Annotated in this window: 56 protein-coding genes, 1 tRNA gene and 1 pseudogene (2 of these 58 only partly in view); 33 read left to right on the forward strand and 25 right to left on the reverse strand. The window is 62.9% G+C overall.

Annotation, left to right across the window (positions count from 1 at the left end; all coding sequences use genetic code 11):
• Both BBX50_RS01250 and pgi read left to right on the forward strand, forming a co-directional pair.
• A protein-coding gene (locus BBX50_RS01250) for a long-chain fatty acid--CoA ligase (protein ID WP_065773510.1) crosses the window boundary here: on the forward strand, window positions 1-729 show its 3' portion. Its footprint begins 972 nt before the window's first position; 729 of the gene's 1,701 nt are visible here — the last part of the coding sequence; the start codon falls outside the window, past its left edge; its stop codon occupies window positions 727-729.
• A gap of 140 nt (window positions 730-869) precedes the next feature.
• On the forward strand, window positions 870-2,495 hold the full coding sequence (gene pgi / locus BBX50_RS01255; protein ID WP_065773511.1) for a glucose-6-phosphate isomerase: 1,626 nt from the start codon (window positions 870-872) through the stop codon (window positions 2,493-2,495).
• Between the two features lie 45 nt (window positions 2,496-2,540).
• Here the strand turns inward: pgi and BBX50_RS01260 are convergent, their stop codons facing one another.
• Entirely contained in the window at window positions 2,541-3,095 is a 555-nt protein-coding gene (locus BBX50_RS01260) for a hypothetical protein (RefSeq protein WP_139108380.1), read from the reverse strand.
• A gap of 120 nt (window positions 3,096-3,215) precedes the next feature.
• On the opposite strand from BBX50_RS01260, the gene BBX50_RS01265 reads away from it, so the two are divergent.
• Together BBX50_RS01265 and BBX50_RS01270 are read left to right on the forward strand one after the other, a co-directional pair.
• Entirely contained in the window at window positions 3,216-3,770 is a 555-nt protein-coding gene (locus tag BBX50_RS01265; protein WP_065773513.1) for a DUF2975 domain-containing protein, read from the forward strand.
• A 3-nt stretch (window positions 3,771-3,773) separates the two neighbouring features.
• The gene (locus tag BBX50_RS01270) at window positions 3,774-3,989 is read left to right on the forward strand and encodes a helix-turn-helix transcriptional regulator (RefSeq protein ID WP_065773514.1); all 216 of its coding nucleotides are present in this window, start codon (window positions 3,774-3,776) and stop codon (window positions 3,987-3,989) included.
• A gap of 18 nt (window positions 3,990-4,007) precedes the next feature.
• On the opposite strand, the gene BBX50_RS01275 is transcribed toward BBX50_RS01270, so the two are convergent.
• The 7 genes from BBX50_RS01275 to BBX50_RS01305 form a co-directional block, all read right to left on the reverse strand.
• Window positions 4,008-4,934 (reverse strand): carbohydrate kinase, encoded by a 927-nt coding sequence (locus tag BBX50_RS01275; protein ID WP_065773515.1) that lies wholly within the window; start codon window positions 4,932-4,934, stop codon window positions 4,008-4,010.
• Window positions 4,935-5,022: 88 nt separating this feature from the next.
• Window positions 5,023-5,715, reverse strand: coding sequence for an orotate phosphoribosyltransferase (locus BBX50_RS01280; protein ID WP_065773516.1), 693 nt, complete (start codon window positions 5,713-5,715; stop codon window positions 5,023-5,025).
• 11 nt (window positions 5,716-5,726) lie between these two features.
• The gene (gene pyrC / locus BBX50_RS01285; RefSeq protein ID WP_065773517.1) at window positions 5,727-6,764 is read right to left on the reverse strand and encodes a dihydroorotase; all 1,038 of its coding nucleotides are present in this window, start codon (window positions 6,762-6,764) and stop codon (window positions 5,727-5,729) included.
• 205 nt (window positions 6,765-6,969) lie between these two features.
• Entirely contained in the window at window positions 6,970-7,590 is a 621-nt protein-coding gene (locus BBX50_RS01290) for a nucleoside triphosphate hydrolase (protein WP_065773518.1), read from the reverse strand.
• Window positions 7,587-8,369, reverse strand: coding sequence for an ATP-binding cassette domain-containing protein (locus tag BBX50_RS01295; protein WP_065773519.1), 783 nt, complete (start codon window positions 8,367-8,369; stop codon window positions 7,587-7,589). Before BBX50_RS01295 ends, BBX50_RS01290 begins: the two co-directional genes overlap by 4 nt.
• Complete coding sequence (locus tag BBX50_RS01300) at window positions 8,369-9,454, reverse strand: ABC transporter permease (RefSeq protein ID WP_065773520.1); 1,086 nt, start codon at window positions 9,452-9,454, stop codon at window positions 8,369-8,371. The genes BBX50_RS01295 and BBX50_RS01300 overlap by 1 nt, the downstream gene beginning before the upstream one ends.
• Before the next feature lie 197 nt (window positions 9,455-9,651).
• On the reverse strand, window positions 9,652-10,677 hold the full coding sequence (locus BBX50_RS01305; RefSeq protein WP_065773627.1) for a sugar ABC transporter substrate-binding protein: 1,026 nt from the start codon (window positions 10,675-10,677) through the stop codon (window positions 9,652-9,654).
• Between the two features lie 286 nt (window positions 10,678-10,963).
• Between BBX50_RS01305 and BBX50_RS01310 the strand changes: the two genes are divergently transcribed.
• The gene (locus tag BBX50_RS01310) at window positions 10,964-12,196 is read left to right on the forward strand and encodes an ROK family transcriptional regulator (RefSeq protein WP_065773521.1); all 1,233 of its coding nucleotides are present in this window, start codon (window positions 10,964-10,966) and stop codon (window positions 12,194-12,196) included.
• Entirely contained in the window at window positions 12,196-12,624 is a 429-nt protein-coding gene (locus BBX50_RS01315; protein ID WP_065773522.1) for an RbsD/FucU family protein, read from the forward strand. The genes BBX50_RS01310 and BBX50_RS01315 overlap by 1 nt, the downstream gene beginning before the upstream one ends.
• 57 nt (window positions 12,625-12,681) lie before the next feature.
• Here BBX50_RS01315 and BBX50_RS01320 read toward each other — a convergent pair whose 3' ends face one another.
• Window positions 12,682-13,104, reverse strand: a complete 423-nt coding sequence (locus BBX50_RS01320; protein ID WP_065773523.1) for a DoxX family protein — start codon at window positions 13,102-13,104, stop codon at window positions 12,682-12,684.
• A gap of 263 nt (window positions 13,105-13,367) precedes the next feature.
• On the opposite strand from BBX50_RS01320, the gene BBX50_RS01325 reads away from it, so the two are divergent.
• The gene (locus BBX50_RS01325; protein ID WP_065773524.1) at window positions 13,368-14,072 is read left to right on the forward strand and encodes a Crp/Fnr family transcriptional regulator; all 705 of its coding nucleotides are present in this window, start codon (window positions 13,368-13,370) and stop codon (window positions 14,070-14,072) included.
• Window positions 14,073-14,077: 5 nt separating this feature from the next.
• Entirely contained in the window at window positions 14,078-15,946 is a 1,869-nt protein-coding gene (locus BBX50_RS01330) for a CHASE2 domain-containing protein (protein WP_065773525.1), read from the forward strand.
• Between the two features lie 60 nt (window positions 15,947-16,006).
• Here the strand turns inward: BBX50_RS01330 and BBX50_RS01335 are convergent, their stop codons facing one another.
• A complete protein-coding gene (locus tag BBX50_RS01335) occupies window positions 16,007-16,624 on the reverse strand; it encodes a FecR family protein (RefSeq protein ID WP_065773628.1) in 618 nt (205 codons plus the stop codon).
• A 214-nt stretch (window positions 16,625-16,838) separates the two neighbouring features.
• On the opposite strand from BBX50_RS01335, the pseudogene BBX50_RS31020 reads away from it, so the two are divergent.
• A pseudogene (locus tag BBX50_RS31020) lies at window positions 16,839-17,384 on the forward strand (SEL1-like repeat protein); the annotation flags it as partial.
• Window positions 17,361-17,699 (forward strand): tetratricopeptide repeat protein, encoded by a 339-nt coding sequence (locus tag BBX50_RS31025; protein WP_348271501.1) that lies wholly within the window; start codon window positions 17,361-17,363, stop codon window positions 17,697-17,699. The pseudogene BBX50_RS31020 and the gene BBX50_RS31025, both read left to right, overlap by 24 nt.
• Before the next feature lie 93 nt (window positions 17,700-17,792).
• Here the strand turns inward: BBX50_RS31025 and BBX50_RS01345 are convergent, their stop codons facing one another.
• Window positions 17,793-18,827, reverse strand: a complete 1,035-nt coding sequence (locus BBX50_RS01345) for a proline racemase family protein (protein WP_065773526.1) — start codon at window positions 18,825-18,827, stop codon at window positions 17,793-17,795.
• Window positions 18,828-19,026: 199 nt separating this feature from the next.
• On the opposite strand from BBX50_RS01345, the gene BBX50_RS01350 reads away from it, so the two are divergent.
• From BBX50_RS01350 to BBX50_RS30370, 8 genes are all read left to right on the forward strand, one after another.
• Window positions 19,027-19,833, forward strand: coding sequence for a phosphodiesterase (locus BBX50_RS01350; protein WP_065773527.1), 807 nt, complete (start codon window positions 19,027-19,029; stop codon window positions 19,831-19,833).
• 40 nt (window positions 19,834-19,873) lie between these two features.
• Complete coding sequence (locus BBX50_RS01355) at window positions 19,874-20,188, forward strand: YkgJ family cysteine cluster protein (protein WP_065773528.1); 315 nt, start codon at window positions 19,874-19,876, stop codon at window positions 20,186-20,188.
• Between the two features lie 289 nt (window positions 20,189-20,477).
• Window positions 20,478-24,185 carry a trifunctional transcriptional regulator/proline dehydrogenase/L-glutamate gamma-semialdehyde dehydrogenase gene (putA, locus tag BBX50_RS01360; protein ID WP_065773529.1) on the forward strand — a complete coding sequence of 1,236 codons (3,708 nt, stop codon included), beginning with the start codon at window positions 20,478-20,480 and terminating at the stop codon, window positions 24,183-24,185.
• A 247-nt stretch (window positions 24,186-24,432) separates the two neighbouring features.
• On the forward strand, window positions 24,433-25,017 hold the full coding sequence (locus BBX50_RS01365; RefSeq protein WP_065773530.1) for a YigZ family protein: 585 nt from the start codon (window positions 24,433-24,435) through the stop codon (window positions 25,015-25,017).
• Between the two features lie 141 nt (window positions 25,018-25,158).
• Entirely contained in the window at window positions 25,159-26,145 is a 987-nt protein-coding gene (locus BBX50_RS01370; protein WP_065773531.1) for an aldo/keto reductase, read from the forward strand.
• 45 nt (window positions 26,146-26,190) lie between these two features.
• Window positions 26,191-26,622, forward strand: coding sequence for a DUF1810 domain-containing protein (locus BBX50_RS01375; RefSeq protein WP_065773532.1), 432 nt, complete (start codon window positions 26,191-26,193; stop codon window positions 26,620-26,622).
• Between the two features lie 601 nt (window positions 26,623-27,223).
• Window positions 27,224-27,358, forward strand: coding sequence for a hypothetical protein (locus BBX50_RS30920; protein WP_274534049.1), 135 nt, complete (start codon window positions 27,224-27,226; stop codon window positions 27,356-27,358).
• A gap of 63 nt (window positions 27,359-27,421) precedes the next feature.
• A complete protein-coding gene (locus tag BBX50_RS30370; protein ID WP_201723537.1) occupies window positions 27,422-27,595 on the forward strand; it encodes a hypothetical protein in 174 nt (57 codons plus the stop codon).
• A 253-nt stretch (window positions 27,596-27,848) separates the two neighbouring features.
• On the opposite strand, the gene BBX50_RS01385 is transcribed toward BBX50_RS30370, so the two are convergent.
• The 3 genes from BBX50_RS01385 to BBX50_RS01395 all read right to left on the reverse strand — a co-directional run bounded on the left by BBX50_RS01385 (window position 27,849) and on the right by BBX50_RS01395 (window position 32,203).
• A tRNA-Arg gene (locus BBX50_RS01385) sits at window positions 27,849-27,925 on the reverse strand.
• Window positions 27,926-28,233: 308 nt separating this feature from the next.
• Entirely contained in the window at window positions 28,234-29,715 is a 1,482-nt protein-coding gene (locus BBX50_RS01390; protein ID WP_065773533.1) for a HAMP domain-containing sensor histidine kinase, read from the reverse strand.
• 487 nt (window positions 29,716-30,202) lie between these two features.
• The gene (locus tag BBX50_RS01395; RefSeq protein ID WP_065773534.1) at window positions 30,203-32,203 is read right to left on the reverse strand and encodes a methyl-accepting chemotaxis protein; all 2,001 of its coding nucleotides are present in this window, start codon (window positions 32,201-32,203) and stop codon (window positions 30,203-30,205) included.
• A 390-nt stretch (window positions 32,204-32,593) separates the two neighbouring features.
• On the opposite strand from BBX50_RS01395, the gene rpmH reads away from it, so the two are divergent.
• From rpmH to BBX50_RS01420, 6 genes are all read left to right on the forward strand, one after another.
• Window positions 32,594-32,728, forward strand: coding sequence for a 50S ribosomal protein L34 (rpmH, locus tag BBX50_RS29135; RefSeq protein ID WP_077962533.1), 135 nt, complete (start codon window positions 32,594-32,596; stop codon window positions 32,726-32,728).
• A 20-nt stretch (window positions 32,729-32,748) separates the two neighbouring features.
• Window positions 32,749-33,147 carry a ribonuclease P protein component gene (gene rnpA, locus BBX50_RS01400; RefSeq protein ID WP_065773535.1) on the forward strand — a complete coding sequence of 133 codons (399 nt, stop codon included), beginning with the start codon at window positions 32,749-32,751 and terminating at the stop codon, window positions 33,145-33,147.
• A complete protein-coding gene (yidC, locus tag BBX50_RS01405; RefSeq protein ID WP_083213865.1) occupies window positions 33,147-34,934 on the forward strand; it encodes a membrane protein insertase YidC in 1,788 nt (595 codons plus the stop codon). Before rnpA ends, yidC begins: the two co-directional genes overlap by 1 nt.
• 151 nt (window positions 34,935-35,085) lie before the next feature.
• Complete coding sequence (locus BBX50_RS01410; protein WP_065773537.1) at window positions 35,086-36,018, forward strand: DMT family transporter; 933 nt, start codon at window positions 35,086-35,088, stop codon at window positions 36,016-36,018.
• A gap of 56 nt (window positions 36,019-36,074) precedes the next feature.
• Window positions 36,075-36,728, forward strand: a complete 654-nt coding sequence (gene yihA / locus BBX50_RS01415; protein ID WP_065773538.1) for a ribosome biogenesis GTP-binding protein YihA/YsxC — start codon at window positions 36,075-36,077, stop codon at window positions 36,726-36,728.
• Window positions 36,729-36,890: 162 nt separating this feature from the next.
• Window positions 36,891-37,430: a DUF1269 domain-containing protein gene (locus BBX50_RS01420; protein WP_065773539.1), complete on the forward strand. Its 540-nt coding sequence runs from the start codon at window positions 36,891-36,893 to the stop codon at window positions 37,428-37,430.
• 18 nt (window positions 37,431-37,448) lie between these two features.
• Here the strand turns inward: BBX50_RS01420 and msrB are convergent, their stop codons facing one another.
• The 4 genes from msrB to BBX50_RS01440 all read right to left on the reverse strand — a co-directional run bounded on the left by msrB (window position 37,449) and on the right by BBX50_RS01440 (window position 40,167).
• Window positions 37,449-37,943, reverse strand: coding sequence for a peptide-methionine (R)-S-oxide reductase MsrB (gene msrB, locus BBX50_RS01425; protein ID WP_065773540.1), 495 nt, complete (start codon window positions 37,941-37,943; stop codon window positions 37,449-37,451).
• Between the two features lie 238 nt (window positions 37,944-38,181).
• The gene (locus tag BBX50_RS01430) at window positions 38,182-38,739 is read right to left on the reverse strand and encodes a fasciclin domain-containing protein (RefSeq protein ID WP_065773541.1); all 558 of its coding nucleotides are present in this window, start codon (window positions 38,737-38,739) and stop codon (window positions 38,182-38,184) included.
• Between the two features lie 169 nt (window positions 38,740-38,908).
• Complete coding sequence (locus BBX50_RS01435; RefSeq protein WP_065773542.1) at window positions 38,909-39,631, reverse strand: anti-sigma factor; 723 nt, start codon at window positions 39,629-39,631, stop codon at window positions 38,909-38,911.
• Window positions 39,628-40,167 carry a sigma-70 family RNA polymerase sigma factor gene (locus BBX50_RS01440; RefSeq protein ID WP_065773543.1) on the reverse strand — a complete coding sequence of 180 codons (540 nt, stop codon included), beginning with the start codon at window positions 40,165-40,167 and terminating at the stop codon, window positions 39,628-39,630. The genes BBX50_RS01435 and BBX50_RS01440 overlap by 4 nt, the downstream gene beginning before the upstream one ends.
• Before the next feature lie 155 nt (window positions 40,168-40,322).
• Between BBX50_RS01440 and argB the strand changes: the two genes are divergently transcribed.
• Window positions 40,323-41,210, forward strand: a complete 888-nt coding sequence (gene argB, locus BBX50_RS01445) for an acetylglutamate kinase (RefSeq protein WP_034797321.1) — start codon at window positions 40,323-40,325, stop codon at window positions 41,208-41,210.
• Between the two features lie 88 nt (window positions 41,211-41,298).
• Here argB and BBX50_RS01450 read toward each other — a convergent pair whose 3' ends face one another.
• The 4 genes from BBX50_RS01450 to BBX50_RS01465 all read right to left on the reverse strand — a co-directional run bounded on the left by BBX50_RS01450 (window position 41,299) and on the right by BBX50_RS01465 (window position 44,984).
• Window positions 41,299-42,066 (reverse strand): isocitrate lyase/phosphoenolpyruvate mutase family protein, encoded by a 768-nt coding sequence (locus BBX50_RS01450; protein ID WP_065773544.1) that lies wholly within the window; start codon window positions 42,064-42,066, stop codon window positions 41,299-41,301.
• Window positions 42,063-43,142, reverse strand: a complete 1,080-nt coding sequence (locus BBX50_RS01455) for a trifunctional transcriptional activator/DNA repair protein Ada/methylated-DNA--[protein]-cysteine S-methyltransferase (RefSeq protein ID WP_065773545.1) — start codon at window positions 43,140-43,142, stop codon at window positions 42,063-42,065. The genes BBX50_RS01450 and BBX50_RS01455 overlap by 4 nt, the downstream gene beginning before the upstream one ends.
• Window positions 43,143-43,220: 78 nt before the next feature.
• Entirely contained in the window at window positions 43,221-44,135 is a 915-nt protein-coding gene (locus BBX50_RS01460) for a DMT family transporter (protein WP_065773546.1), read from the reverse strand.
• A gap of 57 nt (window positions 44,136-44,192) precedes the next feature.
• Window positions 44,193-44,984, reverse strand: coding sequence for a sterol desaturase family protein (locus BBX50_RS01465; protein ID WP_065773547.1), 792 nt, complete (start codon window positions 44,982-44,984; stop codon window positions 44,193-44,195).
• A gap of 158 nt (window positions 44,985-45,142) precedes the next feature.
• Between BBX50_RS01465 and BBX50_RS01470 the strand changes: the two genes are divergently transcribed.
• Complete coding sequence (locus tag BBX50_RS01470) at window positions 45,143-45,856, forward strand: pyrimidine 5'-nucleotidase (RefSeq protein ID WP_065773548.1); 714 nt, start codon at window positions 45,143-45,145, stop codon at window positions 45,854-45,856.
• A gap of 127 nt (window positions 45,857-45,983) precedes the next feature.
• Window positions 45,984-46,505, forward strand: a complete 522-nt coding sequence (locus BBX50_RS01475) for an EF-hand domain-containing protein (protein WP_161490895.1) — start codon at window positions 45,984-45,986, stop codon at window positions 46,503-46,505.
• A gap of 104 nt (window positions 46,506-46,609) precedes the next feature.
• Here the strand turns inward: BBX50_RS01475 and BBX50_RS01480 are convergent, their stop codons facing one another.
• Entirely contained in the window at window positions 46,610-47,509 is a 900-nt protein-coding gene (locus BBX50_RS01480; protein ID WP_065773550.1) for an LOG family protein, read from the reverse strand.
• A 366-nt stretch (window positions 47,510-47,875) separates the two neighbouring features.
• Between BBX50_RS01480 and dapD the strand changes: the two genes are divergently transcribed.
• The 3 genes from dapD (at window position 47,876) to BBX50_RS01495 (ending at window position 51,276) form a co-directional block, all read left to right on the forward strand.
• Window positions 47,876-48,733, forward strand: coding sequence for a 2,3,4,5-tetrahydropyridine-2,6-dicarboxylate N-succinyltransferase (dapD, locus tag BBX50_RS01485; RefSeq protein ID WP_065773551.1), 858 nt, complete (start codon window positions 47,876-47,878; stop codon window positions 48,731-48,733).
• Between the two features lie 4 nt (window positions 48,734-48,737).
• Window positions 48,738-49,121, forward strand: coding sequence for a DUF805 domain-containing protein (locus BBX50_RS01490; protein WP_065773552.1), 384 nt, complete (start codon window positions 48,738-48,740; stop codon window positions 49,119-49,121).
• A 193-nt stretch (window positions 49,122-49,314) separates the two neighbouring features.
• Window positions 49,315-51,276 carry a DEAD/DEAH box helicase gene (locus tag BBX50_RS01495; protein WP_065773553.1) on the forward strand — a complete coding sequence of 654 codons (1,962 nt, stop codon included), beginning with the start codon at window positions 49,315-49,317 and terminating at the stop codon, window positions 51,274-51,276.
• A gap of 90 nt (window positions 51,277-51,366) precedes the next feature.
• Here the strand turns inward: BBX50_RS01495 and BBX50_RS01500 are convergent, their stop codons facing one another.
• Entirely contained in the window at window positions 51,367-51,684 is a 318-nt protein-coding gene (locus BBX50_RS01500; RefSeq protein WP_065773554.1) for a multidrug efflux SMR transporter, read from the reverse strand.
• Window positions 51,685-51,766: 82 nt separating this feature from the next.
• Between BBX50_RS01500 and BBX50_RS01505 the strand changes: the two genes are divergently transcribed.
• A complete protein-coding gene (locus BBX50_RS01505; RefSeq protein WP_065773555.1) occupies window positions 51,767-52,159 on the forward strand; it encodes a helix-turn-helix domain-containing protein in 393 nt (130 codons plus the stop codon).
• Between the two features lie 3 nt (window positions 52,160-52,162).
• Here BBX50_RS01505 and BBX50_RS01510 read toward each other — a convergent pair whose 3' ends face one another.
• On the reverse strand, window positions 52,163-53,074 hold the full coding sequence (locus BBX50_RS01510) for a LysR family transcriptional regulator (protein ID WP_065773556.1): 912 nt from the start codon (window positions 53,072-53,074) through the stop codon (window positions 52,163-52,165).
• Window positions 53,075-53,214: 140 nt separating this feature from the next.
• On the opposite strand from BBX50_RS01510, the gene BBX50_RS01515 reads away from it, so the two are divergent.
• Together BBX50_RS01515 and BBX50_RS01520 are read left to right on the forward strand one after the other, a co-directional pair.
• Window positions 53,215-54,039 carry an alpha/beta hydrolase fold domain-containing protein gene (locus BBX50_RS01515; RefSeq protein WP_065773557.1) on the forward strand — a complete coding sequence of 275 codons (825 nt, stop codon included), beginning with the start codon at window positions 53,215-53,217 and terminating at the stop codon, window positions 54,037-54,039.
• A gap of 82 nt (window positions 54,040-54,121) precedes the next feature.
• Window positions 54,122-54,676: the 5' portion of an efflux RND transporter periplasmic adaptor subunit gene (locus BBX50_RS01520; RefSeq protein WP_065773558.1), read on the forward strand. It continues 648 nt past the right edge of the window; only the first 555 of its 1,203 coding nucleotides appear in the window; its start codon is at window positions 54,122-54,124; the stop codon falls past the right edge of the window.

Here is a 54,676-nt window from a genome sequence, read left to right on the forward strand (position 1 = left end):
AACGCGCTGATGAACAATGCCGAGTTCCAGAAGCTAGACTTCTCCTCGCTGATGCTGACCTTCGGTGGCGGCATGGCCATTCAGCGGCCAGTCGCCGAGCGCTGGAAGCAAATGACCGGCTGCTCGATCGCTGAGGGCTACGGCCTGTCGGAGACTTCGCCGGTGGCAACGGCCAACATCCTCGACGCCACCGAGTTCACCGGCACGATCGGCATGCCGATCCCGTCCACCGACGTCGAGATCCGCGACGACCAGGGCAACACGCTGCCGATCGGCGAGGTCGGCGAGATCTGCATCCGCGGCCCGCAGGTGATGTCGGGCTACTGGCAGCGGCCCGACGAAACCGCCAAGGCGATTTCGCCGGATGGCTTCTTCCGTTCGGGCGACATCGGCTTCATGAACGCAGCCGGCCTCGTCAAGATCGTCGACCGCAAGAAGGACATGATCCTCGTTTCGGGCTTCAACGTCTTCCCGAACGAGATCGAGGAAGTGGCGATGACCCATCCCGGCATTCTCGAATGCGCGGCGATCGGCATTCCGGACGAACATTCCGGCGAAGCGGTCAAGCTCTTCGTGGTCAAGAAGGATCCGGCGCTGACGGAAGAGGAGGTCAAGCGCCATTGCGCCGCCAACCTCACCAACTACAAGCGCCCGCGCTTTGTCGAATTCCGCACCGAACTGCCGAAAACCAATGTCGGCAAGATCCTGCGCAAGGATCTGCGGGGGTAAATTACTCCCAAAATTAAAACGATTTAAAAAAACCTGAAAACCGCCGTCTCGGCGGTTTTCAAGGCTTGATTTGAGTGGCTTAAAGCGAATAGCTACGCAGGCGATTGTCCGACACACTGTCCGACCAAGGAGCCCCTGCGATGAAAGCGCTTGTCGATCAACTCAAAGCAACCGCCGCCGAGACCAACGCAACCGATATCCGCGCCGCCTTCGCCAGCGATGCCGAGCGCTTCAAGCGCTTCAGCACCACGCTCGGCGACCTGCTGTTCGACTATTCGAAATGCGCCGTCAACGACAAGGTGCTCGATGGGCTCGAGGCGCTCGCCAAGGCCGCCAAGGTCGAAGAGAAGCGCGACGCGATGTTCCGCGGCGACATCATCAACATCACCGAGGAGCGCGCCGTGTTGCACACGGCGCTGCGCAACCGCAGTAACAGCCCGGTGCTCGTCGACGGCAAGGACGTGATGCCCGACGTCAACGGCGTGCTTGCCGCCATGGGCGCCTTTGCCGACGGCATCCGCTCGGGCGCGCTCAAGGGTGCCACCGGCAAGAAGATCACCGATGTCATCAATATCGGCATCGGCGGTTCCGATCTCGGCCCGGTCATGGCGACGCTGGCGCTTGCCCCCTTCCATGACGGGCCGCGCCTGCACTTCGTCTCCAACATCGACGGCGCCCACATTGCCGACACGCTGAAGCTGCTCGATCCGGAAACCTCGCTCTTCATCGTCGCTTCGAAGACTTTCACGACGATCGAGACGATGACCAATGCGGCGACGGCCCGCGCCTTCATCGCCGGCAAGCTCGGCGAGGCCGCGGTCGGCCACCACTTCGCCGCCGTTTCGACCGCGCTCGACAAGGTTGCCGCCTTCGGCATCGACCAGGCCCGCGTCTTCGGCTTCTGGGACTGGGTCGGCGGCCGCTACTCGATCTGGTCGGCGATCGGCCTGCCGCTGATGATCGCCATCGGAAGCGAGAATTTCGGCCGCTTCCTCGATGGCGGCCATGCCATCGACGAGCATTTCCGCACCGCGCCGATCCGTCAGAACATTCCGGTTCTGCTCGGCCTCATCGGCTTCTACCATCGCAATGTTCTGGGCTACCCGTCGCGCGCGATCCTGCCCTATGACCAGCGCCTGTCGCGCTTCCCCGCCTATCTGCAGCAGCTCGATATGGAATCGAACGGCAAGGCAGTTACCCTCGACAGCACCCCGGTCGAATATTCGACCGGCCCCGTCGTCTGGGGCGAACCCGGCACCAACGGTCAGCATGCCTTCTACCAGCTGATCCATCAGGGCACGGACATCATTCCAGCCGAGTTCATGATCGCGGCAAACGGCCATGAAAAGAACCTGCGCCATCAGCATGAGCTGTTGATCGCCAATTGCCTGGCGCAGTCCGAGGCGCTGATGAAGGGCCGCACGCTCGCGGAAGCCAAGGCGCAGCTCACCGCCAAAAGCATAGCCGATGCCAAGGCCGACAAAATCGCGCCGCACCGTGTCTTCACCGGCAACCGTCCGTCGCTGACAATCGTCTACGATCAGCTCGATCCCTTCGCGCTCGGCCGCCTGATCGCACTCTATGAGCACCGCGTGTTCGTCGAGGGCGCGCTTTTCAACATCAACTCCTTCGACCAGTGGGGCGTCGAGCTCGGCAAGGAGCTTGCAACCGGCCTGCTGCCGGTCGTGGAAGGTAAGGAAAGTGCTGCCAGCCACGACTCCTCGACGGCAGGCCTGGTCGCGGCCCTCTTGAAGGCGGCGCGCTAAGCAAAGACCGCGCGGAGGGAGGCGTCGGCCACTCCTCCCTCCGCCTCACACGGCGCAGGCCGGCAACGCCGTCGTCTTTGCCTGGTTCAGCACCCGCATCAGATCGACGTTGGAAAACAGCGGGAAGTAGTCCGCGTCCGTCGCCGTCTGCATCCACGCATTGATCGCCACCTTGCGCCCCGCCGGGAACGTGCCGCGCCAGCAACCGCCGGAGAAGTTGACGGAAAGGCTGTCGCGCTCACCCGGCTTGCCGTTCTTCGCCAGCGCGATCTTTGCCTGAAGCGCCCGCAAGCCCGCCGCGTCCGCCTCGGCAAGGGCGAGAACATAGAGCGTCTCTCCTGAAGACAGGCGATCCTCGACCGAGGCATCAGATGCGCCTCCGGCATGCACCTCGAGCGCGTAGTTCAGGCTTTCCGGAGCAGCGTCACCATCGCGCCAGGAAAGCCCCAGCGTCGCATCGCCACGCCTCAGAACCAGCTCCTTCGGCACGACAAGCGCCACGCGCAGATCCGCCGGATCGGTCTTTGACGGGTCAAGTTTCGACAGTTTGTCGATCGAGTCGACGTTTAGGGCCGCACAGGCGGCAAGGGTATTCAACAACAGAAAAGACAGGGATTCTTGAAAAATCGAAGAGGCACGCCACAACGCCAAAATCATAATTGACGAGAAATACTTATTGTTTTACGATAAAAATACAAGTCAAACGATAAAGGAATTTTTATGACGGACTCCGCCGAACGGCTGCGCAAGCTCAGCCGCTTCATGAAACTCATCATCGTATTGAGCGGGGCGCTGTTCTGCTCGGCCGTCGTTTATGGGCATTGGCAGATTTTCTTCGACCGACAGGGCTTCGAACAGGATATTCGCAACGTCGTGTTTCCACGCGTCGAGGCAATCTCTCTCTCCTATCGCGCCATCGCCACGGTCATCTTCCTGACCGCCATCAACAATGCGCTTGTCATTGCCGGCCTCGCCTTCGCCTGGCAGCTTTTCGACGGCTTCCAGCGCGGCGAGATCCTCTCGAACCGGAATGGCGTGCTGCTTCGACGGGTGGGGCTGACCGCAATTGCAGGCGCGCTGTTCATCACGGTCAGCAACGGTATCGGCATCCTCGCCGTCTCCTACGACAATCCGGGCACTGCGGGGCGGGCGGTCGTCTTCGATATCAGTGGCGGCGCCATCATCGTGCTGCTGATGGCCGGCCTGGTCGTGGGACTCGGCCACGTCATGGTCATCGCCTCCGATGTCGAAGCGGAGAACAGGAGCTTCGTCTAGCGCATGCCGATTGTCGTAAACCTCGATGTCATGCTGGCGAAACGGAAGGTCCGCTCGCGTGATCTTGCCGAACAGGTCGGGATCACCGAACAGAACATCTCGCTGCTGAAATCGGGAAAGGTGAAGGGCGTGCGCTTCGACACGCTGGAAAAGATCTGCTCAGTGCTCGAATGCCAGCCAGGCGATATCCTGGAATATCGCCCGGAACCGGAAGAGTAAGGTCGAAGAGAGTACGGCTCAGAGACCGATCTCGTGCTTCCACGGCGGGTTGGCGCCGGCACGCGAGACGGTGACGGCGGCCGTCTTGGCGCCGAGCGCCAGCGCGTTGCGAACGGCGGTCTCGCCGAGGCTGGCGACATCGGCCTTGGTCAGGAGACCGGCAAGCTTCAGCGACGCCAGCACGCCGGCGTCGAAGGTGTCGCCGGCGCCGACCGTATCGACCACGGTCACCCGCTCGCCCGCACCCTCGACCTTGTGGCGCGCCGTGTAGCCGACGGCACCGTCGGCACCCTTGGTGATCAGCACCAGCTTCGGCCCGCGTTTCAGCCATTCGGCGGCGAGATCGTCGTGACTTCCCTCCATGCCGAACCAGGCGAGATCCTCGTCGGAGAATTTGATGATATCGGACATCGCCGCCATGCGGTTCATGCGGGCGAGATGGGCGTCCCTGTCCTTGATGAAGCCAGGCCGGATGTTCGGATCGAACGAGATGACCCGCTTTTCGTGCTCACGCGTCATCAAGGCTTCATAGGTCGAGCCGCAGGGCTCGGGGATCAGGCTGATTGCGCCGAAATGCAGCGCCTCGCAGAAATCACCGAGTGCCGGCAGGTGCTCCGACGTGATCATGCGGCCGGCAGTGTTCTCGTCGAAGAAGGCGTAGCTCGCATGGCCGTTGACCAGTTTGACGAAGGCGAGCGTCGTGTGCAGCGAGAGCGTTGCGCAGGGGCCGAAATCGACATTCGCCGCCTTCAGCGTCTCGCGCAGGATATCGCCGAACATGTCGTCGGAAAGACCGGTGAAGAAACCGGTCTGGATGCCGAGGCGTCCAAGCGCGATGGCCGTGTTGAAGATCGCCCCGCCGGCATAGGGTGCAAAGGCACTCTCGCTCGCGGTCGTGTCCCGCGGCAGCATGTCGATCAGCGCTTCACCGCAACATACGATCATTGGCTCTTCCTCCTCGATAGAATTTCAATCGATTTAAAATACAGACCTCAGAATTGCCTGCCCCGGCGGGCGCCGGGGCAGGCAAGCATTATGCCAGAGCGCTCACGCCGCCGTTGCGGCCCGACCAGGCGAGCGGCGCGTTGAGGAAGGCCTCGACCTCACCAAGCGTTTTCTCGTCGAAGAGCGCCTGCTCGCGCGCGACTGCGAGCACGTTGCGCCAGGTGGCGATCCAGTGCAGGTCAACACCCTTGCCCTTCATCTCGCCGACCGCTTCCGGGAAGATGTCGTAGTAGAAAAGCGCGATGCCGTGGTCGACGATGCCGCCGGCCGCACGAATGGCGTCGATGAACTTGAACATCGAACCACCGGCCGTCGTCAGGTCTTCAATCACGAGCACGCGCGCGCTTTCCGGCATGTGGCCTTCGATCTGGGCATTGCGGCCGTGGCCCTTCGGGGCCTTGCGAACATAGATCATCGGCAGGCCGAGGCGCTCGGCAAGCATCGCGGCGAAGGGAATGCCGGCGGTCTCACCGCCGGCGACGACGTCGAACTTCTCGAAGCCGGCTTCGCGCAGGATGGAAGCGGCGGCAAAGTCCATGACTGCCGAGCGGATGCGCGGATAGGAGATCAGCTTGCGGCAGTCGATATAAACCGGGCTCGCCATGCCGGACGACAGCTTGTAGGGCTTGTCGGCGCTGAAATGCACCGCCTTGATCTCCCAGAGCATCTTGGCGACCAGCTCGGCCATCACGGCCTTGTCGGTGAACGCGTTGGAAAACATCAATCTCTCCTTCAGACGACGGCCCAGTAGAGCGGGAACATCGGATCGAACACGGTGACAAGACCGGCACCGGTCTCGATCTTCCTGGGATAGGTAACAGCCTCAGCCTGCTTCCTGAGTGTGATCGTCTCTTCGTTGACCGGCAGGCCGTACCAGGCGGGACCGTTGAGCGAGGCGAAGGCTTCGAGCTTGTCGAGTGCGCCCTCTTCTTCGAACACATGTGCAAGGCAGCTCATGGTGTTGATCGAGGTATAGATGCCAGCGCAGCCGCAGGCGCATTCCTTCAACGGATCGACATGCGGCGCCGAGTCCGTGCCGAGGAAGAAGCGCTTGTCGCCGGAAACGGCGGCAGCCCGCAGCGCCAGGCGGTGGTTCTCACGCTTGGCGACCGGCAGGCAGTAGTAGTGCGGCTTGATCCCGCCGACCAGGATCGCGTTGCGGTTGATGACCAGGTGGTGGGTGGTGATCGAGCCGGCGAGGTTCGCCTTCGAGGCCTTGATGTAGTCGATGCCGTCCTTGGTGGTGACGTGTTCCATCGTCACTTTCAGTTCCGGCAACCGCTTGCGCAGCGGGTCGAGCACGGTCTCGATGAACACCGCCTCGCGGTCGAAGATATCGACATCCGACGTCGTCACTTCGCCGTGCACGCAGAGCGGCAGGCCGATCTTCGCCATGCGCTCGAGCACCGGCATCGCTTCGTCGATGTTGCGCACGCCGCTGTGCGAATTCGTGGTCGCGCCAGCCGGGTAAAGCTTGACCGCCTTGACGAGACCGCTTCTGTGGCCGGCCTCGACGTCATCAGGGTTCGTGCCTTCGGTGAGGTAAAGCGTCATCAGCGGCTCGAACCGGTCGCCCTCGGGGATCGCGGCAAGGATGCGCTCGCGATAGGCGGCAGCGTCTGCGGTCGTGACAACAGGCGGCACCAGGTTGGGCATGATGATCGCGCGGGCGAAGTGGCGGCTGGTATCGGCGATAACGCCTTTCAGCATGTCGCCGTCGCGCAGGTGAAGGTGCCAATCATCCGGCCGGCGGATAACGAGGTCTTGCATGGTCAGCGTTCTCCTAGGTCAGGGCGGGATGCAGGCGGGGTAACCGCGTACACTTTTCCTGATCCCGCTCCCGGTGCTCGCGCCCGATCCGCGCGCGCAGCTTTGCAGCCGGCAGGTGCGGGTGGCGGGCGGTTACTCATGTGGTGGAACCGCGTCTCGATAACACCAATGCGCCCGGGAAGACAATCCGCAATCCGACCATCGCTCAGAAATCCGTTAGCACCAGGTCGGCTTCCCGTTGATGCTCGACGACACGGTGCGCGTTCGGGATGTCGTTGCCAAAGGCTTTCCGCTTCGCCGCCTCCCCGTCGTAACCGTGATCGTACCAGCGTTTTAGCAGCCGCCGCTCCAGTTCCTCGATCCCGGGATTAATGAAGATCGAGAAGTCGAAGGCACCGGCAAGCTTGCTCCAGGGTGTCTCGTCGAGCAGCAGGTAGTTGCCCTCGACCAGGACGATGCGCGTCTCGGGTGCCACGATCCGGGCCGAGGCGATCGCGATCTCGCGCGAGCGGTCGAAGACCGGAACCAGTACCTCGCCGTCATGCGCGCGGACCGCCGCAATCGTCGACAGGAAGGCTCTGATGTCGAAGGTTTCCGGCGCGCCCTTGCGGGAGAGCAGCCCCTTCTCCTCCAGAACGACATTGTCCATGTGGAAGCCGTCCATCGGCAAAACAGTCGCCTTTTCGCCGCGGGCCATCAGGGTCTCGGCGAGCGCGTCCGACAGTGTCGACTTGCCGGCACCGGGCGGGCCGGCAATGGCGACGACGAAACGGGCGGCGCCAACCGCCCGTTTCAGGATTTCGTTGGCGATCGGCTCGACCTTCATGCCGCGAGCGCCTCGCGCGGCGGCTCCTTCGCCCCGGTCATGAAAGCGACCGCGTCCGACATCGTGTGCTCCTTCGGGTTGATGACGCAGAGCCGCTTGCCAAGGCGGTGAACGTGGATGCGGTCGGCCACCTCGAAGACGTGCGGCATGTTATGCGAGATCAGCACGATCGGCAGACCGCGGGAACGCACGTCGAGGATCAGCTCCAGCACCCGCCGGCTTTCCTTCACACCGAGAGCCGCCGTCGGCTCGTCCATGATCACCACCTTGGAGCCGAAGGCTGCGGCTCGCGCCACGGCCACGCCCTGGCGCTGGCCGCCCGAAAGCGTTTCCACCGCCTGGTTGATGTTCTGGATCGTCATCAGGCCGAGCTCGGAGAGCTTTGCCCGCGCCTTCTTCTCCATTTCCGCGCGATCGAGCGTGCGGAAGAGCTTACCCATGATGCCCGGTTTGCGGATTTCGCGGCCGAGAAACATGTTGTCGGCGATCGACAGCGCCGGCGACAGCGCCAGGTTCTGGTACACGGTCTCGATACCGGCGGCGCGCGCATCCATCGGCGAGCTGAAATGCACCGGCTGCCCTTCGAGCATGATCTCGCCCTCGTCGGGCCTGACCGCGCCGGAGATCGCCTTGATCATCGAGGACTTTCCGGCGCCGTTGTCGCCGATCACGGCAAGGATCTCGCCGGGATAGAGATCGAAATCGGCATGGTCGAGGGCGGTCACGCGACCGTAGCGCTTGACGAGACCGCGCGCGGTGAGAATGGGTTCCTGTGTCATCAGGCGGCTACCTTTCTGATCCACTGGTCGATGGCGACGGCGGAAATGATCAGCACGCCGGTGAGGAAGACTTTCCACTGCGGATCGGCGCCGAGCATATTGAGACCCATGGAGACGACGCCGACGATCATCGCGCCGATCAAGGTTCCAAGGATCGATCCACGTCCGCCGAAGAGCGAGATGCCGCCGATCACGGCTGCGGTGATGGCCTGCAGATTATAGTCGGTGACTGCTGCCGAGGGCGAAATCGACCCGTTGCGGCCGATTGAGACCCAGGCGGCAAGCGCTGCGATCAGGCCAGCGAGCGTATAGGCGCTGAGCAGGACGCGGCCGGTGCGGATACCGGAAAGCTTGGCCGCCTCCGGATCGTCGCCGACCGCATAGAGGTGCCGCCCCCAGGCCGTGTGATTGAGCGCATACCAGAGGCCGAAGACCAGCACGACCATCATCACCACGCCGAGCGTAAAGACGGCGGAGCCCACCTTGAAGCTGACACCGAAGACGTGCAGCATCCGGGTGACGGCCGTTACATCGGCTTCGCGGATCGTCGCATTGGCCGAGTAGATGAAGTTCGTCGACATGATCACGTACCAGGTGCCGAGCGTGACGATGAACGGCGGAAGCTTGACCCTGGAAACGAGGAAGCCGTTGAGGAAACCGCAGGCACCGCCAACGACGAAGCCGAGGAAGATCGCGATCGGTGCGGGAAGGCCGTAGGTCACGGCGCAATTGCCCATGATGACAGCCGACAGCACCATGATCACCCCGATCGAAAGATCGATACCGGCCGTCAGGATCACCAGCGTCTGTGCGGCACCGAGGATGCCGACGATGGCGATCTGCTGGAGAATGAGCGTCAGCGTGTAGGACGAGAAGAATTTCCCGCCGATGGCAATGCCGAAGACCAGGATCGCGGCGACCAGCACGATGAACGGCACCGCAGCCGGCGTCGAATGCAGGAAATGCTGGATCTTCTGGATCGCGGTCTTGTCATGCGTATCGAACGACGCGACCTGCGTCGAACTGTTGACCAGGACTTTTTCGAATTCCTGGGATGGCTGTGCGGCTGTGTTGGGCTCGCCCATGGACCTTCCTCCCGTGAACCCCGCTCCCAAGGGGTTGCGATGCTGCTCGGCGCACAGCCCGCCCACCGTCTGGCGGGCATGAGCACTCTCTCAAGAAGCTGCGCGGTTTTGATCGCCTTGTCAAAGACATCGGCGCTTACGCAAAGGGCGGCCGGGGCCGCCCTTCGGTTGCTCAGTCATGCGTTCGGCGGAGCCGATCAGCCCCAGCACTTCTCCGTACCGACCTTGGTGTCGATCGATTCGACGCCGGCAGCCGGCTTGTCGGTGACGAGCGAAACGCCGGTATCGAAGAAGTCCTTGCCTTCGGTCGGCTTCGGCTTTTCACCCGTATCGGCGAACTTCTTGATCGCCTCGATACCGAGTGCGGCCATCATCAGCGGGTACTGCTGCGAGGTCGCACCGATGACGCCTTCGGCGACCGACTTGACGCCCGGGCAACCGCCGTCGACCGAGACGATCAGCACATCCTTTTCCTTGCCGACAGCCTTCAGCGCCTGGTAGGCGCCAACGGCGGCCGGCTCGTTGATGGTGTGGATCACATTGATATCAGGATCCTTCTGCAGAAGGTTTTCCATCGCCTTGCGACCACCTTCCTCGTTGCCGTTGGTGACGTCGTGACCGACGATGCGCGCATCATCTTCGTCGCCGATCTTGGCCGGATCCTTCGTATCGATGCCGAAGCCCATCATGAAGCCCTGGTCGCGCAGAACGTCAACGGTCGGCTGCGAGGGCGTCAGGTCGAGGAAGCCGACCTTGGCGGTCTTGGCGCCCTCACCCATGGTGGCAGCGGCCCATTGGCCGATCAACTTTCCGGCGAGCAGGTTGTCGGTTGCAAACGTCGCATCGGCAGCGGACGCCGGATCGAGAGGTGTGTCGAGCGCGATCACGAGCAGGCCGGCTTCCTGCGCCTTCTTCACCTGGTCGACGATCGCCTTGGTGTCGGAAGCGGCAATCAGGATGCCCTTCGCACCGTCGGCAATGCAGGATTCGACCGCAGCCACCTGGCTGTCGTGGTCGCCGTCAATCTTGCCGGCATAGGCCTTCAGGGTCACGCCGAGTTCCTGAGCCTTGGCGGTAGCGCCTTCCTTCATCTTGACGAAGAAGGGATTGGTGTCGGTCTTGGTGATAAGGCAGGCGCCGACGTCGGCAGCCTGCGCCGGCGCGGCGAAAACGACGCCAAGGGACAGCACGCCGAAAGCAGCGGAAAGAACAGTCTTCTTCATGAAATCCTCCCAAGGATTGAAAATCGTGCCGGCGGACCGGCCCAGGCCACGCCGGCGCAGCATTCTCCTCCGCTGCAACAGACGCTTCCGGGGTAAAAACAAACACTAAATTTCCGGGGTGTCAATAAATAAATCAAATTGAATTATTATTTCGATGTGGCATTCTTGCGATGACGACGCTCCGCCCCGGGGACTGGAGCGTCCGTCAAATTGACAGAGCCGCCACAAGCGGAAACAACAGACCTGCGCCAAGCGGGCACCAATGCCAACGGGAGGAGACGGTGGCATGTCACTGACAGACGGTCCTGATCGGGGACCGACACAACCTGAGGTCATCGACCCGAGCGGCGGTGCCAACCAGACGCGCGTACGCGCCTACAACGAGCGCCTGGTCATGTCGCTGGTCAGGCGTCACGGCGAGCTTTCCAAAGCCGATATCGCCCGGCGCTCCGGCCTTTCCGCCCAGACGGTTTCCGTGATCATGCGCGCTCTTGAAAGCGACGGCCTTCTGGTCAAGGGCGCCCCGGTTCGCGGAAGGGTGGGCCAACCCTCGACGCCGATGCGATTAAACCCGGACGCTGTCTATTCCTTCGGCGTCAAGATCGGCCGGCGCAGCGCCGACCTCGTGTTGATGGATTTCGTCGGCAATATCCGGCTGCACCTGCACCATGTGCACGCCTATCCGCTGCCCGCCGATCTCGTCGATTTCATCATCGCGGGCATGGCCAAACTAGAGCAGCAATTGAACCCGGATCAACGCAAGCGGATCGCCGGTATCGGTATCGCCACGCCTTTCGAGCTCTGGAACTGGGCGGAGGAAGTGGGCGCGCCGCGCGAAGAAATGGACAAGTGGCGCGACGTCGACCTGCAGGCAGCAGTGGCCGCCCGCACCACTTACCCGGTCTTCCTGCAGAACGACGGGACCAGCGCCTGCGGCGCGGAACTCGCCTTCGGCGTCGGCGCAAGCTATCCTGACTTCGTCTACTTCTACATCGGCTCGTTCATCGGCGGCGGCATCGTGCTGAATTCCGCGCTCTTTTCCGGGCGCACAGGCACGGCCGGCGCCGTCGGTCCGCTGCCGGTCTCGGGCAAGGACGGCAAGACCATTCAGCTGCTCAAGATCGCCTCGGTCTTCGTGCTTGAAAACCTCTTGCGCGAGCGCGGCGCCGACCCGCGTCCGCTCTGGTACTCCGCCGACGACTGGATCGATTTCGGCGAGCCGCTCGACATCTGGATCGAGGACTGCGGCGCAGCGCTCGCCCAGGCCGTCGTCTCGGCCGTTTCGATCGTCGACTTCTCGGCCGTCGTCATCGACGGCGGCTTTCCGCCCTGGGTGCGCGCGCGGCTGCTGGCTGCGACGCGCAACGCGCTCAACGACCTCGACCTTCAGGGTGTCACCGTTCCGGAACTGGTGGAAGGCATGGTCGGCAGCCACGCGCGCGCCATCGGCGGCGCCAGCCTGCCACTCTTTTCCCGCTACCTGCTCGACACCAATGTTCTCTTCAAGGAGCTCAGCTGATGCTGAAAGGAATAAACCCGATCCTCAGTCCCGAGTTGCTCGCGACGCTCAGAGCAATGGGGCACGGCGACGAGATCGCCCTGGTCGACGGCAACTATCCGGGACAGGAACATGCACGCCGGCTCGTCCGGCTCGACGGCCATGCGTTGATCCCGGTGCTCGACGCGATCCTCAGCGTTCTGCCGATCGATGATTTCGTGCCCGAGGCAATCTTCCGCGCGACGGTCAAACAGGACAAGAACGCGCTCGACCCGGTGCATCGTGAGATCATCGAATGCTGCGGACGGCACGAGCCGGCAAGGCGCGTCGTCCCTCTGCTTGGCGCAGATTTCTATCCGCGGGTCAAGGCGGCCCACACGGTGGTCCAGACCAGCGAGCCCCGGCTTTATGGCAATGTGATCCTGCGCAAGGGCGTGATTTATCCCTGATATGAAAAAGCCCGCCGGCGAGCGGCGGGCTTCCTGTCATTGTCGAAGAAGCAGATATCAGGCGCCGCGCTTGTCGACAGAGAGCGCGCCCGGACCGAAGACGGCAAGCACGAGGAAACCGCCGGCAATCGCGATGTTCTTCATCATCATCAGGCCGTTGAAGACGGTCAGCAGACCATTGGCTTCCGGCGGGAAGTTCGGGATGTTGATCGCACCGCTGTGGAAGGCGAAAGCCGTGACCAGGCTGAAAGCTGCCAGCAAGTAGGCGGCAATCTTGGTCTGGAAGCCGACGAAGACGGCAAGACCGGCGACCAGCTCGAAGAGGCCGGCGAGATAGGCAAGTGCGGTCGGTGCCGGCCAGCCGGCGCCGGTGATCATCTGGGCCGTGCCCGAGGGGTCCATCAGCTTGCCGAAGCCGGACATGATGAACATAATCGAAAGCAGGATGCGTCCAACGAGGACGACGACATTCTGTGGCATGGAAGGCTCCTGTGAGAAACGGTTGTTGAAAACAGAAGTACCAGTATTTTCAAAATCATCTAGCCGGTGTGCGAGCGACAGATCGTTCACAAAAATGAAACGACCAGAAGACATCGTCAACCTGCTATCCGCGTATTTTCCGCGCCAGACCGAGGGCTGTCGCGGAACCACATCGACAGAACTTCGTTCTTTTCCTATTGCAAGGACGAGGCGGCTGGGCGAAGAATTTCGGCGCGGCGGGGGACGCCGCGCGGGGGAATGTCATGACCGAAATCAACAGGAGCCCGGCATTCTGGCGCTCGTTTCCGATCTTTGAAGAATTCGACAAGAATACCATTGCCGAACTTGCCGATATCGCAACCTACAGGAAATGGCCGGCCGGCACCGTGATCTTCCAGCGCGGTGACGAAGGCAACTACATGATTGTCGTCATCTCCGGGCGCATCAAGCTGTCGCTGATCACCCCGCAGGGCCGCGAACTGATGCTGCGCCAGCACGAGGGGGGCGCAATTTTCGGCGAGATGGCTGTGCTCGATGGCCAGTCGCGATCCGCCGATGCGACCGCGATGACCGCTTCCGAAGGCTATGTGATCGGCAAAAAGGCCTTCCTCGATATCGTCACCAATCGGCGGGAGGCGGCCGAGGCGGTCATCCGCTTCCTCTGTGCCCAGCTTCGCGACACGACCGAGCGGCTGGAGACCATCGCGCTCTACGACCTCAACGCCCGGGTCGCACGCTTCTTCCTCGCCACGCTGCGCCAGATCCACGGCAGCGAGTTGCCGGAAAGCGCCAATCTCAGACTGACCATGAGCCAGACGGATATTGCTGGCGTTCTCGGCGCAAGCCGACCCAAGGTCAATCGCGCCATCCAATGGCTGGAGGAGAGCGGGGCGATCAAGAGGAACGATGGCATCATCGCCTGCAAGGTCGGCCGCCTGCACAGCATTGCCGATCCGGAGGAGGACTAGACCGCATGGCCGCTGAGCCACGCCGGCAATTCCGCCTTACTCCGCTTGCCGGCGGGTTCCTGACGAGCTTGCTCATTGCCGTTGCGCTCTACCTCTTCGGCGAACCGGTGTTCGAGACGCAGCGCGAGTTGTTCTTCGACAACCTGACGCAATGGGTGCCGGCACCCCAGTCGCCTGACATTGTCGTCGTCGATATCGACCGGCAGGCGCACCAATCCCGCCCCTCGGGCGAATGGGACCGGGCCGCCACCGCCGAACTGCTGTCGCGGCTCACGGAAGCGGGCACCAAGACCGTTGCCGTGGACTTCGTCTTCAGCGCCGATTGCAATGCGGACGGCGACGGCAATGGGGCGCTCGCCGCCGCGCTTGGAACCGTCCCCGTCGTCCTCGGCTTTCTCGTGGCCGATACAGTGCAGGAGCGGCCGCGGCCTGTGCCGCCGCTGGCATTGAGCCGTCCTTTTGCCGCACCGGAGCTCTGGTTCCTCGGCGGCGCCGAAACGTCCTGTGCCGCCTTCATGGACCATGCGAGTGCCGCGGCCGCCTCGTTTCTCGTCGGCGACGAGGATGCGCGCATACGCCGGGTGCAGGCCTATGCCATCCTCGGCAACGACGCCTATCCGACGCTCGCGATCGAGGCGGCGCGACGGATGCGCGGCGGCGGCACCCCGATCCTCGGCGGCGATCCGGCCTGGTTGCGCGTCGACGGACAGGTGATTACGCTCGACGAGACCGGCAGCCTGCGCTTCGTCGCAAGTTCTGCGGAACGGCTCGCGGCTCGCACGGTTTCAGCGGCCGACGTCTTGTCCGGCAAGGCTGCAACCGACCGCTTCGCCGGCAAGCTCGTGTTGATCGGCAGCAGCCTGCCGAGCCTTGGAGGCTTGCGACCCAGCGCCTCGATGCCGCTCGAACCCTCGGTTCAGATCCATGCCGATATCGCCAATGCGATCCTGACCGGCTTCATACCACAGCGCGACGGCCGCCTGCCGATCGCTGAAGCGGCTGTCGCGTTCCTCGCCGGCCTTGGCGTCGCCTTCGCCGCCACGCGCCTCCGACCGCTGGCATCGGCAATACTCGGCCTCGGCGCGGTTACCGCGGTCGCAGCAGCAGCGGCCCTCATGTACGAAACGAGTGGTTGGCTTGTCGACGCGGTCAGCATTTCGGTTGCGCTTGCCGCTGTTCTGACGATCACGAGCATCCTGCAATTTGCCAAGGTGCGGCGAGCCGAAGCAGCCGCCCGGCAGAAATTTTCGCAGTATTTGCCGCAATCGGTCGTCGCCCGCTACATCGACAATCCCGGGCTTGTGCGCATGGCCGGCGAAGAGCGGCAAGTGACCGCTCTCTTCACCGACATCGAGAGCTTTTCCTCCCTGTCGCAAAGGCTGAAACCACGCGAACTCATAGCCCTGCTCGATATCTACTTTGCCGAGGTCAACCAGCTGGTGGCCGCGCATGGCGGCATGGTCGACAAGGTGGTCGGCGATGCGGTGCACGCCTTTTTCAACGCGCCGGAGGACCTTCCCGAACACGTCGACAGGGCTATTGATTGCGCCCGAGCGATCCACGCGCTGACGGAGGAGATGCGCAGGCGTCCGCAGTTCGCGGCCAACAACTTCGGCCGGACACGGATCGGCGTCGAGACCGGACCGGCGGTCGTCGGCGATGTCGGCGCCAGCGGCAAGCTCGACTACACCGCCCATGGAGACGCGATCAATCTGGCGGCACGGCTTCAGGAGGCGAACAAGTTCCTAGGCACCGCAATCTGCGTCGGGCCGGCGGCTTCGGCGGAAAGCAAGCAGCCGCTCCGCTCGCTCGGCAGCCACGAAATCCGCGGCTTCTCTACGATGGAGCTCTATACGGTTCCGGAGAAGAACTGACCGCAACTTTGGGCGCAAACCGCTGGAACTGCGGCCGCTTGTGAGCCCGTGGAGAGGGCCTCAGAGCCCAACACTGGCATAGGCTTCCTTGATGCGCGCCTCGCCCCAGTTGACGGGCTCCGTCGGTGCATCGCCGGGCTTGCCAAACTCGACACCCTGCCCCGCTTCAACCACCCGTGTGACGCCGGCGCCTTCAACCGAAACGCTGCCGTGCTCGACGAAGACGGCAAAGGCCGTCTTGCTCGGACCGCAGAAGAATTTGGTGCCGCGCACGCCGATCATGCCGAAGGCGGTGCGGACCGCCACGTCGACCTTCGGCAACCCCTCGGGCCGATCGAAGACCATGCGGCCAAGCCCGAGTTCGAGCGTGCCGCCCTGACCGGCAATGAAAGTGTCGATGAGCAGATCGGTCTCTGCGCCGAGCAATACGCGTGTATCGGTGCCAAGGTTCAAGGTCGCATAACTCTCAGCGTTCGTGTGCACGCGGTCGTTCTCGAAGAGCTGGCCACCGACCGCCAGCGGCTCTTCCTTTTCCGCCTGCTTGCGTCGCACATCGCCTTTGACCTCCGTCGCCTGGCCAATGACCGGGCTTGCCCAGGACGTGGCGACGCCGCCGCCCACGGCCGTCAGCAACAGCCCGCCGACAACGACCCGTCGGCTTACCAGCATCAGCCGCACCGGCGCTGCTCGGTTTTCCATTGTCTCTCTCCCTCACGGAACGTTGCGGCTCTTGGAGGATAACCTCGGCGTTCCCGGATGCAAGCCGCCCACGGGCAGGCCCTCGCTCGCGTTCCTCACTTGGCCAGAGCTTTCGGCTTCAGGCTGTTCCCGCCGGAACAGCTCAACGGCGCGGCCCCCGATAGTTTGATCGGCAAGAGAAGGGAAAAGCATCATGGAAAATCGCAGCGCATCCGGCACCCGCATTATCAACGCTCTGTTTCTGGCCATGGTCAGCCTGCTGGCAGTTGCTGCAATCGCCCTTCCTTCGGCCCGTGCTGCCGAGCTCTCCGCTGCTGAAATCTGCGACCGCGAAGCGGGCAGCATCTTCGACCTGCAGCGCAACCCGTCGTTCCCGGCGGTTGCGACCGAAGACATCAAGATCGGCGTGGCGCTGTCCGCCTGCCGTGAGGCGTACAACCAGAAGGGTGGCGCCCGTACCGAATTCCAGCTCGCTCGCGTGCTCGACAAGGCCGGCCAGAAGATCCAGTCGCTGCGCATTCTCGGCGAAGCGGCCCAGCATGGCCATGCGCTGGCGATGACGAATTACGCGGTCCTCCTCGGCGAACAGGGTGACACCGCGACCGAATTCGCGCTGAACCAGAAGGCCGCCGCCGCCGGCAACGTTCTTGCCGCCTATAACCTCGGCGTCTCCTATCGCGACGGCATGGGCACGCCGGTCAACGGCAAGCTCGCGATCGAATGGTTCGAACGGGCCTCGCTTGCCGGCGACGATGTTGCAACCTTCAACCTGGCGGTCATCCTCGACGAGGGCAAGCTGGTGCCAGAAGACAATGGCAAGGCTGCCAGGTTCTACCGGCTGGCCGCAGAGCGCGGCAATGTCGACGCGATGGTCAATCTTGGCCTGATGCTTCAGAACGGCGAAGGCATCGCCAAGGACATTCCGGCGGCGCGTGACATCTTCCGCAAGGCCGCCAACGAAGGCGACGCGTTCGCCGGGCAGAAACTCGCCGAGCTCAGCGCGGGCGGTGGGTTTGAGACAGCCATGCTCCCCAAGGCCAGCCGCATCAAGTAACCGAACACGCCTCCCAAGGGCCACGCGGGTCGGAGATCCCATGATCTTCGGCCCGCGTTTTCGTTTGGAACACCGCCCGGGAACGGCGGCCGACTAGCGGATCTCGCCGGCCTGCGGTCCCCAGGTGTCGGTCAGCGCAAAGCCGTCGGCAAGCGGATCGAACGGGTCGAGCGCCACCTGATGCAGGCCGAAGGTCCAGCCGCGGCCCGCAATCGTCGGGATGATCGCTTCGCGGCCGGCGACCGTCGTCACGCCTTCGAGGCCCACTTCGAATTCGGAGCCGATGATCGAGCGGGATTTCAGGACGTCGCCGACCTTGACCTTGCCGCGCGCATGCAGCGTCGCGAGGTTGGCCGAGCTACCCGTGCCGCAGGGCGAGCGGTCGACGCGGCCCGGCCACATGGTGGTGCAGGTGCGGATCGTGCCGTCGGCCTCGACGTCGCGGAACATCACATAGGCGACGCCCTTGATCTCCGGGATCTCAGGATGGACGACCGGGATGGTACGGTTGACGATATCCTTCAGGATCATCCCGGCTTCAACGATCTCGCGGGCGTTCGCCTTGTCGATCGTCGTACCGATCTGGCCGACATCGACGAGCGCATAGAAGACGCCGCCGTAGCAGAGGTCGAGCTTGATCTTGCCCCATTTCGGGGTGTCGACCTCGACATCGAGTTCGTGCACGAAGGACGGAACCATCGTCAGCTTCACCTTCTCGCAGCGGCCGTCGCGGCAGGTCGCCGTGGCCTTGACGAGGCCGGACGCCGTATCGAGCATGACCACCGTCTCCGGCTCCTTCATCTCGATAATGCCGGATTCAAGCAATGCGGTCGTGACGCAGATCGAGTTCGAGCCGGACATGGCATGCGCCTGATCAGCCTGCAGAATGATGAAGCCGGCATCGGCTTCCGGGCGCTTCGGCGGCACCAGCAGATTGACCGAGCCGATCGAGCCGGAGCGCGGCTCCAGGCACAGGAACCGGCGCAGACTGTCATCAACCGTGTTGATGTGGTTGAGCTGTTCGGCGATCGAGTTTCCCGGGATTTTGGGCACGCCGCCGATTGCGACCTTGCCGATCTCACCTTCGCAATGAACGTCCAGCAACTGGATCGTGCGCTTCCACCGCATGCCGTTTCTCCAACTCGCTTGCCATCGCCCTAGCGGCGATTATGGCTGATATATCAGGTGCGCCTGCCTTAGCGCTTTCCTTGACCCGTCGCAAGGAAAACCACTGGGCGACCAAGTACATCGCCCCAAAGTTGCCGCTTGACGCGCCACACGCCGCGCGACAGCTTGGGTGTCCTGCGGCGCAACCTTCTGGATCTCCATGACAAAACTGATCATCTTTACCGACCTGCACATGGTGCCCGAAGGCACGACGATCATCGGGCTTGATCCCTACCAGCGCCTTGCCAATGGCATCGAACACGTCAACCGCTACCATGCGGATGCGGAGCGGGTGATCTTCACCGGCGATCTCACCCACTACGGCGATCGCGGATCTTACGAGCGGCTGAAACGGCTCATCGACCAACTTATCCCGCCATCCGCCATCACCATCGGCAATCATGATCGGCGCGAAGTGTTCCTCGACGTCTTCACCGATGCAGAAACAGACACGGGCGGCTTCGTGCAGCAGGCGATCGATTTCCCCGACTGCCGCGCAATCCTGCTTGATACGCTGTTTGCACCGCCTTACGACTACCCGAACAGCCATGCAGGCCTGCTCTGTGCCAAGCGTCTTGCCTGGCTCGACCGGCAGCTTGCCGATGCCGCTAACAAGCCGGCGCTCCTCTTCATGCATCATCCGCCACACAGGACGGGCTTTTCCGGCATGGACCTGATCCGGCTCGCCAACGAGGCGGAATTTTACGAATGCATCAAGCGGCATCCCAATGTCCGGCATATCTTTGCCGGGCATGTGCATCGCACGATCAGCGGTTCCAGCCGCGGCATTCCCTTCTCGATCTTCAAGAGCCCGGTGCACCAGCAGCCCATGCCTTTCGACGCGCCCGATGCTTCGCTCTCTGTCGACGAGCCAGCCGCCTATGGCATCGCTGTCGTGACCGAGGACGGCGTGCTGGTCCACACCGAAGACTACGAGATTGCCCGCCGCGACGCGACCGTCGCTTAAGAGCCATTTCGAACCCTGCGCCTTCGTGCTAGTTTGACGCATGACCGAACCGCCCCCCATCGACGAAAGCTTCGACTGCCAGAGCTGCGGCGCTTGCTGCGCCTATTCGGCCGACTGGCCGCGTTTTTCGCTGGAGACGGACGAGGAGCTCGACCTGATCCCGGCGGAATACGTGTCGGCCGACCTCGGCGGCATGCGCTGCGAGGACGATCGCTGCTCGGCACTCGGCGGCAAGCTCGGCGAGCACGTCGGCTGCAAGATCTATGCGATCCGGCCAATCGTCTGTCGCACCTGCATGCCCGGCGACGACGAATGCCTGATGGCCCGCGAGAAGCACTTCGGCAAGGCGGCCTGATCTACAGCGCCGCGCGTCTTACCGGACGCACAAAGGTCGCAGTAGCAATTTGTATGGCTGCGTGTTTCTATCCTTAGATCGGCTAGGATTTAAGGAAACCTGCAATAGGATCATCCGGCAGAATTGCGAACATTCCGCATTCTCTACGGCGCCATACCTGCCTAACGGTGAAACATTCCGCCAAACCTGAAATTTGCCGGATGGATGCACGGCGAAATGAAGCGTATTTTCCGCCCACGATCGGGGGCGCGCCGCGCCCTCCAAACTGCTTCCCGGAGGATAGCGCTCGATGAGCCAGACACCGCTTCAAAAAACCACTGCAGAGACCGGCGCACCGCAGGCCCCCTTTGCCGCGTTCGCCCCGCCGGTTCGACCGCAGAGCACACTCCGCCAGGCAATCACCGCGGCCTACCGCCGCCCAGAAACGGAAGCGGTGCCCGCACTCGTCGAAGCAGCGACGTTGGACGCGAAGACCCGCGAAGCCGCCGCAAAGACCGCGCGCAAGCTGATCGAGGCGCTGCGCGCCAAGCACAAGGGCTCCGGCGTCGAGGGGCTGGTGCAGGAATACTCGCTGTCGAGCCAGGAAGGTGTGGCACTGATGTGCCTTGCCGAAGCACTGCTGCGCATTCCCGATACCGCGACGCGTGACGCACTGATCCGCGACAAGATCGCCGACGGCGACTGGAAGTCGCATATCGGCGGTGGCCGCTCGCTGTTCGTCAACGCCGCGACCTGGGGCCTCGTCGTCACCGGCAAGCTGACCTCGACCGTCAACGACCGCAGCCTTTCGGCAGCATTGACCCGCCTGATCGCCCGTTGCGGCGAGCCGGTCATCCGCCGCGGCGTCGACATGGCGATGCGCATGATGGGCGAACAGTTCGTGACCGGCGAGACCATCGACGAGGCACTGCGCCGTTCGCGCGCGCTCGAACAGAAGGGTTTCCGCTACTCCTACGACATGCTCGGGGAAGCGGCGACCACCGCTGCCGACGCGGAGCGCTACTACCGCGACTATGAGCAGGCGATCCATGCCATCGGCAAGGCGTCGGCCGGTCGCGGCATCTATGAAGGTCCCGGCATCTCGATCAAGCTTTCGGCGCTGCATCCGCGCTACGCCCGTTCGCAGGCCTCGCGCGTCATGGCCGAGCTTCTGCCGAAGGTGAAGGCGCTCGCCGTCATCGCCAAGAAGTACGACATCGGCCTCAACATCGACGCCGAGGAAGCCGACCGTCTCGAACTCTCGCTCGACCTGCTCGAAGAACTGTGCCTCGACAAGGATCTCGCCGGCTGGGCCGGCATGGGCTTCGTCGTCCAGGCCTATGGCAAGCGCTGCCCCTACGTGCTCGACTTCATCATCGACCTCGCCCGCCGCGCCGGTCGCCGCGTCATGGTGCGCCTCGTCAAAGGCGCCTATTGGGATGCCGAAATCAAGCGCGCCCAGCTCGACGGCCTCGAGGACTTCCCGGTCTACACCCGCAAGATCTACACCGACGTCTCCTACATCGCCTGTGCCAAGAAGCTGCTGGCCGCGACCGATGTGATCTTCCCGCAGTTCGCCACCCACAATGCCCAGTCGCTGGCGACCATCTACGAGATGGCCGGCAAGGACTTCAAGGTCGGCAAGTACGAGTTCCAGTGCCTGCATGGCATGGGCGAGCCGCTCTATGACGAAGTGGTCGGCAAGGGCAATCTTGATCGTCCCTGCCGCATCTACGCGCCTGTCGGCACGCATGAGACGCTGCTTGCCTATCTCGTTCGCCGCCTGCTCGAAAACGGCGCCAACTCCTCCTTCGTCAACCGCATCGCCGACCCGAAAGTTTCGGTCGACGAACTGATTGCTGATCCCGTCGAGATCGTGCGCGCCATGCCTGTTGTCGGCGCGCCGCACGACCAGATCGCGCTGCCCGACAATCTCTTCGGCGAAACGCGCCGCAACTCGGCCGGTCTCGACCTCTCCAACGAAGCAGGCCTCACCTCGCTGACGGCGGCGCTGCAGGCAAGCGCCACCGTCAATTGGAAGGCCGTACCGCAGCTGGCAACCGGCCCGGCCGCAGGCGAAACCCGCACCGTCGTCAACCCCGGCGACCACCGCGACGTCGTCGGCTCGGTCACCGAGGCGTCCGAAGCCGACGCTCGCCAGGCCGCAAGCCTTGCCGCCAAGGCCGCCGCAAGCTGGGCTGCGGTTTCTCCGGCCGAGCGCGCCGCCTGCCTCACGCGCGCTGCCGACCTGATGCAGGCGCGCATGCCGACACTGCTCGGGCTCATTGCCCGCGAAGCCGGCAAGTCGCTGCCGAACGCCATTGCCGAAGTGCGCGAAGCGATCGACTTCCTGCGCTACTACGCCGAACAGACCCGCCGCACCCTCGGCCCGGCGCACAAGGCGCTCGGTCCGATCGTCTGCATCAGCCCGTGGAACTTCCCGCTGGCGATCTTCGCCGGCCAGATTGCCGCGGCCCTCGTCGCCGGCAACCCGGTGCTGGCAAAGCCTGCCGAGGAAACGCCGCTGATCGCCGCCGAAGGCGTGCGCATCCTGCATGAGGCCGGCATTCCGGCCGACGCCCTGCAGCTGTTGCCCGGCGACGGCCGCATCGGTGCTGCGCTGGTGGCAGCCCCCGAAATTGCCGGCGTGATGTTCACCGGCTCGACCGAAGTCGCGCGCCTGATCCAGGCGCAGCTTGCCGACCGGCTGTCGCCGGCGGGCCGGCCGATCCCGCTGATCGCCGAGACCGGCGGCCAGAACGCCATGATCGTCGACAGCTCGGCGCTCGCCGAACAGGTGGTCGGCGATGTCATCGCCTCGGCCTTCGACAGCGCCGGTCAGCGCTGCTCGGCACTGCGTGTTCTGTGCCTGCAGGAAGACGTGGCTGACCGCACGCTTTCGATGCTGAAGGGCGCGCTGCACGAGTTGAAGATCGGCCGCACCGACCGGCTCTCTGTCGATGTCGGTCCGGTCATCACCGCGGAAGCCAAGGGCATCATCGAAAAGCACATCGACGCCATGCGCGGCCTCGGCCGCAAGGTCGAGCAGATCGGCCTTGCCTCCGGAACCGAACAGGGCACCTTCGTGCCGCCGACGATCATCGAGCTCGACAAGCTCTCCGACCTCAAGCGCGAAGTCTTCGGTCCGGTGCTGCATGTCATCCGCTACCGTCGCGACGATCTCGACCGGTTGATCGACGACATCAACGCCACCGGTTACGGCCTCACTTTCGGCCTGCACACGCGCCTCGACGAAACGATCGCGCATGTGACCGCACGGGTGAAGGCGGGCAACCTCTATGTCAACCGCAACGTCATCGGCGCGGTCGTCGGCGTTCAGCCCTTCGGCGGACGCGGCCTCTCCGGCACCGGCCCGAAGGCTGGCGGTCCGCTCTATCTCGGCCGTCTGGTTGCCACCGCTCCGGTGCCGCCGCAGCACAGCTCGGTTCATACCGATCCGGCGCTGCTCGACTTCGCCAAGTGGCTCGACGGCAAGGGTGCCAAGGCGGAAGCCGAAGCTGGCCGGAACGCCGGTAGCAACTCGGCGCTCGGCCTCCACGCCGAGCTTCCGGGCCCGGTCGGCGAACGTAACCTCTATGCCCTGCATCCGCGCGGCCGCGTGCTCCTGGTTCCGACCACGGAAACCGGGCTTTACCACCAGCTCGGCGCAGCCCTTGCCACCGGCAACACCGTGGTCGTCGACGCTGCCGCCGGCCTTCAAGCCTCGTTGAAGGATCTGCCGGCGAGCGTTTCCGCACGGCTTTCCTGGTCGAAGGACTGGGCAGCCGACGGCCCGTTCGCAGGCGCCCTTGTCGAGGGCGACGGTGCCCGCGTGCGCGACGTCAGCAAGGTGATCGCCGGCCTGCCGGGGCCGCTGGTCCTCGTCCAGGCAGCATCGAGCGAAGAGATCGGCAAGAACCCCGACGCCTACTGCCTGAACTGGCTGCTTGAGGAAGTCTCGACCTCGATCAACACGGCGGCCGCCGGCGGCAATGCCAGCCTGATGGCGATCGGCTGATCGATTCCAGAGTCTGTGAAGTGCCCTCTCCCCGCCGCGGGAGAGGGTTAAGCTGACTGACTTTTCCGCTGATCGAGGGCGTCCAGATTGGATCCCCTCATCCCTGTGCTTGTCACAGGGATGACGGCGAAGTGTTTGCCGGTCTGCATTCCCTCGAACGCCCGCGCCAGACCACAATTTGCACCACCCGAAACCATAGCGCTTCGCCTCCCAATCCGTTATCAGCTTTTGAGAAACGGAAGCGGCCATGTTCACCCTCAAGCGCATCGAAACGGCAACCCAGGACATCAAGAAGAGCCGGTTTGTGGCAGTCGCCGCGCCCATTGCTGATGAACAGGCGGCGAAGGATTTCCTCGCGGCTCACTCCGACTCTGCGGCCAACCACAATTGCTGGGCCTGGCGCATCGGCCAGGCCTATCGCTTCAACGACGATGGCGAGCCGAGCGGCACCGCGGGTAAGCCGATCCTGGCTGCGATCGACGGACAGGAATTGGATGGCGTCGCGGTCGTGGTGACGCGCTGGTTTGGCGGCATCCTGCTCGGCAGCGGCGGTCTGGTGCGCGCCTATGGCGGCACCGCTGCGCTCTGCCTTCGGGCAGCGGAAAAGATCGAGATGATCGAGACAGTGCGCGCCACCTTCGCCTTCGATTTTTCCGACATGGCGCTGATCAAGGCGCGACTTCTCGCCCGCAACGTGACCGTCGTCGGCGAGAGCTTCACCGACAAAGGACCCGTCCTTTCCGTCGACTTGCGCAAGGACGAGGCCGAGGCGATCCTCGCGATGGTCGTCGATCTCAGCCGCGGCAAGGCAGTGGTTTCGCTCGAAGACTAGGACCTTTCGCAGCCGGCATGATCCAGGACCGCGCGAACGGGTGTCCGTCCGCAGCCTGCCCAATTTACTTGATCCGGTCAGTCATAATAAATGCGCTCCACCAGCCGTATGATTGACGGACATGCAACAGGAGACAGCACCATGAAGACGAGAGTTCTTGGCAAGACCGGCGCCACCATTTCCGAGATCGGCTTCGGCGCCTGGCAGATCGGCGGCTCCTGGGGCGATGTCAGCGAGGCGGACGGCAAGCGCGCGCTCAATGCCGCGCTCGATGCAGGCGTTACCTTTATCGACACCGCCGACGTCTATGGCGACGGCCGATCCGAAAAGATCATCGCAGCCGTTCTGAGGGAACGCGGCGGCCAAAAGCCATTCGTTGCGACCAAGGCCGGCCGCCGGCTCAGCCCGCATGTGACCGAGGGTTACACGGGCAAGAACATCGAGGCCTTCATCGACCGGAGCCTCGCCAATCTCGGCGTCGAGACGCTCGACCTCGTGCAGCTGCATTGCCCACCAACTGAGGTCTACTATCGGCCTGAGCTGTTCGGCGCACTCGACCAACTCGTCACCAAGGGCAAGATCCGCCACTATGGCGTCTCCGTCGAAAAGGTCGAGGAGGCGCTGAAGGCGATCGAGTACCCGGGCGTCGCCACAGTGCAGATTATTTACAACATCTTCCGCCAGCGGTCGCACGACCTGTTCCTCGCCGAAGCTGAGAAAAAGAATGTCGGCGTCATCGTGCGCGTGCCGCTCGCCTCGGGCCTGCTCTCCGGCAAGATCACCCGCGAGACGGCCTTTGCCGCCGACGATCACCGCAACTTCAACCGCCACGGTGAAGCCTTCGATGTCGGCGAGACCTTTGCCGGCGTGCCGTTCGAGACGGCGCTGGAAGCCGTCGAGCAGCTCCGTCCGCTCGTACCCGAGGGTGTGGTGATGGCGCAGTTCGCGCTTCGCTGGATCCTCGAGCAGAAGGCCGTTTCCGTCGTCATCCCCGGCGCCCGCAACGAGGCACAGGCGCAATCGAACGCTGCCGCCAGTGCGCTTTCAGCCATCGACGAGCCGACCAAGGCGGCCATCGCTGCGCTTTACGAGCGGCTGGTGAAGGTTCATGTTCATCACCGCTGGTGATTGACACCCTCGACCCACTCGGGCGCACCCAAGGGAGGTGCCGAGATGCCGGATCCCTTCGACCTTCAACGTTTCGTCGACGCCCAGAACCGCGTCTATGCCGCGGTTCTGGAGGAATTGCGGCGGGGGCACAAGCAGACCCATTGGATGTGGTTTGTCTTCCCGCAGCTTGCCGGCCTCGGTCATTCGCCGATGGCCGAGCGCTACGCCATTTCAGGGTTGGACGAAGCGTCAGCCTATCTTGCCCATCCGATGCTCGGGCCCAGGCTTCGGGAATGCACCCAGCTCACCCTTGCAGCTGAGGGGAAATCGGCCCACGACATCTTCTCAAGCCCCGATGACAGGAAATTTCGGTCATCGATGACTTTGTTTGCCGGGGTCGATAGAGAGGGAAGTCCGTTCGAACGGGCGCTGGTGCGCTACTTCGCGGGGGAACGGGATCAGCGCACCCTTGATCTGCTCGCGCAACTGCGTTGATACCGCATGCGCCGGTGCTGACACTGCGCCTTGGCCGCGACTAGAGGCCAGGCGTGGAGTGGATCAAGAAGAACAGGATCGTGAAGGCACAAACCGAAAGGCCAGCAACGATCACCAGAAGCTCTTTCATCATATAGCGATACATCAGCACCTCCTTCCCTTTAGCGGCCTCACTACCTCCTTCATATAGGAAGCCGACGGGCCAAGTTTCACATGCAGGCGTCAAAAGATCGTGAAAGCCTTTTTGGCTTCGTGAGCGGGACCGCCCTCCTCCAACGCCCTCGCTGGATTGCCGCGCCCACAACGTTCGCGGGCAATACAAACAACAATATGCTAATATATAAAATTGTCATCTACCTCGTTCGGAGGAGCAGTATTGACAGCAACACCGCGCCTTCGGATGAACCCGCTCAAACGCGACCTCGAAACCAACATTGCCCGCATGCTCGCGCTGATCGCGGAAGCAAGGCGGAAGTAAGCATGGAACCCGGAAGGAAAAACGCACCCCAACGAGCGAACGGATGGCCGCAACGCCGCGCTTGGCGGCGAGCATTTCAGCACCGTCATTGCCGACGACGGCCGCCTCAAAGGGTTTGCCCGAATGGATCTCGATCTGGTTGGCGGCAAATTGCCAACGCGCGAAGAAGCACAGGCGATCGCCATGGATTTCCTGCGCGAAGCAGCACCCGACCTCTTGCCGGCACTCAGCATCAGCTGGATCGACGCGCATGACTAGCCGTTGCAGGTGACTCGGAACGGGCACACTGAGAACCTGACCCTCACGGGCATGAAGGTCAAAATGCGCAACACTGCCGACGGCCTCTGGATGTGGGTCATCGTCGGCGCGGATCGCAAGGTAATGGTCTTCGAGCGCGACATTCACTGGATCCGGTTCCCCGGCCACCGTGGAACGGAAAAATGGCTGCATGACGCCTGGCTTGCCGAGAAAGGATACACCGTCCGCCAATCCTGATCGTTGGCTGAAAGCGAGGACCCGGGCGCCATGGTCCAATGACCGCTGGGGGTACTGATAAAGGGGGCTGGCAGTTCGCCTGCCAACGCCAGGACGGCGTCGCATGATGGCGCAAACACACCCAGGGAAATCGAAGCGCGTCGCGGAACTCAGGGTCGCGGCGCGCAACCGAAAATACAATCCGCAAACGCAACAGCGAGAACGACCCGAAAAACACGGGCGCACATCGCACTTGCTAAGTCATTGAAAGAAATGGCGCACCCGAAGAGATTCGAACTCCTGACCCCCAGATTCGTAGTCTGGTGCTCTATCCAGCTGAGCTACGGGTGCTTTTGCCTGAAGCGGTCGAACCGCTTGCGTGAGCGGTTCTCTAAAGGGTCCTTTCGGGGATTGCAAGCGCCGTTCGGCAAAAAATTTCATTTTTACGACGACACCCCCGCATTGCTGTGGACGGAGGTAACCGCGCCGGCGCGGCAACACCCTGCAATGCAGGGCACCGGCGCGATTGGCACCGGAGGCAAAAAAACATGATGCGCGGGCCTGCGTCCATGCCGCCTGCCTCGGATCAGGAAAGCGATTGTCCGTTCGAACGGCGCGGCTTCGCGCGGAAAATCGATTCACGCGCTTCCGGCAGGAGCCTAGTGACGGAGTTTCGAGCGGAAAGCGTCGAGTGGCACAGGCCGATCGGGCAGCTCGATGCGGAAGAGCGTGCCGGGCGTCGGCTTTTCCACGAGCGCGATCGTGCCGCCATGGGCAAGCACCAGCTCGCGCGCAATCGCAAGGCCAAGCCCTGTGCCACCGGAGCGCGCCGAGCCGCGGAAGGCGGCAAACAGGTTCTCCCGCGCCTTGGGCGGCATTCCAGGACCGGTGTCGTCGACGGAGATGGTGACGACGCTGCCGATGCGCATGGCGGAGACGGCAACGATCCGTGGACGGCCATCCTCCGTCTCATGGCTGGTCAGCGCCTGCACGGCATTACGGCAGATATTGTGCACCACCCGGAAGAGCTGCTCGCTGTCGGCGTCGACTTCGAGGTCATCCTGCATCTGGATCTGGAAATCGATGCCGGACTGCGGATCGATCGCCAACAGCTCGGCAACATCGGAGACCAGCGGCTTCAGCGCCACGAAGCGCCGGTGCGGCTCGGCTTCCGTCGTGCGGCCATAGGACAGAACCTCGCGCGTATAGCCAACCGCCCTGTCAATGGTACGCAGCAGGGTCGGCGCAAAGCGCTTGACCACGGGGTCGTCCACATCTGCCAGGCGGTCCGAGATCAGCTGTGCCGAAGACAGGATATTGCGCATGTCGTGGTTGATCTTCGACACGGCAAGGCCGAGTTCGGCAAGGCTCTTCTGCTGCTTCAGCGTCTTCTGCAATTCGCGCTGCATGCTGGCGAGATGCTGGCCGGCAACGGCGAGCTCGTCGCGCCCCTCCGGTGGCACGAGCACTCGCCCGGGATCGGCCGGGTCGTTGGAAAATTCCTGCATGTTCGCCGTCATCCGCCGGATCGGGGTGATCAGCATGCGGTTGATGGCAAGAAAGATCAGCGCCGCGGTGATCAGTGAAATGATAAGCGACAGGACAAAGACGTTGCGCGAATAGACGAGCATCGCCTTGCGCAGGCTCGCGTCCTTCATCAAAAGTTCGATCGTCGCATCGCTTTCACCGAGCGGCCCATAGACACGGATCACGCGGTCGCCGCCGAAAAGCAGGGTATCGAATGCATCGCGGATCGCCGCGACGGCAGTGGAGTTGGCGACGTCGTACTCGCCTTCAATCTCAAGCGGCATGTCGGTGAGCGCGATCATACGCGACGCATCCTTGCGACGGATGACGATCGCCTTCGTGCCCGTCGCCATCAGCGTGTCCTTCTGCACGCTGCGCGGCAGCTCGACGTTCTGCAGTCCATCAACGACAACGGCAGCCGCAGCGGCCGTGTTCAATCGGTCCTCAAGCCAGCGAATGCGCATGGTCGCGACCGAAGGAACAAAGATCAGCACTTCCGCCAGCATGACGAAAACGATCGTCAGCAACAGCAGCTTGCCGGAAAGACCACGGAAGAACCCCGCACCCGCCTTGAGGGCCTCGTTGGCGTTCGCCTGACGCGCTTCTTCCGTCATGCCCAAGAACATTCCTTGCCAGTCAGATCGAAGCGTCGGGGGCCCGGTCGTGGGTCCTGCCGCGACGTTTCGCGATAGCCCATAATAGGAGAAGGCTGCCGGATTTCCAATCTCGGAGGGCTCGAGCGGGGTGCGACATAGCCGCGGACCGCTTTCAACGTCGCGCCGCCCTCAATCGCAAGAAACCACATTCTGATCATCCTCTCCCCAAACATCCGTGCAGGCGCGCTCAATTCTTCGGCAGACCGACCCAAATCGGTCCAAGCAGATGCTTCGACACACGACCGCCTCGCCAAGCCTTCTGCGCAGATTCCTGCACCGCGTAAGTCACCCAGGGAACAACGCGTAGATCCTCCCCGGTCAGCTGTGGACCGGGTCGCAAGAATGCTACCGCGGCGACCCTAAGTCAGAGGTTGCCGGAAAAGAGAAACCCGCGGCACCGTGACGGCACCGCGGGCTCTCATCACTTGGCTGTGCAAGCCGCCGATCAGAATTCTTCCCAGTCGTCCTTGGCGGCAGCGGTCGCGGCACCGCCGCCAAAGGCCCGGGCGACGTTGCCCATCATGCGTCGCGCCGGCGATGCGACCGGCTGGGCGGTCTCGCGTGCCACGGCGATCGGCCGTACGGCTGCATTGTCGACCTTGAAGTAGGCGATCAGGCTCGCGAGATTGTTGGCCTCGGCAGACAGCTTGTGGGTGGCCGCATTCGCCTCCTCCACCATGGCCGCGTTCTGCTGGGTCACCTGGTCCATCTGATTGACCGCGGTGCTGACTTCGCTGAGGCCCGTCGACTGTTCACGCGCCGCCGTTGCGATCGAGTGGATGTGATCGTTGATCTTGAGGACCCGCTCCTCGATTTCGCCGAGCGCCGATCCGGTCTCCTGCACCAGGCGGACACCGGTTGCGACTTCGCTGCCGGACTTCGAGATCAGTGACTTGATGTCCTTGGCGGCACTTGCCGCACGCTGGGCGAGTTCGCGAACTTCCTGCGCGACGACCGCAAAGCCCTTGCCCGCGTCACCGGCGCGTGCCGCCTCGACACCGGCATTCAGCGCCAGAAGGTTGGTCTGGAAGGCGATTTCGTCGATCACGTTGGTGATCTGGCCGATCTCGCTCGAGGCCTGCTCGATGCGGCCCATGGCATCGACGGCATTGCGCACCACGGCAGCCGACTGCGCCGCGCTGTGCTTGGCTTCGTTGACCATCACGGTTGCTTCCTGCGCCCGTTCGGTCGAGCTCTTTACTGCAACTGTGATCTCATCAAGCGCGGCCGAGGTCTCCTCGAGCGCTGCTGCCTGCTGTTCCGTCCGCTTCGACAGATCGTCGGCAGCAGAGCGAAGCTCGGAAGAGTTGCCGTTGATCGAGTCCGTGGTCACGCGGACCTCGCGCAGCGTCTTCTGCAGGGTGGACAGCGTCTCGTTGACGTTTTTCTGGAGTTCGGCAAAGGCGCCCTGGAAATGACCGTTCATGCTCTGCGTCAGATCACCGGCGGCAAGGCTCGCGACCACCCGGCGGGTCTCGGCGATGCCGGCGTCGACACTGCCGACCAGCTCGTTGACGCTTGTCGCGAAGCGGTTGAGATCGTCGTTTTCATAGTCCTTGCCGATGCGCTTGGTGAAATCGCCGGCCGCAGCGGCAGCCACGACGACGCCGATGCTGGACTGAAGATCGGCGCTCTTCTCGCGCAAGACTGCCTCCTGCGCATTGAGATCGCGCACGGCAAGACCGTTCTGCTTGAAGACCTGAACGGCCGCCGCCATTTCGCCGATCTCGTCCTTACGGTCAGCGAAGGGCACGTCGGCTGCAAGATCGCCGCCAGCCAGCTGCTTCATCTTGCCGGTCAGTTCAAGGATCGGGCGGCTCAAGTGGTTCGTCGCGATATAGAACGCGGCGCCGATACCGGCGGCCAGGCCAAGACCAGCGATGCCGAGAATGGTGACGATGACCCAGCGTTCAAACGTCGCGACTTCAACTGTCACCACGTCGAGCGTCTTCAGGTTGATGTCGACAACGCCGTCGATCTGCTGCTGGAACGCCTTCCGGTTCGCGCGGTTGGCATCGGTGTTGCCTTGCTCGTTGGCGGCCTGCGGCGAGACCTCTTCGCCAAGTCGCGCCGTCTCGACGCGGAAGGTCTTGAACTCCGCCGCGCGGGCGACCAGCGTATCGAATGACGCTTTCGTTTCGGCGGGAATCAGCGGACGCCACTCGGTGAGCAGCGTGTCGATCTTGTCGAGGTTCTTGCGAATGCCCTCGGCAAAGGGCTTCGCCTTCTCGACGGTCGGGGCGGCGTAGATGCCGCGCGATTCCATGACGACCGCGGTCACCAGACGGTTGAGGCGCTCCGCGTTGAAGGCGCGCTTCGCAACATTCTCGTACTGGTGGAATTTCTCGTTGTACTTGGTGACAGCAACCAGCGACATGCCGGTAACCGCAACCGCCAGCACACTCATGATGCCGACGATTAGATTGATCTTACCGCGTATTTTCATCCCGACCTCCACAAGGCCGAAGACCCGTCCGATTATCGGACATGTCACGACCCCATTGCACCGCCAGGACCCTAAAATAGGCGTGGTTAATAAAGGTCATCGCGGCGGACCGGCATTCTGGGGAGGCCGGGTTAGGTCTCTGTTTACCAATCTCCGCTAGCGGATCCGCCTTTGCGCCCGCGACACCGCGTCCATGACGACCGCAGCCGAATTTGCGGTTCGCGCATGTTGAATCGCCGACCGCAATTGACTTTGCGGGAAATTTCCCCTTATAAGCCGCGCACGTCCGGTCAAGCCCTCCTGCCCGCAAGGCGGAGCCGTGTCCGGTAACGTAAACGCTCCTTGCTACACGCAAACCCAAGAAGGGCCGCACACCGCGGTATTAAATAAATGAAGCGTACCTACCAACCGTCCAAGCTTGTTCGCAAGCGTCGTCACGGCTTCCGTTCGCGTATGGCTACCAAGGGTGGCCAGAAGGTCCTCGCAGCCCGCCGGGCTCGTGGCCGCAAGCGTCTTTCGGCTTAAGCCGAAACTGCCCGAAACCAGTGTCCGGGCACATGACGTCAGATAAAGACAAAAAGACTGTCGGGCGGCTGAAAAGCCGTCCGCAGTTTTTGGCCGTTCGGGCAGGAGAAGGTCGCAGAGGCCCGTTGTTTCTCCTCGAAGTGCTCGACCGCAACGATCCGGAGGGCGAGGCCCGCGTCGGCTTCACCGTTACCAAAAAACACGGCAATGCCGTCGAGCGAAACCGGATGCGCCGACGCCTGAAAGAGGCGGTGCGGCTTTCCGCCGGGTTTGCAATGAAACCCGGACACGACTATGTGATTGTCGCGCGACGCGATCTCCTGAATGCCCCCTTCGACGCCTTGACCCGGGGCCTTCGCGAGCGCATCGAAAACAAGCCGAAACAGAAGCGGCCGCCGGCCGGTTCCAGGAAACAATGATGGAAAAAAACCGCAACTATTTCGTGGCGATTGGCCTGTCCGTGCTGATCCTCATCGCCTGGCAGTTCCTTTACGTCAATCCGAAGATTGAAAAGGAACGCATCGCTGCGGAAGCGCTGCAGGCCCAGCAGGCGCAGTCGCAGTCGGCTACGCCGGCGCAGCAAACGCCGGGCCAGGCACTGCCCGGTGGCGGCGCAATTCCGGGCGCGGGTGAAAATCGCGACCAGGCGGTTGCCAAATCGGCGCGTGTGGCGATCGACACGCCGGCGCTTTCCGGCTCCATCAACCTGACCGGTGCACGCTTCGACGACCTGAAGCTCAAGGAGTACCGCGAGACGGTCGACCCGAAGAGCCCGGTCATCACCCTCTTCAGCCCCGCGGAGACGACCGACGGCTACTTCGCCGAACTCGGCTATGTCGGCAGCGATGCGACCGGCACGGTACCCGGCCCGCAAACCGTGTGGACGCTTTCGGGCGGCGACAAGCTGACCGCCGCGACCCCGGTAACGCTCACCTTCACCAACGAGAAGGGCGTCACCTTCACCCGTACGATCTCGGTCGACGACCACTACATGTTCCAGGTCGTCGACAGCATCAAGAACGGTGCCGCCGAACCTCTGACGCTTTCGTCCTATGGCCGCGTGACCCGCTTCAACAAGCCGACGACGCCGAGCGTCTATGTGCTGCACGAAGGCTTCATCGGGGTTACCGGCGAAAACGGGCTGCAGGAGTACGGCTATTCGAAGATCGAGGACGACAAGTCGGTCGAACCGGGCAAGGCAACCGGCGGCTGGCTCGGCATAACCGACAAGTACTGGGCGGCAGCGATCGTCCCGCCGCAGGCGACGCCGTTCGACACCCGTTTCTCGCACTTCACCGATGGCCGCGCGCGCTACCAGAGCGACTATAAGAGCGACGCGGTCACTATAGCGCCCGGCCAATCGTCTGAGATCAAGAACCTCATCTTCGCTGGCGCCAAGGAAGTTCCTGTCGTCGACAATTACGAAGTGGCCTATTCGATCCCCAATTTCGACAAGCTGATCGACTGGGGCTGGTTTTACTTCATCACCAAGCCGATGTTCAAAATGATGGATTACTTCTTCCGTCTGTTCGGCAACTTCGGCATCGCGATCCTGATCACCACGATCGTCGTCAAGCTCATCTTCTTCCCGCTCGCCAACAAGCAATATGCGTCGATGGCGAACATGAAGAAGGTTCAGCCGAAGATGGAGGAACTGAAGAAGAAGTTCGGCGACGACCGTATGGGCCTGCAGCAGGCGATGATGCAGCTCTACAAGGACGAGAAGATCAATCCGCTGGCCGGCTGCTGGCCGATCCTGATCCAGATCCCGGTGTTCTTCGCGCTCTACAAGGTGATCTACATCACCATCGAAATGCGCCATGCGCCGTTCTTCGGCTGGATCCGCGACCTGTCCGCCCCCGATCCGACGACGGTCTTCAACCTCTTCGGCCTGCTGCCCTACGACGTGCCGGTCTTCCTGCATCTCGGCGTCTGGCCGATCGTCATGGGCATCACCATGTTCGTGCAGATGCGCATGAACCCGACGCCTCCGGACCCGACCCAGGCGATGCTGTTCACCTGGATGCCCGTGGTCTTCACCTTCATGCTGGCATCGTTCCCGGCCGGCCTCGTCATCTACTGGGCCTGGAACAACACGCTTTCGGTCCTGCAGCAGTCGATCATCATGAAGCGACAGGGCGTGAAGATCGAGCTCTTCGACAATCTGAAGAGCCTGTTTTCGAAGAAGCCCAAACCGGCCGAATGACGCCGGCAGCCACACCACCTTCCAAGGCCCCGGATCGCAAGGTCCGGGGCCTTTTCTTTGCACGGCCGACGTGCGACAGACCGCGGCGCGGATGCGAGCGCTGGCAGGCGCCAATCCGTTACACTGCACCATTCCTTCGGCGAGCCGCATCATGACGCACCAAACCGCCCCGTCCACCCCGGTCGCCGCCAGCGAAAAGCTCGGTGCTCTGCTCGTCTTCGGCTCCGCCTTCTTCTGGAGCTTTGGCGGCGCGATTGCGCGGTTTCTGGATATTCCCGACAGCTGGACAATCGTCTTCTGGCGCTGCCTGTTTGCCGGCCTGTTCCTGCTTGCCTTCATGCTGGTGCGCGACGGGCCGCGCGGTACGCTCGCACTCTTCAAGGGCATGGGCTGGCCGGGCATCGCCGTCGGGCTCTGCTTCACCATCGCCTCGACGTCCTTCATCATCGCCATATCCTATACGACGATCGCCAATGTCGTGCTGCTCGGTGCCGGCGTGCCGTTGTTTGCAGCGCTGTTGAGCTGGGTTCTGTTCCGCGAGCGCGTCTCGCGCTTCACCTGGGGGGCAATCACCGCCGTGATCGTCGGCGTCGGGATCATGGTGTCGGAGAGCCTGACGGGCACCGTCTCGCCGGTCGGCGACGCGCTGGCGCTGCTGATCCCAGTCGTCTTCGCGCTCGCCACCGTGATTACCCGCCGCTACCCGCATGTACGCATGACGCCGGCAACCTGCTTCGGTTGCTTTGCCGCCAGCGCCATTGCCGCAAGCCAGTCGTCCGGGCTTTCGGTGACCGGAGGCGAACTCGCCCTGCTCTTCGTTTTCGGCGCCTTCAACCTCGGGCTAGGCATGGCGCTTTTCGTCACCGGCGCGCGGCTGGTGCCGTCCGCACTTGCGGCTCTGCTTGGAACCGCCGAGACCGTGCTCGGTCCTGTCTGGGTCGCCATCATCCATGGCGAAGTGCCCAGCGGCCGGACAATCATCGGCGGCACCTTCATCTTCCTGGCGCTGCTTGCCTATCTCTTCAACGAGTTCCGGCGCCAGCAAGGCATTCCCACGCGACCGTTGCGCACGCCGACGCCTTGACATCCGCGGCCAAAACCGGGAAGCCATGGCTTTCTCGTTGAAGGAACGAACCACCGATGGCCGAAACCAGACCCAAAGACGACAAGCCGCTGTTCGGCCGGCCGTGGATTTTCATTCGCGGCGTTCCCGCCATGAAGTTCCTGCCGCCGGAAGGCCCGGCGGAAATCGCCTTCGCGGGCCGCTCGAATGTCGGCAAGTCGTCGCTGATCAATGCGCTGGTCGGTCACAAGGGGCTGGCGAGAACCTCAAACACGCCCGGCCGCACGCAGGAGCTCAACTACTTCGTGCCTGATGGCTTTAGCGGCGAAGCCGACGACCTGCCGCCGATGGCGCTCGTCGACATGCCCGGTTACGGCTATGCCCAGGCGCCAAAGGACCAGGTTGACGCCTGGACGAAGCTCGTCTTCGACTATCTGCGCGGCCGCTCGACGCTGAAGCGCGTCTACGTACTGATCGACGCCCGTCACGGCATCAAAAAGAATGACGAGGACGTGCTGAACCTGCTCGACAAGGCCGCCGTCTCCTACCAGATCATTCTGACCAAGACCGACAAGATCAAGGCGGCCGGCGTGCCGAGACTGGTCGCCGAAACGCTCGACAAGGTCAAGAAGCGCCCAGCCGCCTTCCCTGAGGTTCTCTCGACCTCATCGGAAAAGGGCGAGGGTCTTGAAGACTTGCGAGCAGCGATCGGCGTGGCGATCGAACGGTAAGGCCAATCCGGGAGGCGTGGGCGACGAGTTCTCTCCTCACAACTGCGCCAGGGGGGCCGGCCTCCCGAAAGTCTTTGATCTCTGTCACTACCCCGACATGCAAACTGCTCTATCTCTGCGTTGCGCCTGCAACCACGGTGCGCTCTAAGACAGGAGAGAAACATGTCCGATTTGATCGTTGTCGGGTTCGACACGCCCGATGAAGCCGACAAGGTCCTCGTCAAGCTCGCCGGCCTGAAGAAAGAATACCTGATCGATCTCGAAGACGCCGTCGTCGTCGTCCGTGACGCCGAAGGCAAGGTTCATCTCAAGCAGAGCCTCAATCTGACGGCAGTCGGCGCAACGTCGGGCCTGCTCTCCGGCTCCATCTGGGGCGGGCTTGTGGGCCTGCTCTTCCTCAATCCGCTCGCGGGCTTCGCGATCGGCGGCGCTCTTGGCGCCGGGGCCGGCGCTCTTTCCGGGTCGCTTACGGACTACGGCATCGATGACGAATTCATCAAATCGCTCGGCAATACCATTCCCAACAACTCCTCGGCGCTGTTCATTTTGGTGCGCAAGGTGCAGCCGGAAAAGGTACTGGCGGAGTTCCCCAACGTCCGCGGTCGCGTGCTGAAGACGTCGCTCTCGCCCGAGCAGGAGCAGAAGCTGCAGGCGGCGCTCTCCGGTGCCAATGCAGCTTCGCCGACCGCCGGCTCGTTCTAACCGCTTGCTGAGGCAGCCCTAGCCGACCGCCGGCACGAAGGTCAGCGCCAGGCCATTGATGCAGTGGCGCTTGCCGGTCGGCGGCGGTCCGTCGTCAAAGATATGACCGAGGTGACCGCCGCATCGGCGGCAATGGCATTCGGTGCGGGTCATGAGCAGCGAAGTGTCCTCCCGCGTCGCGACCGCACCCGAGAGCGACTGCCAGAAACTCGGCCAGCCCGTGCCGCTGTCATACTTCGCCTCGGAGGAATAGAGGGGGAGCGCGCAGCCCGCGCACTGGAAGGTACCCTTGCGCTTTTCGTGGTTGAGGGCGCTGGTAAAGGGACGCTCCGTATCTTCGTGCCGCAGGATACGATACTGGTCGTCCGTCAGGATCGCCCGCCACTCGTCATCTGTCTTGACGACTTCGAACGTCTCCGTGCCTTTTGCCCGCGCAAGAGGCGTAAAGCCGCGGAAGGCTATTGCTGCGGTGAACGCAGCGCCCGCCATCAGGAAGACGCGCCGGGTGATCATGCAACCCTCCCATTCGGCCCCAGATCACGTCAAAGCATAGTGGCTGGTGGTGAAGACCGCAAAACAATGGCGATCAAAGCGCCGTGAGCCTGGAGCGAAAAAACCACCGGCCAGACGGCCGGTGGCAAGACGCCGAGATGATGGACTGGCATCCCGGCAGCAGGTCGCAGGGCTGCGGTGCTCACGTGCAACCGGTCGCGTGCGCAGCATTTCGCTTGCGACCCGACTGCGAACCGCATCAACCCTTCGGCAGCAACACCTTGTCGATCACATGAATGACGCCGTTCGACTGCTTGACGTCGGCGATCGTCACGGTCGCGGTGCCGCCGGTCTCATCGGTCAGCGTCAGCTTGCCACCGTCTTCCTTAGCCTTGAGGACGCAGCCGCCGACTGTCTTCACGTCATGCGCACCGCCATCGTCCTTGATCATGCCTGCGATCGCCGACGCCATCGCATCGGCGGCAACGACGTGGCAGGTCAGAACCTTGGTGAGTTTGTCCTTGTTTTCCGGCTTCAGCAGCGTTTCGACCGTGCCGGCAGGCAGCCCATCGAAGGCCGCATTGGTCGGCGCAAAGACCGTGAACGGGCCTTTGCCCTCCAGGGTTTCTACCAGTCCGGCTGCCTTGACGGCGGCGACCAGCGTCGTGTGGTCCTTGGAATTCACGGCGTTTTCGACGATGTTTTTCTCCGCATACATCGGCGCGCCACCGACCATCGGATTTTCGGCATGGGCGACAAATGCGCTTGCCGCAAGAACGGACGCTGTCGCGAGAGAGCGGATAACAGACGTAAACATCTTTCTCTTCCTTCCTTTGAGGGAGGCGACGGATGAGCCGCCCCGCCGAAGCTGCCGTTCCCACCGCGGGAACATGACAAGCAACGGAAGCGCTAGAGAAAGAGTTTCAGGAATTTTCCAAAAACCTATCAGATTGATAAATAAAGATATTTTTTGGTTACGACGTGAGTTAGAGGCTTCGCGCCTTCCCAAGCGCGATGATCGGTCCGGTTGCCGATCCCGTCGGCGATCCGCCCAGCGGTTCGACGCTGACGGCGAGAACCGAGCCCGCCGAAATTCTCGCCTGGAAGGCCGACGGAACGGCAATCTCGCCCTCGCCGGACTGCGGCAGCACGCCGAGCGATATCGCCGGATTGCTGCCATTGATCAACCAGAGTTCGAGCGATTTCTGTTCCGCCTGCCGTGCTGCAACCGGCGTCACCTTCAGGCGCCCCGATGCGCGGTCGTAGCGGGCGACGAGATCGACGGCGCTGCCTTTTCCCGTCAATTCTGCGATGAGCGGTGTGCCCGCCGACGGCTCCTTGAACAGGCCCGCCATCGAAGCGCCCATCACCACAAGCGCTGCAAGCGACGCCAGGGCCAGACCCCGCCAGACCGCCAGCGAATTCCAGAGCCCGCGGCGCGGCTGTATCGGCTCGGGCTGCGACGTTTCGAACAGCCGCCGTTCGATCGCCGAGAAGGCTCTGGGTGGCGGCACCACCAAATCATAGGCCTCGTCGAAAGAAGACAGGTTGCTCTGCCAGCGGTCGACCATGGCCGCGAAATTGCGATCCGAGGCGAGACGGGCCTCGACCTTCCGGCGGTCGTCGGCAGACAACACGCCGAGCACATATTCGCCGGCGATGACCTCGTCGCGGCGAAAGTCTCTGCCCTCTGGGGTTGGTGCTGTCATCGCTCCATACACTCTCGTAACTTCAGGAGGCTACGCCTCAACCAAGTCCGCATCGTGTTCAGCGGCACGGCGAAGATATCCGCCAGCTCCTGATAACTCAGCCCTTCGACGTAAGCACTCCGCACCGCTTCCGCGCGGTCCTTCTCAAGCTCCTCCATGCAGGCGTCGATCCGCCTGCCCTCAGCTCTTACGACTGCCGAATTTTCCGGATCGGCAGCAGGATCAGCCAAATCGTAGGCTTCGTCAATCACGTTGGCGGCCGGTTTGCGCGCCCTGATGAGATCGATCGCCTGATTGCGCGCAATTGCTGCCAGCCAAGAGGTTGCCGCCGCTTGTCCTTGGGAGTAACGGCCGGCGCGCTGCCAAATCTTGACGTAGATTTCCTGCAGCGCTTCTTCCGCTTCGCCCCGATTCCCGAGAATACGCAGGCAGATGCCGAAAAGTTTCGGGCTCGTCTGCCGGTAGAGCTCGGCAAAGGCATCGCGATCGCCGAGCGAAACGCGGCCAAGCAGCCCGGCTAAATCCTCGTCGATCATTCGGCGCGCGCCCCAAAACCTCGTCCACCTTAGAGATAGGGCGCAGATCACAATGGGCCAGCCATGTCGTCATTCCGGCTTTATCTTGTTCGCCGATCATTCCATCGGTCCGGAACTTGCGCTAAACAGCAGCCGGTATTTTTCGAGGGTCCGCCATGTCCGCCAATGAAAGTGAAATTCAGGCACGCCTGCTCACCCAGGCCCTGCCCTACATGCAGCGCTACGAGAACAAGACGATCGTCGTCAAATATGGCGGCCACGCCATGGGCAACAGCGAGCTCGGCCGCGCCTTTGCCAGCGACATCGCGCTCCTGAAGCAGTCGGGCGTCAACCCGATCGTCGTCCACGGCGGCGGCCCGCAGATCGGCGCGATGCTGACGAAGATGGGCATCGAATCGAAATTCGAGGGCGGCCTGCGCGTCACTGACGAGAAGACCGTCGAGATCGTCGAGATGGTGCTTGCCGGCTCGATCAACAAGGAGATCGTCGCGCTCATCAACCAGACGGGCGAATGGGCGATCGGCCTTTGCGGCAAGGACGGCAACATGGTCTTTGCCGAAAAGGCGCGCAAGACCGTCAAGGATCCGGATAGCAACATCGAGCGCGTGCTCGATCTCGGCTTCGTCGGCGAGGTGGTCGAAGTCGACCGCACGCTGATCGACCTGCTCGCCCGCTCGGAAATGATCCCGGTCATCGCACCGGTGGCGCCGGGCCGCGACGGCCACACCTACAACATCAACGCCGACACCTTCGCCGGCGCCATCGCCGGTGCGCTGAACGCCACGCGCCTCCTGTTCCTCACCGACGTTCCGGGCGTGCTCGACAAGCAGGGCAACCTGATCAAGGAACTTTCGGTTTCCCAGGCCCGCGCACTGATCGCCGACGGCACGATTTCCGGCGGCATGATCCCGAAGGTCGAGACCTGCATCGATGCGATCAAGGCCGGCGTCCAGGGCGTCGTCATCCTCAACGGCAAGACCGCCCACTCGGTGCTGCTCGAAATCTTCACCGAGCGCGGCGCCGGCACGCTGATTGTGCCCTGATCAGCCTCAACGACCTGTGTCGCAGCAACAAAGAAGCGGGAGACGGCATCGGCCTTCTCCCGCTTTTCTTATGAGGGGCGAAGCGAGATCAGGCCTGATAGATCTCCACCGCCGCTGCCTTCAGCTTTTCCATCATCACCCGGTAAGGGCCCGGACCATGGCTGACACGGGCGACACCGGCGCGGGCGAGCGCCTTCAGGTCGGGCGCGGCCGGCCGCATCATGATATTGACCGGCAGGCTGGAGGCAGCACAAACCTTGGCGATCAGTTCCTCGTCCACCAGCCACGGCACGAAGAAGCCGTTGGCGCCCGCTTCGGCATAGGCCCTGCCGCGGGCGATCGCCTCGTCGAGGAGGCCGGCATGCCGCGTCTCGTCACCCTCCTGCAGGAACAGGTCGGTGCGGGCGTTGATGAACAGCGGGATGCCGCGACGGTCGGCCATTTCGCGAATGGCGCGGATGCGCGCCGCCTGTTTTTCGATGGCATGGACGCCGCCCTTGCCGACCACCTGGTCCTCGAAATTGATGCCGATGGCGCCGACATCGAGAATGCGGGAAACGTTCGCAGCACCGGTCGCCGGATCGTCGGAATAGGCTCCTTCGAAATCGACGGTGACCGGCAGCTCCGTCGAGGCAACGATCAGCCGGGCGATATCGGCAAGCCAGGCCATCGGCACCTTCTCGCCATCGCCGAAACCATGAGCAGCCGCCACCGACCAGCTTCCGGTCGCAAGCGCCTTGGCGCCAGCCTCCGCCACCGCCTTGGCGCTGCCGGCGTCCCAGATGTTGTAGAGCACCACCGGATTGCCCTTCTGATGCAGGGCCGCAAAGGCGAGCGCCTTTTCCTTCTGGTTCATTGCATTTCCTCCGCGAACAGGCTGACAGGTTTCATCTTGGCCTCGTGCCGAAGCAGCCACTGTTTCCGCCAGAGCCCACCGCCGTAACCCGTGAGCGAACCGTCCGCGCCAAGGCAGCGGTGGCAGGGAATGACAATGGCAATCCGGTTGGAACCGTTGGCCTTGGCCACGGCACGTGCGGACTGGATCGTAGCGACCTCGCGGGCAATGTCACCATAGGAACGCGTTCCTCCGACGGGAATTTTCACAAGCTTCGCCCAGACGTTGCGTTCAAAAGGAGTGCCTCCGGGCGCGAGCGGCGTTTGGAATCCGCCCGTCTCGCCGGCGAAATAGGCTTTCAGCTCCCCTTCGATCTGATCGATCGGCGCCGTTCTGCCGGGCACGATGGCCGAGCGCGTCGTTCGCTTCAGCGCCTCCAGTTCCGCCGGCAGCGCCTTGCGTTCATGGAATTCCAGCAGATGGAGGTGTGTCGCATCGGCAACCGCGACCATCGGCCCGAGCGGCGTCTCGATCCAATCGGAAGAAAGCAATGCCCGCCCCTGGGCCGCCGCCGGCGCGTCGCCCAGCAGCCGCTGGAAGGCAGACCGAAAGCCGCTCGGAGATTCGTAGCCGGCTTCGAGTTGCGCGTCGATCACCCGTCCGCCGTCGGCAAGCTGGCGAGCGGCCAGACCCAGACGACGATGCCGCGCCAGATCAAGGAATGTGATGCCGAGACTGCGTTTGAAGGCGCGCCGGACTGTCGAAGGATCGAGCCCGCGACCGACGATATCGCCCTCGCTCCATCGACGCTCCGGCGCTGCTTCCCAAGCCTGCAAAAGCTCTTCGACCATCGGATCCTTGGCACCGAACGTGGCCAGCGGCCGGCAGCGCTGGCACGGCCGGAAGCCCGTTTCCAGGCACGTACCAATCGAATCGACAAAGATCGTGTTCTCCCGCTTCGGCTTGCGGGCGGGGCAGGACAGGCGGCAGAAGACGCCTGTCGTCTTGACGCAAACGAAGGCAGAACCTTCGTATTCGGTGCTTCGCGCAATCAATGCGTCGTAGAGCGTCTCATCGGAGGGAAGGTCGAATAGCATGCCGCGGTTCTACCATGCGCAGCGACCGATCGGCGCCGGTTTTCGGGCATCTATTTTTTTTCAGATGAGCACGAGTTTTCAGATTAGTACGAGCATCACAACGCCGAGCACGATCAGCAGGCAGCCGAGCAGTTCCAGCCGGTTGATCCACTCGCGGAAGATGAAAAAGGACGAGGCGAAGGTGAAGAGCATTTCCACCTGCGCCACGACCTTGACGACCGCCGCCTGCTGCAACGTCATCGCCATGAACCAGCCGAAAGAGGCGGATGCGCCGACGAAACCGACGACAAAGGCCGGCTTCCAGGCGGCAGCAATGCGCGGCAGCTCGTCACGCTCGCGCAGCACGATCCAGATGAGCATGACCACGGTCTGCAGCAGGATGACGAAGCCGAGAGTGTAGCTCGCCTGCATGATGTAATCGGGTGCCGGCAGGCTCGGCGCCAGCGCCAGCGAGGCCGAGCGGTAAGAAACGGCCGACAGGCCGAAGAAAGTGCCCGAGAGCAGACCTATTCCAGCCGTGCGGCTGAACACCGACGTCACCAGCGTGCGTGCGCTCAGGGTCGTGCGCGCAACCGAGATCAGCATTACGCCGACGACGGAGATGGCGATCGCCACGAGCGTTCCCTGGCTTGCCTTCTCGCCCAGAAAGATCAGCCCGAAGAGTGCGGCCTGCGCCGGCTCGGTGCGCGAATAGGCGGTTCCGACCGCGAAGTTGCGGAAGGAAAAGAGATGGACGAGCAGGAAGGTCGCGGCGATCTGGGCGAGCCCGCCGATGACAGCCCAGAGGAAGAAGGTGCCGTTTGGAACCGGAAGCGGGCGACCCGCCACCTGCCAGAGCAGAAACAGATAGAGAAAGGCGAACGGCAGGCCGAAGCCGAAGCGCACGAAGGTCGCGCCCGTCGTGCCCATGACGCCTTTCAGGTGTTTCTGCATTGCGGAGCGGACATTCTGAAGGAAGGCCGCGGCGACAGTGATAAGAACCCAGGTTTCCATGGCTGCGAGCTAGCACGCAGCTCGTAACATTGCCAAGGCCCCGTGCTAGCAAGCGATTCAGTCCGCCTTTTCCGGAACCTCCGTCAGTTCAACGGATTGACTGATGGTGATCCGCGGCGCCTCGTCCTCGAACGTCTTCACCTTCTGATCGTAGTTCGGCGCGAGTGTGCCCAAAACGCGATCCCAGAAGGAGAAGTAGTTGGCGTAATTGTACTTGAATCCCGAATGGTGCTGGTCGTGGAACGTCGTGCACAACAGAGGGGACGGGTGACGCGCAGTCGAGGTTGCGAAATACTCGAAGCCGCAGTGTCCGATCATGCCGTTGAAATGTTCGAACAGCCGATGCCCGATAAGGATCGCCGGCGGAAACGGCACGACGAAAACAACGACGGCCGAAAAGCTCTGCAAGAGGAAGTTGTCGAAGACATCCTCCGAATAGGTACTCCAAATCGTCGGCGCAACGCTTCTGTGATGCAGCGCGTGCAGCGGATAGAGCCACCTGGTGTGCAGCAGCCGGTGCATGAAATAGAACCAGGCATCGTAAAGGATCATGCTGAGCACGAAGAGCGGCACCGCCCACCACCAGCTGAAATCCCAGGGCGCTGGCGCCCAGCCCTTCTGTTGCGCGTAGAGGCCGATCGTCAGCGGCAGGCAGGCGCTGAACATCGATTTGAGGCTCTGGCGGATCTCGGCCTTGCGCCGCTTGTCGGAGCCGCGTCCTTTCTGGATTTTTCGCTCGGGATTGCGCTCGTTGAGCCATGTGATGCCGTAGCCGAACGCGAAATAGGTCACGACGGTGAACGAGTAGAATCCGAACAGAAACAGCAGATAGAACACTTCGTCCGACATTGGCATCCGCATCCCCGAGCCAAACACCGCGCGAGCGGGAAGATGCCACGCGCTATCGGCAATTCAAAGTGGGATTCTATGCGCCAGCATTGCGCCCCGGCGCGGCGCGTCAGTATTTTCTCGTTTGCCGCCATCCGTCGCCGTGTCATAAGGCGGTCATGAAAAAGCTCGACCGCCTGCCGACCCGTTCCGAATTCGCCCACGTCACCGACTGGGTCTTCGACCTCGACAACACGCTCTATCCGCACCACGTCAACCTGTTTGCGCAGATCGACCGCAACATGACGGCTTATGTGGCGAAGCTCCTGTCGCTTGAGCCGGCCGACGCCAAGAAGCTGCAGAAAGACTATTACCGCGACCACGGCACGACGCTCAAAGGCCTGATGATCCATCATGGCGTCGATCCGAACGACTTCCTCGAGCAGGCGCATGCGATCGACTATTCGATCGTTCCTGCGGACCCGGCGCTCGGCGAAGCGATCAGGTCCCTGCCTGGTCGCAAGTTCATCTTCACCAATGGCAGCGTGGCGCATGCCGAAATGACGGCCAGGGCGCTCGGTATCCTCGACCATTTCAACGACATCTTCGACATCGTCGCAGCTGATTTCGTGCCCAAGCCGGCCGGCGAGACCTATGACAAGTTCATGAGCCTGCACCGGGTCGATACCCGCAACGCGGTCATGTTCGAGGACCTGCCGCGCAATCTCCTGGTGCCGAAGGCGCTGGGCATGAAGACGGTGCTGCTGGTGCCGCAGAACCTCGAATACACATTTGCCGAGTCCTGGGAGAAGTCGAACGATACCGACGAGCAGATCGATTATGTGACGGAAGACCTCACCGGCTTCCTGCGCCACGTCATCTCCGATCTCTGACGGACACAATTTGGCCGGCAAAAAACCTCTTTCCGGCCAATGACTTAAATTACCAAAGTTTAACTGGTGCAGCGCGTTTCACCGTCTATCCTTTCGATCAGAGACAACCCGATCGAAAGGAAGCATGATGCCGAACAAGATCCTGATCCTCGGCGTGACCGCGCTCTCCGTCGCCGTCACCGGAATGGCCGGCCCCTCCTTTGCCGCGCGCGAAAAGATGACGCCTGAGCAGCGGGGTGAACGCATGATCCAGCGGCTCGACACCAACAAGGACCAGAAGGTTTCGCTCACCGAGTTCCAGGCGCGGATCTCCGACAACTTCAAGACCTTCGACGCCAATGGCGACGGCCAGATCAGCACCGAAGAGATGAAGGCGAAGCGCGAAGCCTTCCGCGAGGCGCGCCAGGCCTGGCGCCAGGCCAAGGACAAGACCGGCGCCGAGCGCGAAGCGGCCCTTGCCAAGATGAAGGAGGTTCGCCCCGCGATGCTGCCGGGTCTACGGCCGAAGGCCTTCAAGAGCGTCGACACCGACGGCAACGGCTCCTTGAGCACGAGCGAAGTGTCGAGCGCCGCGGAAGCCATGTTCAAGCGCCGCGACAAGAATGGTGACGGCGTCATCGACGCGGCCGACTTCACCAAGAAAATCTGACGGGAGCATCCCCCTCGTTCCACCGCCCGGTGGAGTGGCTCCTGCCTGACCCATAGCCCCTTGCAACCCGCGCAAGGGGCTATGTGTGTTTTCAAGGCGCGCGCCTAGCGGCGGCCGTTCGCCATCGGCACCGACTTCGGGTCGACGGTCTCGTAGAAGCGGGCAATGATGTCCCAGGCCTCGTCCGCCGTTTCGACGAAATGGAAGAGATCGACATCGTTCGGCGCAATCGTGCCGAAATCGGCAAGCGCCTCGAAGTTGATGATCGAGCGCCAGAACTTTTCGCCAAACAGAATGAGCGGAACCAAAGCCAGGCGCCCGGTCTGCATCAACGTCATCGTTTCGAAGAGTTCGTCCAGCGTGCCGAAGCCGCCGGGGAAGACGGTGACGGCCTTGGCCCGCAGCAGGAAGTGCATCTTGCGGATGGCGAAGTAATGGAAGTTGAACGACAGCTCCGGCGTTACGAAGCGGTTCGGCGCCTGCTCGTGCGGCAGCACGATGTTGAGGCCGATCGACGGCGCACCGACATCGTCGGCGCCGCGGTTGCCCGCTTCCATCACACCCGGACCGCCGCCGGTGACGACGACATATTCCTTGTGATGCAGCTTGGCCGAATGCTCGGAGCAGATCCGCGCGAACTTGCGCGCCTCATCATAGTAGACCGATGCGGCTTCGAGGTTCTTGCGCTGTGTCTCATTTTTCGCCGCCCATGCGTCGCCGCCGGGCTCGGGAATGCGAGCGCCGCCGAACATCACCACGGTCGAGTTGATGCCGCGCTCTTCCAGGATCATCTCGGTCTTCAGCAGTTCGAGTTGCAGCCGGACCGGGCGCAGTTCCTCGCGGCAGAGAAAATCGTCGTCGATGTAGGCGAGGCGATAGGAGGGCGAGGCCGATTGCGGCGTGACCGGAACCGTCATAGCCCGCTGCCGGCTCTGCGAGCTGTCGGCCAGTGGATCCCAGACCCCGTCCTTGCGGCGCAGAGCGCGCTTCTTCATGCGTGCCATCGTGTGTCGTCTTTCCCGTCGCGTTCCGGACAATCGGCATCTCGTCCAGACGCGTCCTATCCTCAATCCTCGGTCATGAAGGTCGCCAGCGCATCACGGCGCTGCGGCGGCCTTTGCGCGTCCCGAAAGGGTACGCGGCGCTGTAGTGCCGGAGTCGCCTCAGTTTGCCAAGCCCCGGCCACCCAAGGGACCTGAAAAGCCCTTCAACTTTTCAGGATCATGTTCTGCAGCGTCGCATCCAAGGACGTGTCAAGATCACAGCAGCAGCTAGATCTGCTGCATAATTTTGTCCTTAAATCGATTCCGATTTTGGGATTTATGCAGTAGAGCTTTCGCAGGATAACCGCCGAACTTTAAGGAATTCCGATGACGAACCACGACCTCGCCTCCCTGTCGCAGACGATCGAAGCCGCCTTTGAAGACCGCGATTCCGTCAACACCGGCACACGCGGTGCGGTGCGCGATGCCGTGGAAGCGGCTCTCAACCTGCTCGACAGCGGCAAGGTCCGCGTCGCACAGCGCGGCAAAGACGGCGTGTGGACGGTCAATCAGTGGCTGAAGAAGGCCGTGCTCTTGTCCTTCCGCCTCAACCCGATGGAAATCGTCAAGGGCGGCCCGGGCCAGTCGGTCTGGTGGGACAAGGTACCGTCGAAGTTCGACGGCTGGAGCGTCAACGAGTTCGAAAAGGCGGGCTTCCGCGCCGTTCCGAACTGCGTCGTGCGCCGCTCGGCCTACATCGCCCCCAATGCGATCCTGATGCCCTCCTTCGTCAACCTCGGCGCCCATGTCGGTGAAGGCACGATGGTCGACACCTGGGCCACCGTCGGCTCCTGCGCCCAGATCGGCAAGCACGTGCATCTTTCGGGCGGCGTCGGCATCGGTGGCGTTCTGGAGCCCATGCAGGCCGGCCCAACGATCATCGAAGACAATTGCTTCATCGGCGCCCGCTCGGAAGTCGTCGAGGGCTGCATCGTGCGTGAGGGCTCGGTCCTCGGCATGGGCGTCTTCATCGGCAAGTCGACCAAAATCGTCGACCGCGCCACCGGCGAAGTCACCTACGGCGAAGTGCCGCCCTACTCCGTCGTCGTCGCCGGCTCGATGCCTTCGGGCTCTACCATGGCCAACGGCCAGCCGGCGCCGAACCTCTATTGCGCCGTCATCGTCAAGCGCGTCGATGAGAAGACCCGCTCCAAGACCGGCATCAACGAATTGCTTCGAGACTGATCCGATGACGCCGGAGGGGCCGCAGCCGAGCATGACCTGGCTGTTCTTCAGCCCCTCCGGTCGCATCGGCCGTCTGCCCTTCTTCCTCTCCTGGCTGTTCTGGTGCCTGATCGGCGGCTTCATGGTCGCCAGAATGGTCGCCAACGAGGAGAACGAGACAGCGCTGGTGCTCTGGACTCTGGCCTTCGTCGTTTCGAGCCTCATTTCGCTTCCCTCGATCGCCATGCTGGCAATCAAGCGCCTGCACGATATCGGCTACCCGGGTCCGCTGTCGCTCTGCCTGTTCATTCCGGTCTTAAGCCCGATCGTCTTCATCGCCCTTTGTCTCTGGCCCGGTACGCCCGGACCCAACGAATTCGGCGCCCATGGCGACGAACCGGGCCCCTAGATCGGCCAGACAGGACACGGGCGGATGACCGCGCACACTTTTCCTCATCCTGCTCCAGGCGCTCGGGCCTGTACATTGACCGCCCAAACGCGTATGAAGCGCGCCATGAACAGGCCCGCGACGTGTTGGCCGCGGCAATTGGCTCCAGTGACGATCGTCCTGGGCACGACGACCGAAATCCGAAAGACAAGATATGACTGAGTTCGAAGGGATCGCACCGGCGATCGCCGAGGCGTTGGCAAAACGCGGTTACAACGAATTGACGCCGGTTCAAAAGGCGATGCGCGACCCGGAACTTGCCGGCAAGGACGCGCTGGTCTCGGCACAGACCGGTTCCGGCAAGACCGTCGCCTTCGGCCTGGCGCTGGCGCCGACCTTGCTCGGCGACGAGCGTCGCTTCAGCGCTGCCGGCGCGCCGCTGGCGCTCGCCATCGCCCCGACACGCGAACTGGCGCTGCAGGTCAAGCGCGAACTCGAATGGCTCTATGGTGAGACCGGCGCGACGATCGCTTCCTGTGTCGGCGGCATGGACATGCGCACCGAGAAACGGGCGCTGGAGCGCGGCGCCCATATCGTGGTCGGCACGCCCGGCCGCCTTTGCGACCATATCCGCCGCAATTCGCTCGACATTTCTTCGCTCCGCGCCATCGTGCTCGACGAGGCCGACGAGATGCTTGATCTTGGCTTCCGCGAGGACCTCGAGTTCATTCTTGAAGAATCCCCCGACGACCGCCGCACGCTGATGTTTTCGGCCACCGTGCCGAAATCGATCGCGACGCTCGCCAAGAACTACCAGCGCGACGCCGTGCGCATCAGCACCGCGTCCGAACAGAAGCAGCATGTCGACATCGAATACCGCGCGCTGACCGTGGCGCCAAACGACCGCGAGAACGCGATCATCAACGTGCTGCGCTATTATGAAGCGAAGAACGCGATCGTCTTCTGTTCGACGCGTGCGGCCGTCAATCACCTGACCGCCCGCTTCAACAACCGCGGCTTCTCGGTGGTGGCGCTGTCGGGCGAACTCAGCCAGAACGAACGCACCCATGCCCTGCAGGCCATGCGCGACGGCCGCGCCCGGGTCTGCATCGCGACGGACGTCGCGGCCCGCGGCATCGATCTGCCGGGCCTGGAACTGGTCATTCACGCGGATCTCCCAACCAACTCCGAGACGCTGCTTCACCGCAGCGGCCGCACCGGACGCGCCGGCCAGAAGGGCGTCAGCGCGCTGATCGTGCCGGTCAACCAGCGCCGCAAGGCCGAACGCCTGCTCGACGGCGGGCGGATCACCGCCAACTGGGCGCGGCCGCCGTCGGCCGACGACGTAAGCCAGCGTGACGATGAGCGCCTGCTTGCCGACACCAGCTTCGCCGAACCGATCCGCGAAGACGAACAGGCGATCGTGGCGGCGCTCATCGAGCGCCACGGCGCCGAGCAGATGGCCGCTGCCTTCGTGCGCCAGTTCCGCTCGGGACGGTCGGCGCCGGAAGACCTGATCGAGGTTGCCGTCGGCGACAGCCGCGGCAAGCCGCGCCGCGACGAGCGTAGCGCGCCGCGCGAAGACTTCGGCGTCGAGCGCGCCGATTTCAGCGACGGCAGCTGGTTCTCGCTTTCGGTCGGCCGTAAGCAGAGCGCCGAACCGCGCTGGCTGATCCCGATGCTTTGCCGCCACGGCAAGCTGACGAAGCGCGACATCGGCGCCATCCGCATGCAGCAGGAAGAAACCTTCATCGAGATGACCGCCGAGGGTGCCGAACGCTTCCTCTCGGCGATCGGCAAGGACAAGATGCTGGAGAAGGGCATCCGGGTGAAGCCGCTCGCTGGCGCGCCTGACCTTTCGCAGCAGCGTCAGGAAAAGCCTGTTTATTCCAAGGACAAACCAAACTTCTCCAAGGACAAGCCTGGCTTTGCCAAGAAGCGCTCCTATTCCGACGATGCCGTGCGGAGCGATGATCGCGGCGACTTCAAGCCGAAGCGCAAGTTCGACAAGAAGCCCGCCTATTCCGAAGGGCCGGCCTACACTGAAGACCGGCCGCCGGCCAAGGGTGCCGACAAGCCCTGGAACAAGAAGAAGGGCAAGCCGGACGCCGGCAAGGACGGCGGCTTCAAGCCCAAGACCAAACCCAAGGGCAACGCCAAGAACCGCCAGGGCTAAGCCGACACAGGCAGAGTCATAGTCAGTCAAAAAGCGCCGCGATCCGATCGCGGCGCTTTTTTCTTGGGCGAGACTGGAAGCGATATCGTTTCAAGCTTCCAGGAAGCGAAGGCCGGCGACGGCGACGATGATCATCGCAATGCAGGTGACACGCATCCAGGAGACCGGGTCGCCGAAGAGCACGATGCCGAGCACGGTAATGCCGACCGAGCCGATGCCGGTCCAGGCGGCGTAAGCGGTGCCCGCCGGCAGATCGCGCATCGCGATCGTCAGGAGATAGACGCTGCCGAGTGCTGCGGCGATGCCGATGACGCTCGGCACCAGTTTCGTCCAGCCCTCAGCATATTTCAGCGCCAGCCCCATGACGATCTCGACGAGGCTCGCCGCTATCAGAATGATCCATGCCATGTTCGTCTCCCCAGGAATTCTCACATGCCGATCAATCTGGTAGGATAGGCACCAGATAACAATTACGCACCTTTTGGTAACTATGAAAAATCCGGAAAGCTCGCCCGCGGCCTCCATCCCCGACGTGTTCGATCCCACCTGTTCGTCACGCCACGCGCTGGAACTGATCGCCGGCAAATGGCCGATGCTGATCATCTCGGCGCTCGAAAACGGGCCGATGCGCAACGCCGCACTGATGCGCCGGCTCGGCGATATTTCGCAGAAGATGCTGACGCAGACGCTGAAGGAACTGGAGCGCAACGGTCTCGTCATTCGTGAGGACATGAGGACCGTGCCGCCGCATGTGGAATACAGCCTGAGCCCGGTCGGCCGTTCGCTCAGCGAAACCCTGCTGGTGCTCGATCGCTGGGCGGAAACGCATTTCGGCGCGCTCGACGCCGCGCGGGAACGTTACGACACCGAGCGCAGGAAATAGGGCTCACGCGGCGTCGAGCTGCGATTGGGCCACCACCTTTACCACCCAGTCCGCAAAGACGCGCAGCCGGCTGCTCAGGTGCCGGTTCGGCGGATAGACGAGATAGATCGGCTCCGGATCGATCTGCCAATCCGACAGCACCGGGATCATCGTGCCGTTGCGCAGGTCGTCACGCACCATGAAGGTCGGTACCTGGATGACACCCAATCCGGCGCGCGCGGCGGCGAGATAGGTCGTCGATTCATTGGCCGCGACGCTGTAGCGGGCATTGACCTCAATCTCCTCGTTACCGCGACGGAACTGGAAGGACATCTGCTGGCCATTCTTCGGCAGGAAATAGCCGACGACGGCGCAGGTCTTCCCGAGATCGGAGGGGTGCTGTGGCGCGGGCTGGCGCTTGAGAAACTCCGACGAGGCGCAGGAGACGAAACTCATCTCGGTAATGCGGCGGGCAATCAGCGACTGGTCGGCGAGCGCGCCGGCGCGGATGGCGCAGTCGACATTTTCCGCAAGGTAGTCGACGGTGCGATCGGACACACCGAGGTCGATCTGGATATCGGGGTACTTTTCGTGAAACTCGGGAAGCGCCGGGATGATGATGAGGTTGGCGAAGGCGCTCACCGTTTCGACGCGCAATCGCCCCTTCGGCAGGCTCTGGGCCGTGGAGAGGCTGCCGTCCAGTTCGTCGAGGTCCGAAAGCAGGCGCGCGGCCCGTTCATAATAGAGCGCGCCATCGGGTGTCACCAGCACGCGGCGCGTGGTCCGGTTGAGGAGCTTCGTGCGCAAATGCGCTTCCAAGCCCTGGATAAGGTTGGTCAGCGTCGCCTTGGGCATGTTCAGCGAGGCGGAGGCACGGGTGAAATTTCCGGTTTCGACGACGCGGAGGAACGCGCGCATGGCCGTGAGCTGGTCCATTTTCAAGAGCCATAATTGTTCGAGAATACGAATAGTGTAGTCAGATTGAAAAGACTATTCCAGACAGAAGACAATGTTATTCTCCTATCGTGGCGTGTTGTCGCCACATGTGGGTTGAGCTCGGGCCTAAGGCAAGAGAGATGGGCGAACTGTTCAAGGTGGAGACGATGCAGACGGGCCAAGGCTCGTGCACGGCACGCGTCTACCGTGGCGAGACGCTGCTCAATCCGCCGCCGGTCGTGCTGCACCTGCATGGCGGCTCCTTCATCGGCGGAACGATCGCCGCCGGTGAGCGCGTCGCCGAGGCGCTGGCGGCGGCCGGAGCGGTGGTCATCTCTCCGGAGTATTCGGCAGCATGCCTCAATCCGTTTCCCGCAGCACTCGACGTTGCCTACGCCATGCTGTCGTCGATGCGCTCGCGCTGCCCGCAGTTCGCGCATAAGAAATCGTCGCTGTTCGTCGCCGGCGAAGAGGCGGGCGGCAATATTGCCGCCGGTGCGGCGCTGATGGCGCGGGATCAGTATCTGACCGACCTCAAGGGCCAGATCCTTTTGTCGCCGATGCTGGATCCGTGCCTGGCGACGGCGTCGTTCCGGCAATACTGTCCCCAGTCCTCGGTGCAATCGATCGCCGATGGCTGGCATCGCTATCTCGGCGAGGGCGGAGGCTTCACCCATCCTTATGCCGCACCCGCCCATTGCACGCGGCTTGCCGGCCTTGTGCCTTCGCTGATCCTGACCAGCGAAGAATGTCCGATGCGTGACGAGACCGAAGCCTATGCCGAGCGGCTGCGTCAGGCGGGCGTGACGGTCGAATCGCACGTCCTGCCCGGACGCGCCGGATGGTTGCCGCAAAATATTGTCGCCAAGGAAAGCTGGGCGACACAGCAGGAAGAGATTACCGGCATCTTCACCCGCTTCTTCCAGAAGGCGGGGGCGAAGCCGGCGGAAATGACGGTGCGTTAGACGAGGCTACGGTTCCCGAAAACCGTCCCTTGCTCTGACATCGAAAGCAAAGCGCCGGCTCCCAACCGGCAAGGAGAGAGAAATGACATCGACAGTGACCCGCCGGGCCCTTTGGGGCGCCGGCCTGAGTATTCTTTTGTCTGTCGCCGGCGGCACCGCCGTCATGTTCGGCTTGCCGCAGCATTTCGAAGCGGATGCCGCAACCGACGCGGCGGCGGCCGCACCGCCGGCCGTTCCGGTCTCGGTGGCGCGGGCGCAATCCAAGCGCATCACCACCTGGGAAGAATTTTCCGGGCGGCTCGAAGCGATCGAGCGCGTCGAAGTTCGCCCACGGGTCGGCGGCGCCATTCTGAAAGCGCATTTCCGCGAAGGCGCGCTGGTCAAGCAGGGGGATCTTCTGGTGACGATCGATCCGGAACCCTATGCCGCCGCCGTCGAGCGGGCGAAGGCCCAGGTCGAAGCCGCCGAGGCGCGCGTGGCGCTTGCCAAGATCGAGCTTGAGCGCGGCCGCAAGCTGGTGACCACCAGCGCCGTGCCGCAGAGCAGCGTCGACCAGCGCGCCAGCGCCTACGACGAGGCCCAGGCGGAAGTGCGCTCGGCCAAGGCGGCGCTGCGCACGGCCGAACTCGACCTGCAA

Source organism: Ensifer sp. LC11, from assembly GCF_001695835.1.
Lineage (GTDB): Bacteria > Pseudomonadota > Alphaproteobacteria > Rhizobiales > Rhizobiaceae > Ensifer.

What these genes read in the sequence shown, in the direction of transcription:
- argB (WP_034797321.1), top strand. Translation starts at nt 40,323, where the DNA reads ATGTCCGCCAATGAAAGTGAAATTCAGGCACGCCTGCTCACCCAGGCC.
- BBX50_RS01510 (WP_065773556.1), bottom strand. Translation starts at nt 53,074, where the DNA reads ATGGACCAGCTCACGGCCATGCGCGCGTTCCTCCGCGTCGTCGAAACC.
- BBX50_RS01435 (WP_065773542.1), bottom strand. Translation starts at nt 39,631, where the DNA reads ATGACAGCACCAACCCCAGAGGGCAGAGACTTTCGCCGCGACGAGGTC.
- BBX50_RS01275 (WP_065773515.1), bottom strand. Translation starts at nt 4,934, where the DNA reads ATGATCGTATGTTGCGGTGAAGCGCTGATCGACATGCTGCCGCGGGAC.
- BBX50_RS01330 (WP_065773525.1), top strand. Translation starts at nt 14,078, where the DNA reads ATGGCCGCTGAGCCACGCCGGCAATTCCGCCTTACTCCGCTTGCCGGC.
- BBX50_RS01350 (WP_065773527.1), top strand. Translation starts at nt 19,027, where the DNA reads ATGACAAAACTGATCATCTTTACCGACCTGCACATGGTGCCCGAAGGC.
- BBX50_RS01270 (WP_065773514.1), top strand. Translation starts at nt 3,774, where the DNA reads ATGCCGATTGTCGTAAACCTCGATGTCATGCTGGCGAAACGGAAGGTC.
- BBX50_RS01475 (WP_161490895.1), top strand. Translation starts at nt 45,984, where the DNA reads ATGCCGAACAAGATCCTGATCCTCGGCGTGACCGCGCTCTCCGTCGCC.
- BBX50_RS01505 (WP_065773555.1), top strand. Translation starts at nt 51,767, where the DNA reads ATGAAAAATCCGGAAAGCTCGCCCGCGGCCTCCATCCCCGACGTGTTC.
- BBX50_RS01410 (WP_065773537.1), top strand. Translation starts at nt 35,086, where the DNA reads ATGACGCACCAAACCGCCCCGTCCACCCCGGTCGCCGCCAGCGAAAAG.
- BBX50_RS01365 (WP_065773530.1), top strand. Translation starts at nt 24,433, where the DNA reads ATGTTCACCCTCAAGCGCATCGAAACGGCAACCCAGGACATCAAGAAG.
- BBX50_RS01490 (WP_065773552.1), top strand. Translation starts at nt 48,738, where the DNA reads ATGACGCCGGAGGGGCCGCAGCCGAGCATGACCTGGCTGTTCTTCAGC.
- BBX50_RS01460 (WP_065773546.1), bottom strand. Translation starts at nt 44,135, where the DNA reads ATGGAAACCTGGGTTCTTATCACTGTCGCCGCGGCCTTCCTTCAGAAT.
- BBX50_RS01470 (WP_065773548.1), top strand. Translation starts at nt 45,143, where the DNA reads ATGAAAAAGCTCGACCGCCTGCCGACCCGTTCCGAATTCGCCCACGTC.
- BBX50_RS30370 (WP_201723537.1), top strand. Translation starts at nt 27,422, where the DNA reads ATGCGCAACACTGCCGACGGCCTCTGGATGTGGGTCATCGTCGGCGCG.
- putA (WP_065773529.1), top strand. Translation starts at nt 20,478, where the DNA reads ATGAGCCAGACACCGCTTCAAAAAACCACTGCAGAGACCGGCGCACCG.
- msrB (WP_065773540.1), bottom strand. Translation starts at nt 37,943, where the DNA reads ATGATCACCCGGCGCGTCTTCCTGATGGCGGGCGCTGCGTTCACCGCA.
- BBX50_RS01345 (WP_065773526.1), bottom strand. Translation starts at nt 18,827, where the DNA reads ATGCGGTGGAAGCGCACGATCCAGTTGCTGGACGTTCATTGCGAAGGT.
- BBX50_RS01325 (WP_065773524.1), top strand. Translation starts at nt 13,368, where the DNA reads ATGACCGAAATCAACAGGAGCCCGGCATTCTGGCGCTCGTTTCCGATC.
- BBX50_RS01450 (WP_065773544.1), bottom strand. Translation starts at nt 42,066, where the DNA reads ATGAACCAGAAGGAAAAGGCGCTCGCCTTTGCGGCCCTGCATCAGAAG.
- BBX50_RS01310 (WP_065773521.1), top strand. Translation starts at nt 10,964, where the DNA reads ATGTCACTGACAGACGGTCCTGATCGGGGACCGACACAACCTGAGGTC.
- BBX50_RS01295 (WP_065773519.1), bottom strand. Translation starts at nt 8,369, where the DNA reads ATGACACAGGAACCCATTCTCACCGCGCGCGGTCTCGTCAAGCGCTAC.
- BBX50_RS01300 (WP_065773520.1), bottom strand. Translation starts at nt 9,454, where the DNA reads ATGGGCGAGCCCAACACAGCCGCACAGCCATCCCAGGAATTCGAAAAA.
- BBX50_RS01370 (WP_065773531.1), top strand. Translation starts at nt 25,159, where the DNA reads ATGAAGACGAGAGTTCTTGGCAAGACCGGCGCCACCATTTCCGAGATC.
- BBX50_RS01495 (WP_065773553.1), top strand. Translation starts at nt 49,315, where the DNA reads ATGACTGAGTTCGAAGGGATCGCACCGGCGATCGCCGAGGCGTTGGCA.
- BBX50_RS30920 (WP_274534049.1), top strand. Translation starts at nt 27,224, where the DNA reads ATGGATCTCGATCTGGTTGGCGGCAAATTGCCAACGCGCGAAGAAGCA.
- yidC (WP_083213865.1), top strand. Translation starts at nt 33,147, where the DNA reads ATGGAAAAAAACCGCAACTATTTCGTGGCGATTGGCCTGTCCGTGCTG.
- BBX50_RS01480 (WP_065773550.1), bottom strand. Translation starts at nt 47,509, where the DNA reads ATGGCACGCATGAAGAAGCGCGCTCTGCGCCGCAAGGACGGGGTCTGG.
- BBX50_RS01430 (WP_065773541.1), bottom strand. Translation starts at nt 38,739, where the DNA reads ATGTTTACGTCTGTTATCCGCTCTCTCGCGACAGCGTCCGTTCTTGCG.
- BBX50_RS01320 (WP_065773523.1), bottom strand. Translation starts at nt 13,104, where the DNA reads ATGCCACAGAATGTCGTCGTCCTCGTTGGACGCATCCTGCTTTCGATT.
- BBX50_RS01465 (WP_065773547.1), bottom strand. Translation starts at nt 44,984, where the DNA reads ATGTCGGACGAAGTGTTCTATCTGCTGTTTCTGTTCGGATTCTACTCG.
- BBX50_RS01515 (WP_065773557.1), top strand. Translation starts at nt 53,215, where the DNA reads ATGGGCGAACTGTTCAAGGTGGAGACGATGCAGACGGGCCAAGGCTCG.
- BBX50_RS01280 (WP_065773516.1), bottom strand. Translation starts at nt 5,715, where the DNA reads ATGTTTTCCAACGCGTTCACCGACAAGGCCGTGATGGCCGAGCTGGTC.
- dapD (WP_065773551.1), top strand. Translation starts at nt 47,876, where the DNA reads ATGACGAACCACGACCTCGCCTCCCTGTCGCAGACGATCGAAGCCGCC.
- BBX50_RS01355 (WP_065773528.1), top strand. Translation starts at nt 19,874, where the DNA reads ATGACCGAACCGCCCCCCATCGACGAAAGCTTCGACTGCCAGAGCTGC.
- BBX50_RS01375 (WP_065773532.1), top strand. Translation starts at nt 26,191, where the DNA reads ATGCCGGATCCCTTCGACCTTCAACGTTTCGTCGACGCCCAGAACCGC.
- BBX50_RS01500 (WP_065773554.1), bottom strand. Translation starts at nt 51,684, where the DNA reads ATGGCATGGATCATTCTGATAGCGGCGAGCCTCGTCGAGATCGTCATG.
- BBX50_RS01265 (WP_065773513.1), top strand. Translation starts at nt 3,216, where the DNA reads ATGACGGACTCCGCCGAACGGCTGCGCAAGCTCAGCCGCTTCATGAAA.
- pyrC (WP_065773517.1), bottom strand. Translation starts at nt 6,764, where the DNA reads ATGCAAGACCTCGTTATCCGCCGGCCGGATGATTGGCACCTTCACCTG.
- BBX50_RS01420 (WP_065773539.1), top strand. Translation starts at nt 36,891, where the DNA reads ATGTCCGATTTGATCGTTGTCGGGTTCGACACGCCCGATGAAGCCGAC.
- BBX50_RS01315 (WP_065773522.1), top strand. Translation starts at nt 12,196, where the DNA reads ATGCTGAAAGGAATAAACCCGATCCTCAGTCCCGAGTTGCTCGCGACG.
- pgi (WP_065773511.1), top strand. Translation starts at nt 870, where the DNA reads ATGAAAGCGCTTGTCGATCAACTCAAAGCAACCGCCGCCGAGACCAAC.
- BBX50_RS01390 (WP_065773533.1), bottom strand. Translation starts at nt 29,715, where the DNA reads ATGACGGAAGAAGCGCGTCAGGCGAACGCCAACGAGGCCCTCAAGGCG.
- yihA (WP_065773538.1), top strand. Translation starts at nt 36,075, where the DNA reads ATGGCCGAAACCAGACCCAAAGACGACAAGCCGCTGTTCGGCCGGCCG.
- BBX50_RS01455 (WP_065773545.1), bottom strand. Translation starts at nt 43,142, where the DNA reads ATGCTATTCGACCTTCCCTCCGATGAGACGCTCTACGACGCATTGATT.
- BBX50_RS01305 (WP_065773627.1), bottom strand. Translation starts at nt 10,677, where the DNA reads ATGAAGAAGACTGTTCTTTCCGCTGCTTTCGGCGTGCTGTCCCTTGGC.
- BBX50_RS01440 (WP_065773543.1), bottom strand. Translation starts at nt 40,167, where the DNA reads ATGATCGACGAGGATTTAGCCGGGCTGCTTGGCCGCGTTTCGCTCGGC.
- BBX50_RS01395 (WP_065773534.1), bottom strand. Translation starts at nt 32,203, where the DNA reads ATGAAAATACGCGGTAAGATCAATCTAATCGTCGGCATCATGAGTGTG.
- rpmH (WP_077962533.1), top strand. Translation starts at nt 32,594, where the DNA reads ATGAAGCGTACCTACCAACCGTCCAAGCTTGTTCGCAAGCGTCGTCAC.
- BBX50_RS01290 (WP_065773518.1), bottom strand. Translation starts at nt 7,590, where the DNA reads ATGAAGGTCGAGCCGATCGCCAACGAAATCCTGAAACGGGCGGTTGGC.